50 protein-coding genes (1 of these 50 running past the window's edge) are annotated in these 47759 nt (G+C 65.4%); 23 read left to right on the forward strand and 27 right to left on the reverse strand.

What is annotated here, in order from left to right:
• On the reverse strand, nucleotides 1-341 hold the 5' portion of the coding sequence (locus ACF8ME_RS10010) for a GyrI-like domain-containing protein (protein ID WP_392416245.1). It extends 640 nt beyond the left edge of the window; 341 of the gene's 981 nt are visible here — the first part of the coding sequence; it begins with the start codon at nucleotides 339-341; its stop codon lies off the left edge, out of view.
• A 91-nt stretch (nucleotides 342-432) separates the two neighbouring features.
• On the reverse strand, nucleotides 433-756 hold the full coding sequence (locus tag ACF8ME_RS10015; RefSeq protein ID WP_012204939.1) for a helix-turn-helix domain-containing protein: 324 nt from the start codon (nucleotides 754-756) through the stop codon (nucleotides 433-435).
• Between the two features lie 150 nt (nucleotides 757-906).
• Between ACF8ME_RS10015 and gstA the strand changes: the two genes are divergently transcribed.
• On the forward strand, nucleotides 907-1539 hold the full coding sequence (gene gstA, locus ACF8ME_RS10020) for a glutathione transferase GstA (RefSeq protein ID WP_017407562.1): 633 nt from the start codon (nucleotides 907-909) through the stop codon (nucleotides 1537-1539).
• 126 nt (nucleotides 1540-1665) lie between these two features.
• Here gstA and ACF8ME_RS10025 read toward each other — a convergent pair whose 3' ends face one another.
• The 5 genes from ACF8ME_RS10025 to ACF8ME_RS10045 all read right to left on the reverse strand — a co-directional run bounded on the left by ACF8ME_RS10025 (nucleotide 1666) and on the right by ACF8ME_RS10045 (nucleotide 6340).
• Nucleotides 1666-2676 (reverse strand): hypothetical protein, encoded by a 1011-nt coding sequence (locus tag ACF8ME_RS10025; protein ID WP_199137592.1) that lies wholly within the window; start codon nucleotides 2674-2676, stop codon nucleotides 1666-1668.
• An 89-nt stretch (nucleotides 2677-2765) separates the two neighbouring features.
• The gene (locus ACF8ME_RS10030; protein WP_392416247.1) at nucleotides 2766-4064 is read right to left on the reverse strand and encodes a hypothetical protein; all 1299 of its coding nucleotides are present in this window, start codon (nucleotides 4062-4064) and stop codon (nucleotides 2766-2768) included.
• Nucleotides 4065-4602: 538 nt separating this feature from the next.
• Entirely contained in the window at nucleotides 4603-5094 is a 492-nt protein-coding gene (locus tag ACF8ME_RS10035) for a response regulator transcription factor (protein ID WP_202759875.1), read from the reverse strand.
• A 378-nt stretch (nucleotides 5095-5472) separates the two neighbouring features.
• Nucleotides 5473-5688 (reverse strand): hypothetical protein, encoded by a 216-nt coding sequence (locus ACF8ME_RS10040; protein ID WP_392416249.1) that lies wholly within the window; start codon nucleotides 5686-5688, stop codon nucleotides 5473-5475.
• 97 nt (nucleotides 5689-5785) lie between these two features.
• Nucleotides 5786-6340 (reverse strand): MarR family winged helix-turn-helix transcriptional regulator, encoded by a 555-nt coding sequence (locus tag ACF8ME_RS10045; protein ID WP_392416251.1) that lies wholly within the window; start codon nucleotides 6338-6340, stop codon nucleotides 5786-5788.
• 117 nt (nucleotides 6341-6457) lie between these two features.
• On the opposite strand from ACF8ME_RS10045, the gene ACF8ME_RS10050 reads away from it, so the two are divergent.
• Nucleotides 6458-7309 carry an EamA family transporter gene (locus ACF8ME_RS10050; RefSeq protein WP_133073461.1) on the forward strand — a complete coding sequence of 284 codons (852 nt, stop codon included), beginning with the start codon at nucleotides 6458-6460 and terminating at the stop codon, nucleotides 7307-7309.
• A gap of 45 nt (nucleotides 7310-7354) precedes the next feature.
• A complete protein-coding gene (locus ACF8ME_RS10055; protein ID WP_392416253.1) occupies nucleotides 7355-7990 on the forward strand; it encodes a nitroreductase family protein in 636 nt (211 codons plus the stop codon).
• A 28-nt stretch (nucleotides 7991-8018) separates the two neighbouring features.
• On the opposite strand, the gene ACF8ME_RS10060 is transcribed toward ACF8ME_RS10055, so the two are convergent.
• Nucleotides 8019-8378: a hypothetical protein gene (locus tag ACF8ME_RS10060; RefSeq protein WP_016448140.1), complete on the reverse strand. Its 360-nt coding sequence runs from the start codon at nucleotides 8376-8378 to the stop codon at nucleotides 8019-8021.
• A 281-nt stretch (nucleotides 8379-8659) separates the two neighbouring features.
• Here ACF8ME_RS10060 and nikR point away from each other — a divergent pair, with 281 nt between their 5' ends.
• The 3 genes from nikR (at nucleotide 8660) to ACF8ME_RS10075 (ending at nucleotide 11999) form a co-directional block, all read left to right on the forward strand.
• Nucleotides 8660-9118, forward strand: coding sequence for a nickel-responsive transcriptional regulator NikR (gene nikR, locus ACF8ME_RS10065; RefSeq protein ID WP_016448139.1), 459 nt, complete (start codon nucleotides 8660-8662; stop codon nucleotides 9116-9118).
• An 89-nt stretch (nucleotides 9119-9207) separates the two neighbouring features.
• Nucleotides 9208-11271: a TonB-dependent receptor gene (locus ACF8ME_RS10070; RefSeq protein ID WP_392416255.1), complete on the forward strand. Its 2064-nt coding sequence runs from the start codon at nucleotides 9208-9210 to the stop codon at nucleotides 11269-11271.
• Nucleotides 11272-11282: 11 nt separating this feature from the next.
• On the forward strand, nucleotides 11283-11999 hold the full coding sequence (locus ACF8ME_RS10075; RefSeq protein ID WP_392416257.1) for a DUF4198 domain-containing protein: 717 nt from the start codon (nucleotides 11283-11285) through the stop codon (nucleotides 11997-11999).
• Nucleotides 12000-12032: 33 nt separating this feature from the next.
• Here ACF8ME_RS10075 and ACF8ME_RS10080 read toward each other — a convergent pair whose 3' ends face one another.
• A complete protein-coding gene (locus tag ACF8ME_RS10080; protein WP_012204956.1) occupies nucleotides 12033-13331 on the reverse strand; it encodes a D-amino acid dehydrogenase in 1299 nt (432 codons plus the stop codon).
• A 114-nt stretch (nucleotides 13332-13445) separates the two neighbouring features.
• Between ACF8ME_RS10080 and ACF8ME_RS10085 the strand changes: the two genes are divergently transcribed.
• A complete protein-coding gene (locus ACF8ME_RS10085; RefSeq protein ID WP_183019321.1) occupies nucleotides 13446-13931 on the forward strand; it encodes a winged helix-turn-helix transcriptional regulator in 486 nt (161 codons plus the stop codon).
• Nucleotides 13932-14740: 809 nt separating this feature from the next.
• Entirely contained in the window at nucleotides 14741-15493 is a 753-nt protein-coding gene (locus tag ACF8ME_RS10090) for an IPTL-CTERM sorting domain-containing protein (protein ID WP_392416260.1), read from the forward strand.
• Between the two features lie 25 nt (nucleotides 15494-15518).
• On the opposite strand, the gene ACF8ME_RS10095 is transcribed toward ACF8ME_RS10090, so the two are convergent.
• From ACF8ME_RS10095 to ACF8ME_RS10130, 8 genes are all read right to left on the reverse strand, one after another.
• A complete protein-coding gene (locus tag ACF8ME_RS10095) occupies nucleotides 15519-16109 on the reverse strand; it encodes an HD family hydrolase (RefSeq protein ID WP_016448132.1) in 591 nt (196 codons plus the stop codon).
• A gap of 46 nt (nucleotides 16110-16155) precedes the next feature.
• The gene (locus tag ACF8ME_RS10100) at nucleotides 16156-17016 is read right to left on the reverse strand and encodes a phosphodiesterase (RefSeq protein ID WP_392416262.1); all 861 of its coding nucleotides are present in this window, start codon (nucleotides 17014-17016) and stop codon (nucleotides 16156-16158) included.
• Nucleotides 17003-18064, reverse strand: a complete 1062-nt coding sequence (locus ACF8ME_RS10105) for an ABC transporter ATP-binding protein (protein WP_392416264.1) — start codon at nucleotides 18062-18064, stop codon at nucleotides 17003-17005. The genes ACF8ME_RS10100 and ACF8ME_RS10105 overlap by 14 nt, the downstream gene beginning before the upstream one ends.
• Nucleotides 18054-18851 carry an ABC transporter permease gene (locus ACF8ME_RS10110; protein WP_026062847.1) on the reverse strand — a complete coding sequence of 266 codons (798 nt, stop codon included), beginning with the start codon at nucleotides 18849-18851 and terminating at the stop codon, nucleotides 18054-18056. The genes ACF8ME_RS10105 and ACF8ME_RS10110 overlap by 11 nt, the downstream gene beginning before the upstream one ends.
• Before the next feature lie 2 nt (nucleotides 18852-18853).
• A complete protein-coding gene (locus ACF8ME_RS10115) occupies nucleotides 18854-19711 on the reverse strand; it encodes an ABC transporter permease subunit (RefSeq protein WP_313281262.1) in 858 nt (285 codons plus the stop codon).
• The gene (locus ACF8ME_RS10120; RefSeq protein ID WP_017407209.1) at nucleotides 19708-20733 is read right to left on the reverse strand and encodes an ABC transporter substrate-binding protein; all 1026 of its coding nucleotides are present in this window, start codon (nucleotides 20731-20733) and stop codon (nucleotides 19708-19710) included. Before ACF8ME_RS10120 ends, ACF8ME_RS10115 begins: the two co-directional genes overlap by 4 nt.
• Before the next feature lie 79 nt (nucleotides 20734-20812).
• Nucleotides 20813-21802 (reverse strand): LacI family DNA-binding transcriptional regulator, encoded by a 990-nt coding sequence (locus tag ACF8ME_RS10125; RefSeq protein WP_392416267.1) that lies wholly within the window; start codon nucleotides 21800-21802, stop codon nucleotides 20813-20815.
• Nucleotides 21803-21928: 126 nt separating this feature from the next.
• Nucleotides 21929-22708, reverse strand: coding sequence for a nucleotidyltransferase domain-containing protein (locus tag ACF8ME_RS10130; RefSeq protein WP_392416268.1), 780 nt, complete (start codon nucleotides 22706-22708; stop codon nucleotides 21929-21931).
• A 169-nt stretch (nucleotides 22709-22877) separates the two neighbouring features.
• Here ACF8ME_RS10130 and ACF8ME_RS10135 point away from each other — a divergent pair, with 169 nt between their 5' ends.
• Both ACF8ME_RS10135 and infA read left to right on the forward strand, forming a co-directional pair.
• Nucleotides 22878-24266: a GntP family permease gene (locus tag ACF8ME_RS10135; RefSeq protein ID WP_016453662.1), complete on the forward strand. Its 1389-nt coding sequence runs from the start codon at nucleotides 22878-22880 to the stop codon at nucleotides 24264-24266.
• Between the two features lie 489 nt (nucleotides 24267-24755).
• Complete coding sequence (gene infA / locus ACF8ME_RS10140) at nucleotides 24756-25022, forward strand: translation initiation factor IF-1 (protein ID WP_016448120.1); 267 nt, start codon at nucleotides 24756-24758, stop codon at nucleotides 25020-25022.
• A gap of 141 nt (nucleotides 25023-25163) precedes the next feature.
• Here the strand turns inward: infA and ACF8ME_RS10145 are convergent, their stop codons facing one another.
• From ACF8ME_RS10145 to ACF8ME_RS10160, 4 genes are all read right to left on the reverse strand, one after another.
• A complete protein-coding gene (locus tag ACF8ME_RS10145) occupies nucleotides 25164-25463 on the reverse strand; it encodes a pentapeptide MXKDX repeat protein (RefSeq protein WP_016448119.1) in 300 nt (99 codons plus the stop codon).
• A 104-nt stretch (nucleotides 25464-25567) separates the two neighbouring features.
• Nucleotides 25568-26359 (reverse strand): molybdopterin-dependent oxidoreductase, encoded by a 792-nt coding sequence (locus ACF8ME_RS10150; protein WP_016448118.1) that lies wholly within the window; start codon nucleotides 26357-26359, stop codon nucleotides 25568-25570.
• A complete protein-coding gene (locus ACF8ME_RS10155; RefSeq protein WP_392416271.1) occupies nucleotides 26356-27009 on the reverse strand; it encodes a cytochrome b/b6 domain-containing protein in 654 nt (217 codons plus the stop codon). Before ACF8ME_RS10155 ends, ACF8ME_RS10150 begins: the two co-directional genes overlap by 4 nt.
• 69 nt (nucleotides 27010-27078) lie before the next feature.
• Nucleotides 27079-28002 (reverse strand): LysR family transcriptional regulator, encoded by a 924-nt coding sequence (locus tag ACF8ME_RS10160; RefSeq protein ID WP_392416273.1) that lies wholly within the window; start codon nucleotides 28000-28002, stop codon nucleotides 27079-27081.
• A gap of 114 nt (nucleotides 28003-28116) precedes the next feature.
• Here ACF8ME_RS10160 and ACF8ME_RS10165 point away from each other — a divergent pair, with 114 nt between their 5' ends.
• The 9 genes from ACF8ME_RS10165 (at nucleotide 28117) to ACF8ME_RS10205 (ending at nucleotide 36094) form a co-directional block, all read left to right on the forward strand.
• Nucleotides 28117-29070, forward strand: a complete 954-nt coding sequence (locus ACF8ME_RS10165) for a hydroxymethylglutaryl-CoA lyase (protein ID WP_392416274.1) — start codon at nucleotides 28117-28119, stop codon at nucleotides 29068-29070.
• A 29-nt stretch (nucleotides 29071-29099) separates the two neighbouring features.
• Nucleotides 29100-30245: a CaiB/BaiF CoA-transferase family protein gene (locus ACF8ME_RS10170; RefSeq protein ID WP_353889123.1), complete on the forward strand. Its 1146-nt coding sequence runs from the start codon at nucleotides 29100-29102 to the stop codon at nucleotides 30243-30245.
• Between the two features lie 77 nt (nucleotides 30246-30322).
• Nucleotides 30323-31306 carry a tripartite tricarboxylate transporter substrate binding protein gene (locus ACF8ME_RS10175; protein WP_016453659.1) on the forward strand — a complete coding sequence of 328 codons (984 nt, stop codon included), beginning with the start codon at nucleotides 30323-30325 and terminating at the stop codon, nucleotides 31304-31306.
• 227 nt (nucleotides 31307-31533) lie between these two features.
• On the forward strand, nucleotides 31534-31821 hold the full coding sequence (locus ACF8ME_RS10180; RefSeq protein WP_016453658.1) for a hypothetical protein: 288 nt from the start codon (nucleotides 31534-31536) through the stop codon (nucleotides 31819-31821).
• On the forward strand, nucleotides 31818-32228 hold the full coding sequence (locus ACF8ME_RS10185; protein WP_043791292.1) for a hypothetical protein: 411 nt from the start codon (nucleotides 31818-31820) through the stop codon (nucleotides 32226-32228). The genes ACF8ME_RS10180 and ACF8ME_RS10185 overlap by 4 nt, the downstream gene beginning before the upstream one ends.
• Before the next feature lie 227 nt (nucleotides 32229-32455).
• Nucleotides 32456-32755 carry a hypothetical protein gene (locus ACF8ME_RS10190; RefSeq protein ID WP_313281273.1) on the forward strand — a complete coding sequence of 100 codons (300 nt, stop codon included), beginning with the start codon at nucleotides 32456-32458 and terminating at the stop codon, nucleotides 32753-32755.
• A gap of 82 nt (nucleotides 32756-32837) precedes the next feature.
• A complete protein-coding gene (locus ACF8ME_RS10195; RefSeq protein WP_392416276.1) occupies nucleotides 32838-33761 on the forward strand; it encodes an intradiol ring-cleavage dioxygenase in 924 nt (307 codons plus the stop codon).
• Nucleotides 33762-33773: 12 nt separating this feature from the next.
• Complete coding sequence (locus tag ACF8ME_RS10200) at nucleotides 33774-35402, forward strand: ATP-binding protein (RefSeq protein WP_392416278.1); 1629 nt, start codon at nucleotides 33774-33776, stop codon at nucleotides 35400-35402.
• Complete coding sequence (locus ACF8ME_RS10205; protein ID WP_392416280.1) at nucleotides 35399-36094, forward strand: response regulator; 696 nt, start codon at nucleotides 35399-35401, stop codon at nucleotides 36092-36094. Before ACF8ME_RS10200 ends, ACF8ME_RS10205 begins: the two co-directional genes overlap by 4 nt.
• Nucleotides 36095-36121: 27 nt before the next feature.
• Here the strand turns inward: ACF8ME_RS10205 and ACF8ME_RS10210 are convergent, their stop codons facing one another.
• A complete protein-coding gene (locus tag ACF8ME_RS10210) occupies nucleotides 36122-37432 on the reverse strand; it encodes an NtaA/DmoA family FMN-dependent monooxygenase (RefSeq protein ID WP_392416282.1) in 1311 nt (436 codons plus the stop codon).
• Nucleotides 37433-37451: 19 nt separating this feature from the next.
• Nucleotides 37452-39401 (reverse strand): TonB-dependent receptor, encoded by a 1950-nt coding sequence (locus ACF8ME_RS10215; RefSeq protein WP_223275245.1) that lies wholly within the window; start codon nucleotides 39399-39401, stop codon nucleotides 37452-37454.
• Between the two features lie 358 nt (nucleotides 39402-39759).
• On the opposite strand from ACF8ME_RS10215, the gene ACF8ME_RS10220 reads away from it, so the two are divergent.
• A complete protein-coding gene (locus ACF8ME_RS10220) occupies nucleotides 39760-40551 on the forward strand; it encodes an IclR family transcriptional regulator (protein WP_096916011.1) in 792 nt (263 codons plus the stop codon).
• Between the two features lie 30 nt (nucleotides 40552-40581).
• Here the strand turns inward: ACF8ME_RS10220 and ACF8ME_RS10225 are convergent, their stop codons facing one another.
• On the reverse strand, nucleotides 40582-41397 hold the full coding sequence (locus ACF8ME_RS10225) for an ABC transporter ATP-binding protein (RefSeq protein WP_392416285.1): 816 nt from the start codon (nucleotides 41395-41397) through the stop codon (nucleotides 40582-40584).
• A 119-nt stretch (nucleotides 41398-41516) separates the two neighbouring features.
• Here ACF8ME_RS10225 and fepB point away from each other — a divergent pair, with 119 nt between their 5' ends.
• Genes fepB through ACF8ME_RS10240 form a run of 3 tightly spaced genes read left to right on the forward strand, consistent with a single transcriptional unit; the run spans nucleotide 41517 to nucleotide 44626 of the window.
• Nucleotides 41517-42509, forward strand: coding sequence for a Fe2+-enterobactin ABC transporter substrate-binding protein (fepB, locus tag ACF8ME_RS10230; RefSeq protein ID WP_392416287.1), 993 nt, complete (start codon nucleotides 41517-41519; stop codon nucleotides 42507-42509).
• A 3-nt stretch (nucleotides 42510-42512) separates the two neighbouring features.
• Nucleotides 42513-43589: a FecCD family ABC transporter permease gene (locus ACF8ME_RS10235; protein ID WP_392416289.1), complete on the forward strand. Its 1077-nt coding sequence runs from the start codon at nucleotides 42513-42515 to the stop codon at nucleotides 43587-43589.
• On the forward strand, nucleotides 43586-44626 hold the full coding sequence (locus ACF8ME_RS10240) for a FecCD family ABC transporter permease (RefSeq protein ID WP_392416290.1): 1041 nt from the start codon (nucleotides 43586-43588) through the stop codon (nucleotides 44624-44626). Before ACF8ME_RS10235 ends, ACF8ME_RS10240 begins: the two co-directional genes overlap by 4 nt.
• A gap of 46 nt (nucleotides 44627-44672) precedes the next feature.
• Here the strand turns inward: ACF8ME_RS10240 and ACF8ME_RS10245 are convergent, their stop codons facing one another.
• The 3 genes from ACF8ME_RS10245 to ACF8ME_RS10255 all read right to left on the reverse strand — a co-directional run bounded on the left by ACF8ME_RS10245 (nucleotide 44673) and on the right by ACF8ME_RS10255 (nucleotide 47508).
• Nucleotides 44673-45044 (reverse strand): hypothetical protein, encoded by a 372-nt coding sequence (locus tag ACF8ME_RS10245; RefSeq protein ID WP_013802869.1) that lies wholly within the window; start codon nucleotides 45042-45044, stop codon nucleotides 44673-44675.
• A 464-nt stretch (nucleotides 45045-45508) separates the two neighbouring features.
• The gene (locus ACF8ME_RS10250) at nucleotides 45509-46975 is read right to left on the reverse strand and encodes a hypothetical protein (protein WP_392416292.1); all 1467 of its coding nucleotides are present in this window, start codon (nucleotides 46973-46975) and stop codon (nucleotides 45509-45511) included.
• An 86-nt stretch (nucleotides 46976-47061) separates the two neighbouring features.
• Complete coding sequence (locus ACF8ME_RS10255) at nucleotides 47062-47508, reverse strand: hypothetical protein (protein WP_392416294.1); 447 nt, start codon at nucleotides 47506-47508, stop codon at nucleotides 47062-47064.
• Between the last annotated feature and the right edge of the window lie 251 nt (nucleotides 47509-47759).

Consider the following 47759-nt stretch of genomic DNA (forward strand, 5'->3'; position numbering starts at 1 on the left):
GCCGATGGCGTGCAGCCAAACTTGAGTTTGAAGGCGCGCGCAAATGCTTCGCCCGATTGGAAGCCGGTGGCCAGCGCGGTTTCAAGCACGGTTTCCTTGCTGCCGCAGGACAGCCGGAACGCCGCTTTCTCGAGCCGTCGGCGCTGCGCATAGCTGCCCAGCGTTTCTCCCATCCACGCCGCGAAAATTCTGTGAAAGTGGAAGCGCGAGAAATTGGCGATGTCGGCCAGATGTGCGCCATCCAGAGGCTGATCCAGGTGGGCATCGATGTAGTTGAGCACGCGATTGATCCGTCGCGCGTACTCGGCGCGGGATGCCTGCTCGGAAGGCTTGTTCGTCATGGTCGTTGTTCTGGAAATCACCGTGCATGCGGCGATGGGGCCTGCCTGTCAGCAGGGGGCGGATGGAGACAACCAGCCGGCGCAGCTCTCGTCAGGCCGGCGCCTTGCCTTTCACCCACAACCCAAACTCCTTCATCACTTCCACCACGGGCTTGAGCCGCTCCCCATCGGGCGTCAGCTCGTACTCCACCTTGATCGGCGCCGTGGGGTAGACCGTGCGCTTGACCAGGCCCGCTTCCTCCAGCGCGCGAAGGTCCAGGGTGAGGGAGCGTTGGGAGATGCCGGGCATGTCGCGGCGCAGGTCGTTGAAGCGCCGGGGGCCGTCGATGAGGTAGGAGGCGATGAGCAGCCTCCAACGGCCGCCCAGCAGGCGCATGGCTTCTTCCACGGAGCAGCCGGAGATGTTGGATTTCATAGCACATTCATCATAGGCAGGCGGCAGGTATATTTTTTTAACCTATGGGCAGTTTTATTGCCTTCTTCCAGATTTATCCCTGGTGCATGACATTGGCCAGGGGCTGTGCCTGAACGCACAGGCCCCTTGTTCCATCACCAGAGAAATTCCATGAAGCTGTATTACCTGCCGGGCGCCTGTTCGCTGGCGCCGCACATTGTCCTGAACGAGCTGGGGCTTGATTTCCAACTGGTCCGGGTGGACCACAAGACCCACCAGACGGAAGACGGCAGGGACTTCCGTGCGCTCAGCCCGTTCGGCTATGTCCCCCTGCTGGAATTGAACGACGGCAGCCTGCTGCGGGAAGGGCCTGCCGTCCTGCAGTACCTGGCGGACCTGGGGCCTGCGTCGCTTCTGGCGCCGGCCCATGGCAGCCTGGAGCGCTATCGCCTGCTGGAGTGGCTGGCCTTTCTGAATTCGGAGATCCACAAGGGCTTCATCCCGCTGCTGTATGCGGTGGCGGCGGGAAAGTACGGCGTGGAGACGGCCAAGCCCAAGCTGGAGCAGCGGTATGCCTGGGTGGACGCGCAACTGGCCGGCAAGCGCTACCTGATGGGCGATGGCTTCACCGTGGCCGATGCCTATCTGTTCGCGCTCACGCAGTGGGGGCAGGCGCCGTGGCTGGAGTCGGTCTACAAGACGAGCATCCGCTTTGATGGCCTGGAGCATCTTGCAGGCTGGTATGCGCGGATGCGGGAGCGGCCTGCCGTGCGCCAGGCGCTGCAGGCGGAAGGTTTGCGATAGGGCCGGTGGCCGCCACGCATGCGGCCACCACGCACTTTGCTGCGTCATGGCAAGCAGCCTGCGCCTTGCGACCTTGAGGATGCCCAACGCCAATCGTCGGACGTGACCGGACGTGGACGTGACGGATCACGCCAAGGTTTCAAGGCTCACGGCCACGATGACGGGGGCAGGATCGGTGTTCACGAGGCGCAAGGCCTGGTTTGGCTGTCCGTCTCCGCGTGCGCGCTGAACCGTCACACCCATGGCCTGCACGGTGTCAGCCTCATCCAGCGTCTGGCGCAGCGAGGCGGGGATCGGCGCTGCGGCAGTGAAGTCGAAGCGGGGTTTCAACGCGACGTAGAAAGTTGACACACGGCACGCCATCAGGCCGCCAGGCCCGAAGAATACGCCTGCATCCGGCACCAGGCCGCGACCCAGCGCCACCATCGAGGCGTCGTACCAGCTGCCGGGGTAGATCGGCACTTGGTCCCAGCATTCAGAGGTGATCGTGACCGTCTCCAGCGAAGCTGCGGGTAGCGCAAGGACGCGGCCGGAAGCGTCCAGGGCCTGCAAAGACGCCGGAGCCTGCGGCCCTGCGCCGGATGTGTCGTTGAGATTCAAGCGCAAGGTGCCGGGGTTTGCGATCGTGCCGACAGCCACTGCTGCACTCCACTCCGACGAACTCTTGGGCAGTGTCCAGATCGGTTTCCACTGGAGGTAGCCGGTCTCGTACACCTTGGTCCATCCCACCGGAGTGGGCGAGTATGCAGGTTCGCCCGCAGGCGTTGCCATCTTCTGCATGGCGCCTGCAAGCATCGACTGATAGGGAAATTTGCAGGCTTCGAGTACCTGCAGAAAGGTCTTGTATCCCTGCGAAAAGCTGCGCCCCGACGCTTGGTACAGCGCGCCATTGGCAGCGGACTGGGGCACCGTATCTGCAAAGAGAAACTGCGCGTCGGCCATGGTGCCGGTCACTGGATCCGGCCAGTTCCACGCGGTCACCGGCATCAGCATCTGCCCCCGCACCAGCGGCGCCGAAATGGATGCCGAGCGCTTGAACACCATGCCGGTTTTCGGCCCGCTCGATACGCTTGGGGCCCTTGGGGGCGGAGGCACCAGATCAGCCAGGCCGCCGAGGAACTGATGGATCACGTTCATGAACGCTGTCTCCGGTTGACGGGGGTGGGCGGGGTGGGCGGGGTGGGCAGGACCGGCCGCGGCGTCCCGCCCACCCGCTGGTCTTCAGGTCAGTGGATGCCCGGGAAGTCGACGATCACGCCGATGATTTGCGGGTTCACCGAGGTGCTGCTTCCCTTGAAGGTATTGGCCTGTGCGGTGCTCTTGGTGTACTCGGACTGGTGACCGCCCGTGCCACCGAAGGTGAAGGGTCCGATGCGCACACCCGCGCTGGCCTCGAAGGCCTGCTTGTTCTGCTGATAGGTGTTGGCGCTCATCGTGATCTCGAACGAAGGCTTGTAGACGACCAGCAGCTCGGACACCCGTGCCGCGACGATGCCGTTCGGGCCGAACAGGGAGCTCGATCCCGGGCCGCCGTTGGCCACCCACGGGGCGACGATGGTGTAGCCCTGGCCGCCCGGCCCCTGCTGGGCCTTGGCCAGTTCGCTCATGAAGCCGCCCGGGTACCAGTCGCCCGGATTCACCTTCACGCGCGTGGAGGACTCGCAGCTGATCTTCACTGCCGAGCTCGAGTCCTGGTTGAACAGGTCGGACTTGCTCCAGCCGCCCGATGCGTTGACGCTCCAGAAGAAGTTGCCAACGCTGGTCGAGCCCTTGGCAAACGAGGACTTGAAGTCGCTGCTCGATTGCGAAGATTTCATCGCGATCGAGAACGCGCCTGCGCTGCCGTTGCTGAGCGATGCGCGCCAGTCCGCGCCGTTCGTGTCGATGTGGAAGTCCGGCTGCCAGCGCAGGATGCCCGCGCCATCCGGCACCTTGGTCCAGCCTGCCGGTGCGTTGTTTGAGGCAGGGTCGCCCGACGGAATCTGCATCATGTCGATGGCGCGCTGCAGATCGCTGGGCATGCTGGCCCGCTCCAGCTCCATCTTCATCTTGATCGCCTGGTTGTAGGCGTTGGTGGCCGCCTGGATGGCGGCAACGTAGGCAGCAGCCTCCGGCGCGTTGTTGAGCCAGGTGTTGATGTCAGGGTAGCGGGCTGCGAATATCAAGCCGCCGTTCTGCTTTGAACTCAGGTAGAACTGGTTCATGTCGCTGTTGGCCTTGGCCATCGCATTGCTTTTCTGGACGCACAGGTTGGCCAGCTCCGCCTGATTGGCCTGCTGCTCGGGGCTGACCTTGAATGTCACGTGACCAAAGATCTGGCGGACGGCGTCGAAGAGCGTCGCATCGAGGCTGCCGTACTGGCCGATCGCGGACCACTGCGGCATGCCGCTGACGACCTGATAGGCCGCCGCGTCCCATTGCCCGGTTGGAGCCGTGCCCCAGCTGAAGTCCTTGGGGGTGCCAAGCAACTGGAAATTCGGGGTGCCGAGATTATCGACAAGGGCGTTGTACAACTGGCTGAACATGGCTTGATCTGACATGGCGTGCAATTCCTGAAATTGAATGGATAGGGAGCGGCATGAGGTTTGAAGTCATGAACGCTTTTCTTTGCCAATGAGAATGATTACCCGGTATTGGGACTAAGGCATGGGGTGCTTGGGAGAAATCGCAGGGGGTGACCGCGAAGAATGATTCATGGCGGGATACTCCTTTGAGTTGCGTGCAAGGATCCGACACGTGGGTGCCGGGAAGATGCCTCGACGGATGCGGACCGTAGAGACGAAGAAACAAAAAGGCGAAGAGACTAAAAGGCGAAGAGATATGAGCCTCTGCAGTTGTTCAAGGCTCGCGCCGATATTCCATGTCAACCGCGCAAACCTCAAATGCAATGGTGCCTGCTGAAGCCGCCATAAGGAGATTGCTCACCCTCCGGTTGATCCAAAGTCGCGAAAGTCAATGTCCGAGATTCGTTGTGCTCATCATGCCCAATTGCACCAGGAGGGTGGAATACTTCCAATGTCGTATTCGGTGAGCATGGACAGGCGATGCACGCTGACCTGGATATCAGATGCTGCCGCCATTGCGAGTTGCCGTTGGCGCGAATGTCTGCAACTGGGCGGTGCTTGTCAGGCCCAGTTTGCGCAGAATGTTTTCGCGATGCTTGCGCACGGTCAAGTCGCTGAGGTAAAGCGAACGTGCGATCTCCTTGCTGGTCTGGCCCGCCAGCACGTGCACCATCACCTCCTGCTCGCGGGGAGACAGAGGGAGCGGTGAGCGGGCAGCGCTCAACCAGCCGTGCCGCCTGGCGTGCGTGACGAGTTCTACGGCATTGCGCAGGCCCAGCCGCGTGCACATATTGCTGCGGTGCTTGCGTACCGTGTGTTCGCTGATGCCCAGCGTGTGCGCAATGTCCCTGCAGCCGAGGCCCTTGGCCATCGCTTCGAGTACATCGATTTCGCGCGCGGTGAGCGCAGACGCGATGACTTCATCTGCTATTGGATGCGCAGCATCGAGATGGCATTCGCTATTTGCCAAAACTATTTCCGATCTATCCATGGTATGTCTCCCATTTTTTATGTGCCGATGCCATAGGGCCATTCCACGCCGAAGCCTCGGCGAGACTGCTTTGCACAGTGCCGTTTGAAAGATTGAATAACTCGCTAAACCGCCTGTTTACCGCCTGAGTAAACTGACGTCATGCCATTCGTGTGAAAATTGTGCGGTAAAGGATCAGCCGGAAAAAGCCTGAACATTGGACGATTGAAAATCGCGTGCATTCAGCCTGCGGCAGCCTTTTGTATCCAAGGCGGGAGATTAATAACCCATTATCAAGATGGTGTGGTGCGTTGAGGGAGTATCAAAGTCGTTTGAGAATCTGTTATCGCCATTTCACCGTTGGAATGGACATCTTAGTGGAAATCTCTGGCGAAATCATTACATCTGGCTACAAAAGTTCGACACCAAGGTTTTTGCAGCAGATTGTGGGAAAGCCAATGGTCTTCTGTGGGTCGCGCTTGCGTGATCAGGATTTTCTGGCATTGCCCAGCCGAGTCCAGGATGCGGGCTGTTGCGCAGGTCTTGAGACATGCGGGTAAGCAATTGCTGCCATGGCGCATCGAGAAGCGGCTGGGTACCTGCGACGTGCTTCAAGGGAAGCACCTCTTTTGCCAAAAGCGTTCCCGGGTCATGACGAAGGGCGTGAGCACCGCGACCGTCGCCAGTTCCAACGGCCTGGACATACGCCAGTTCAGGGGGCAGGGCGGGTGCCATCGTCAGGCCCGCCCTCCAGCACGCGCAGCAGCAGGGACAGCCGCTGATCCAGCGCGGCCAGTTCGGCGGCAGGCATGGGCGCCAGCATGGCGCGCTCGTTGTCCAGGTGCGCTTCCACCGCGCGGTCTATCAGCTCCAGCCCCTGGCCGGTGAGCTGCACCAGCATGCTGCGCGCGTCCTGCGGGTTGGGCAGGCGCTGTACCAGGCCGCGCGTCTCCAGGCTTTTCATGCGATGGGTCATGGTGCCCGAGGTGACCATGAGCGTGGAGAACAGGGCCGTGGGCGTGAGGCAGAAGGGCGCGCCCGAGCGGCGCAGCGTGGCCAGCACGTCGAACTCCCACATGGTCATGCCGAAGCGTGCAAAGCATTCCTCCAGCCGTTGCTCCAGCAGGGCAGCGCAGCGCTTGATGCGGCCTATGGGGCCCATGGGGCTGGGGTCCAGGTCCGGGCGTTCGCGGCGCCATTGGGCCAGGATGGTGTCGACATGGTCGGGCAGGCGTTGGGAGGAGGGTTGGGAGGGGGGTTGGGTCATTTGTCTTGATTTTAAGATAAATCGTGCATAATGGGTTTGTCTTGAATTGAAGATAAATCCATGTCCTCCTCCTCATCGTCCTGTGCCTCCACGGCTCCTGCTGCAGCCAGCGCTGCCATGTCATGGCGCGACATCCTGCTGACCGCGCTGGCGCCCGCCATCTGGGGCTCCACCTACATCGTCACTTCCGAACTGCTGCCGCCGGACCGGCCGTTCACGGCCGCGCTGATCCGCGTGCTGCCGGCCGGGTTGCTGCTGGTGCTGTTCACGCGGCGGCTGCCAGCGGGTTCGGGCTGGTGGCGGCTGGCGGTGCTGGGCGCGCTGAACATCGGCGTGTTCCAGGCGCTGTTGTTCGTGGCGGCCTACCGGCTGCCGGGCGGGCTGGCGGCCGTGCTGGGCGCCGTGCAGCCGCTGCTGGTGATGGCCCTGGCCTGGGGGGTGGATGGGCGCTCCCCCGCGCGGCTGACGCTGTGGGCCGCCGTAGCGGGCATTGGGGGCATGGCAGTGCTGCTGCTGTCGCCGCAGACGGTGTTCGAGCCCGTGGGCATGGCGGCGGCGCTGGCCGGCGCGGTGTGCATGGCGGCCGGCACGTGGCTGACGCGGCGCTGGCGCGTGGACTTGCCGGTGCTGGCGCTGACGGGCTGGCAACTGCTGTTTGGCGGGCTGATGCTGCTGCCGCTGGCCTGGTGGGTGGATGCGCCGCTGCCTGCGCTGTCTCTCACCCAGCTGGGCGCCTATGCCTACCTGTGCCTGGCCGGCGCGCTGCTGGCCTATGTGCTGTGGTTTCGCGGCATCGGGCGCCTGCCTTCGGTGGCCGTGTCGTCATTGGGCTTGTTGAGCCCGCTCACGGCCGTGGTCCTGGGCTGGGCGCTGCTGTCGCAGTCCATGACGGGCATGTCCTTCCTGGGCCTGCTGGTGGTGCTGGCCAGCGTGCTGGTGGTGCAGTGGTCGGCTTCGCGCGGCGCCTGAGTTTCTGGCATCGAGGTTCCTCTTTTTTCCCACCGAGCGTTTCACATGACTTCTTCCGAACTTTCCTCCATGCCCATCGCGCAGGCCATCGCTTCGCGCATTTCCGCAGACCGTTTCGAGCCCGGCCGCCCGCTGGCCGACGAAACCCTGGCCGCACTGGTGGCCCAAGCATCACTGTCCCCATCGGCCTACAACCTGCAGAACTGGCGCTTCATTGCCGTGCGCACACCCGAGGCCAAGGCGCGCCTGAAAGCCGCCGCCTATGGGCAGCAGAAGGTGGAGGATGCGTCGGCCGTGTTCATCGTCTGCGGCACGCTGGCCGCGCATGCGCGGCTGGCGGAGTTCTTGCAGCCCAGCGTGGACGGCGGGCTGATGAGCCAGCGCACGGCCGATGGCTGGGTAGCCCAGGCCCAGGCCGCGCACGCGGACAACCTGCAACTGCAGCGCGACGAGGCCGTACGCTCGGCCTCGCTGGCGGCCATGACGCTGATGCTGTCCGCCCAGGGCCTGGGGCTGGCGAGCTGCCCCATGGTGGGATTCGATGCGGAACTGCTGGCAGCGGGCTTTGGCCTGCAGGCCCACGAACTGCCCGTGATGCTGGTGGCCGTGGGCCACGCGGCCGGCACGCTGCGCCCGCAGAAGACGCGCAGGCCGCTGGCCGACATCCTGGCCTATGCCTGAGCGTGGGATGGGTTGGCGGGGCGCGGGCTCAGCTGGCAGGCTGCAGCTGCATGCCCAGGCGCGAGAACAGGATCTGCCGACCGTCGCCCTGCAGGCGCTGTATCACCATGCCACCATCGCGGTGCAGGTAGATGCGCAGGGCGCTGCCGTTGCCGGGATCGTGGTCCAGGTAGCAGGGGTCCTTGTCCAGGTCCTTCCAGCCATGGGGTTCGACCAGCCGGCGGCCGGCGATGCGGCGCAGCTCGGACTCGGGCGCCGCGAAATAGGTGTGGGTCTGCAGCCACAGCGTGCGCAGCTGTTCGAAGGCCTGGTCGCGAGAAGAACAGGCGGGCGCAGCCTCCAGCAGGGACAGCAGCATGTCCAGAAGCTGATCGAATGAATACTGCATGCCGCGCCCCTTTCAGCGATCGACGGTGCGCACCGCGCATCCTCGATCAGCGTAACCGGATATGGCGCGAATGTGAACAAAGCATGACCGTGGTGGTTTGTCGCTATTGCCAGTCCGTACCGACAGTGATTGGCGCGGCTGTTGCATGTGGGGCATGTGAGGCATGTGGGGCAAGGGCCTGGATGGCCGGACAATGGCCGGCAGATCCGGCGTGATGCCTGTCTTTTGCGCCTGCCCCGCTGTTGCCGCCATCTTCCTGTTTCCCTTCACTTGTGCTGCCCATGGAACGCTTCACCATCTCCATCGACGACGACCTGGCCCGTGATTTCGACGGCTGGATCGCCGCGCGCGGCTACGACAACCGCTCCGAAGCCATACGCGACGTGCTGCGTGCCCACCTGGCCCAGGTGCGCGAGCGCGAGGACGCCGACGGCCTGTGCGTGGCCAACCTGTCCTATGTCTACAACCACCACGAGCGCGATCTGTCCGAGCGCCTGGCCAGCCTGCAGCACGACCACCATGAGCTGCACATGGCCACCACGCACGTGCACCTGGACCACGAGCAATGCATTGAAACCGTCATGCTGCGCGGCCCGGCCAGCGCCGTGCGGCGCTTTGCCGACACCATCACGGCCGAGCGCGGCGTGCACCACGGCCAGCTCAACGTGGTGATGGTTCGCAGGGCAGAGCCTGGCGGGCACGATCACGCGCACCACCATCCGCATTCGCACGACGATTGAGCCAGCCCGGGGCCGGGCGCCTTGCGCAGCCCCTGTCATGCAGGTCGGTATGAAGTTTGCTTTTTTCTTCATACAACTCCTGGAAACGCATGACACATCCCCTGAATTCCCCTTCCCGGCGCCTTGCCGTGCACCAGATTGCAGCAGCTGGCCTGCTGGGCCTGGGTTGCATTCCCCATGTCGGTGCACAGCAGGCGGGCGACGCCACGGCCAGCCTGCAGCCTGTCGAGGTCAAGGGCCAGACCGCGCGCGGCGCCTCGGCCGCCTACACCACCAGCGTGATCGAGGCCGAGGACATCGCCAACGCCCATGTCAGCCATCCGCAGGAGTTGCTGCGCCAGGTGCCGGGCATGAATGTGCAGAACTACCAGCTGTCCGGCGTGGGTGACGCCATCGTCATGCGCGGCTTCGGCGGTGGCGGGCACGGCGGCGACGTGGGCGTGGTGCTGGACGGCATTCCACTGAACGAGGCCATGTCGCATGCCGACGGCTATGTGGACCTGGGCGTCATCGTGCCGCTGGAGATGGAGCGCATCAGCATCTACAAGGGGCCGGTGTCGGCGCTGTACGGCAACTTCAACCGCGCAGGGCTGATGGCGATAGAGACGCGCAAGCAGGGCGACTACACCCCCTACCGCGAGGCCGACGTGAGCCTGGCCTCGCACGGCACGCTGGACGCTCAGGCGGCGCTGGGGCTGAAGCCGGGCGATGGCGAGTTCCTGAACCTGGCGGCCCAGCACTACCGCACGGACGGTTTCCGCGCGCAGTCGCAAATGCAGCGCAGCACGGCATCCCTGCGCTGGAGCAAGCGGCTCTCGTCGCAGCTGGAAGTGGCGCTGTCGGCGCGGCTGCACCACGGCGAGGGCGACTCGCCTTCGTACCTGACGGCGGGGCAGTTCGCACGCGATCCGCGTGGCATCGATCCGCGCGCCATGAACGATGGCACGCGCAAGAACTTCGCCACGCTGCGCGCCGATGTGCAGTACGCGCTCTCGCCACGGCTGACCTGGCTGGGCTATGCCTACACCACGCAGCAAAGCTTCACGCGCTGGTTCAGCCGGCCCATCGACGCACTGCAGTGGCGCCAGCGCGAGGAAAGCTATGACCGCGCCGTCTACGGCGCAGGCACCAGCCTCAATGGCCGCCATGCCACGGCGCTGACCCCGATCAACTGGGTGGCGGGTCTGGAGGCCGTGCGCGAATCCACCGACTACCAGTTCTACGACGGCCTGCAGTGGCGCGAGCGCACCGGCGCTGCCCTGGATGACCGCAATTCCAGGCTCAACACCCTCTCGGCCTTTGCCGAGGTGGATGCGCCCGTTCACCGCCTGCTGCAGCTGTCCGCCGGCCTGCGCTGGGATCGCTTCACGGGCGGCTGCCGTCCCAACGGCCCTGAGGCGGGCAGCGACCCCTGCGGCCCGCTGGCGCGCACCTCGCATGCCAGTCCCAAGCTGGGCCTGCGCTCGCAGGTGGCGCCGGGTGTGCTGCTGCGCGCCAGCTGGTCCGAAGGATTTGCGCTGGCCAGCGATTTCGCCAAGTACGCGCTGGGCGCCGCGCAGCTCGATCCCAACATCTTCCGCCAGACTGAAGTGGGCGCGCAGATCAAGCCCATGCCGGGCCTGGTGCTGGATGTGGCCGCCTATAGGCTGCAGTCCTCGGGCGAGATCCGCAGCGTGGCGCCCGGCGTCTATGAGAACTTCGGCGCAACGCGCCGCACGGGCGTGGAGGCCAGCGCGCTGTGGGCCGTGCGCAAGAACCTGGACCTGCAAGTGGCCTGGGGCAGCGCCCATTCCCGCGTGACCGAGAACGGCAACCCGGCCCTGGTCGGCAACCAGGTGGCCGGCGTGCCCCGGCAGACCGCCACCGTGGGCCTGGCCTGGCGCCCGCTGGCGCAGTGGGACGGCTCGCTCACCTGGCGCCGCGTGGGCCGCTATGCCGTCACCGCCGACAACAGCGTCTTCTACGGCGGCTACGCCACCTGGGACCTGGGCCTGAGCTGGCGCCTGCCTTCGGCGCGCAGCCGCATCTATGCCGTGGTCTCCAACCTGGGGGACAAGGCCTATGCCACGTCGGCCTCGGTCATCCGCGGCGTGCCGCTGTTCGCGCCCGGCGCGCCGCGCACGCTCAAGGTCGGCGTGCAGACACAGTTTTGAGGAGGAAAAAAATGAAATCCAACCCCTGTTTCGCATCCGTTGCAACCGCCGCATTCGTGGTCCTGCTGGCCTGCGCGCCGCTGGCCCAGGCCCACAACGTCTGGCTGGAGCCCGATGCCGACGGCGCCTACACCGTGCAATTCGGCGGCCATGAGGGCCAGCTGGAGAACTTTGCGGCCGGCAAGCTCAAGAGCGTTGAGGCCTATGACGCGCGCGGCCGCCGCATCGACGTGGCCGTGCAGCCCGTGCCCGGCGGCGCCCGCGCCACGCCGGCGCGCAAGGCCGCGCTGTTGGCCGCGCATTTCGACAACGGATTTTTCAGCCGCGTGGGCGAGGGGCCGATGCTTGAAAAGCCCATGACCGAGAACCCCGGCGCCACCAGCGGCGTGCATGCTCTCAAGTTCCACAAGACCATCCTCGAATGGGGCCCGGTCACCCGCGAGAAGCTGGGCCAGACCCTGGAGATCATCGCCAAGACCCGCCGCTCGCCCCACGCGGGCGAGCCCCAGCAATTCCAGGTGCTGCTGGACGGCCAGCCCCGGGCCGGCGTGCGCGTGTCGCTGGGAGAAAGCGGTCCGCCACTGGCAACCGATGCCGACGGCTTGGTGACCGTGCTGCCGCGTGCCGGGCTCAACCAGCTGCTGGCCATCGTGCGGCTGCCTGTCTCCGGCGATGCGCGCACCACCAGCCTCAGCTACGAATACCTGCTGGGGTTCTCGGCGCATTGAAGTGGGGGCGCCGCCCGGCCGCGCTCAGTACGCTCAGGCGGACACGGGGGTGGAGCTGCCCCCCAGGTGCCGGGCCGGCCGGTGCGTGTAGCGGTCCAGGGCCAGGCCGTCGGTGCTGATTTCCGGACTGCGGCCGGTGATCAGGTCGGCGATCAGCCGGCCCGAGCCGCAGGCCATGGTCCAGCCCAGCGTGCCGTGGCCGGTGTTCAGGAACAGGTTGGCATAGCGCGTGGCGCCGATGATGGGCGTGCCGTCCGGCGTCATGGGCCGCAGCCCGGTCCAGAAGCTGGCGCGCGCCACATCGCCGCCCGGGAACAGGTCGTTGACCACCAGCTCCAGCGTGGCGCGGCGGCGCGGGTCCAGGCGCAGGTCGAACCCGCCCAGCTCGGCCATGCCGCCCACGCGGATGCGGTCGTCAAAGCGGGTGACGGCAATCTTGTAGGTCTCGTCCAGCACGGTGGACTGCGGCGCCAGCGCCGGGTTGCCCAGCGGCACGGTGAGCGAATAGCCCTTGACGGGGTAGACGGGCAGGTCCAGCCCCAGCGGCTCCAGCGCCTGGCGCGAGTAGCTGCCGAAGGCCATCACGTAGCGGTCGGCGGTCAGCAGTTCGCCATTGACGCGCACGCCGGCAATGCGGCCGCCTTCGACCACCAGGCCATCCACGTTCTGGTTGAAGCGCAACTCCACGCCCAGGCCGGTGGCGATGCGGGCCAGCTCGTTGGTGAAGCGGTGGCAGTCGCCGGTCTCGTCCTTGGGCAGGCGCAGGCCGCCGGTCAGCCGGTCGCGCGCCTGGGCCAGGGCGGGTTCCACCTGGGCCAGCTGGTCGCGGTCCAGCAGCTCGAAGGGCACGGCGCATTCGCGCAGCACGGCCACGTCGCGCTCCACGGCGTCCAGCTGGGCCTGGGTGCGGAACAGTTGCAAGGTGCCGCCGGTGCGCTGCTCGTAGGCGATGCCGGTGTCGGCGCGCAACTGCTGCAGGCAGCTGCGGCTGTACTCGGCCACGCGCATCATGCGTTCCTTGTTGACGGCGTAGCGCTGGGCAGAGCAGTTGCGCAGCATCTGCGCCATCCAGCGCAGCTGGAACAGGCTGCCGTCCAGGCGCACGGCCAGCGGCGCGTGTTCCTGCAGCATCCACTTCAGGGCCTTGAGCGGAATGCCGGGCGCCGCCCAGGGCGTGGAGTAGCCGGGCGAGACCTGGCCTGCGTTGGCAAAGCTGGTTTCGGACGCGGGCGCATCCTGCCGGTCCAGCACCGTGACCTCGGCACCGGCCCGCGCCAGGTAGTACGCACTGGTCACGCCGATGACACCGCCGCCAAGAACAAGGACTTTCATACGATTCACCGCCAGGTCAACAAGATGAAATCAAAGTCTATTGACGATGAGGCAGTGGAAACCACTGAAATATTGCTACTCTCCAGTGATTGATAAGCCCCGGGAATCGCCGCCATGGCCGCCAAAAGTGAAAACCGCGTGCTCGACCGCACCGACCGCAAGATCCTCGACATCCTGCAGCGGGACGGTCGCATCTCCATGACCGAGCTGGCCGAGCAGGTCAGCCTCTCGGCCACGCCCTGTTCGGAGCGCGTGCGCCGCCTGGAGCGTGATGGCGTGATCACCGGCTACCACGCCCATCTGTCGCCCGAGGCGCTGGGCAAGACGCTGCTGGTGTTCGTGGAGATCAAGCTGTCGTCCAAGTCGGGCGAGGTCTTCGACAAGGTGCGCCAGGAACTGCTGCACGTGCCCGACGTGCTGGAGTGCTTCCTGGTCTCGGGCAGCTTCGACTACCTGGTCAAGGCCCGCCTGGGCGGCATGCGCGAGTACCGCCGCCTGCTGGGCGACATCCTCAAGAAACTGCCCGTGCCGGCCGAGTCGCACAGCTATGTGGTGATGGAGGAGGTCAAGGAGACGCTGGCGCTGCCTTTGGATCGGTGAGGGAGCCGTCCTCGGTGTTCCAGGGTCGGATCTACCCCCATTCCTTATTGTTATTTACTGTTTGAAACTTTTGTCACAATATATTTGATTCAAATGGGGTATTGTGCGATCCAATCAAAATTGATATTGGACGGCAGATCGGTTGTTATGAAGTTCCGCATTCATCGGCGCTCTCCGTTGAAAAGTAGGCAGGACGGCAACTTGGAGTTCCATTCCAATGGCGGTATTGCAAATATTTGTCATTGAAGGGTGAATTTTTGGGATTGGTGATTTTTAAAGCTCAATACCAGTGATACCTTGATAGCGCAAATCTATCTATCACTGGGAGTTCTATGAAAAATCACGCCCTCATGGCTGCCTTGATGGCCGGTGCAGCAATCTCGGCCTGCCCACCCGCCAGCGCGCAAGTGACGCGTTACTTCGGGGAGATGAGAACCTCCTACTCGGATTTCCAGGATCGCACGGCTTGTCCCCTGGGGCCTCACGGCTCATGCCAGGATTTTCCGAGGACCGCCCGCCTGGCCGGCTGGTTTGAAACGGCCGCACCCTTGCAACCCGACCTGGACGAGAGCGAAATAAGGGCGCTGGTCACTTCCTATAGTTTCTCGGACGGATTGACCACCTACAGCAGTGCCGACCCGGATGTGCGCGCATTCATATTCAGGGTTTCCACGGACAGTGGGTCCAATATCGTGAGAAACAGAATCCACCTTCAACGCTGGCTGACGGGAAACAATCCGCACCGCTCCATCAATGGCGTTGGCCCGGGTGGATCTCCCAATGATGTGGATATGCTGAGCCGGTTTGAAATGGCCACGGAACAGGTGGCGGCCGTGAACAACGCGATGTGCGCTTCCCTGTTCTCGGAAACATCCCAGCAGGTCAGCCATTCGGGTGAGAGCGACACCTGTCTGGGGACCTATGAGATGCCCGACAACGGCGTGTCCGTTGCGTGGACCGGGGCGCCCGTGCAAAACCAGAACGTCATGTCCTGGCACAGGGAGGCCGTGCATCCTGCCCTGTCGTTGACCCACAGCATCTCGCCCGCAGGCCAGGTGCAGGCGGGGCAGGAGGTGCGCTACACCATCACCGTCAGGAATACGGGGACCGTGGCCGCCACCCAGGCGCAGATTGCCGACAGCCTGCCTGCCGGCCTGGAGCGCGCCACCTGGACCTGTACGCCCGGCGCCAGCACGCCATGTCCCGTGGCGTCAGGCTCCGGATCGCTGGCGGTCACGGTGCCCGTGTTCGCGGCAGGAGACTCGCTGGTTTTCACCGTGATGGCCAGCGTGTCCAACCCGGCGCCCGCAACCATTACCAATGTGGCCACGGTGGATGCCGGGGACCCGTCGGTGCAGTGCATGCAGGCAGGGCAGGTCGTGGGAACGGTGCCGTGCATGGCTTCCGCGTCCATCAATACGGTGGCGGCTTTCCCCGGCGGTGGCCAGGTGACTCCCGTGCCGACGCTGCAGCACACAGCCCTTGTGGTCCTGAGCCTGCTGGCCGCAGCCATTGGATGGAGGGGGCTGGGGCGGCGCCAGCGGGTCGGCGCGGGCCGCTGACGCGGCCACAGGGGCGCTGGTGCAGCTAGGTCGCGCTGGCGTCCTGCGCGGCGGCGCCCATTTTCTGGCGCGTGTCCTCGTCGAGCAGGCTGCGCACCTGGGCGAACAGAGGATCGGCGCCCGTGTACTTCCTGCCGTAGCCCAGGTTGAAGCCGTAGTCGAAATCCTGCGGATTGATCCCCTGGTTGTGCTGCAGGATGGTCTCCAGCTTGTCCAGGGCCTTGACGGCGCGGGCCTCGGGCGTGGCGGCGTCTTCGTACTCCTGCCACAGGGCCATGATGGCGTCGCGGTGCCCGGGCTGCAGCGAGCGGGTCAGGTGCAGCAGGTCGGCCTTTTCCTGCGCGCTCTTGTCGGGGTGCTGGTTCTTTTCCACGGCGGGGATGTCGCCGTGGATGGCCTCGCCCAGGTCGTGGATCACGCACAGCTTGAGCAGCTTGAGCATGTCCAGCTGTGCGAACTGGTCCTCGAAGGCGATGGCCATCAGGCACAGGCGCCAGCTGTGCTCGGCCGTGCTTTCGGTGCGGCCGGTGGAGGTGTGGGCGCTGCGCAGCACGCTCTTGAGCTTTTCCGCCTCGCGCAGGAAGTCCAGGCGGCCCTTGATGTTGTTGATATCCATGGCGGATATTCTCGTCGGCTTTCACCAGGGCCGCGGGCGTCCGGGCTCAGTCGATCAGCCGCCCCTGCGCATCCCAGAACGGGTGCGGTCCGTCAAACTGGCCGCTGGCCACGGCATGGCTGACCAGCCGGCCGCCGGGCGGCTGGGCGTGCAGCATGAAGCCGGGCGGCTCCAGCGTCCAGGCCGATGCGGCGTCGGGCGCCAGGTCCAGGCAGACCTGGTGGGCGGGCGCAGGCGAGGTCATGGCCACCGTGCCGCCAAAGGCGACCTGGATGGTGCGGTGCAGGTGGCCGCAGATGACGCGCTGCACGTTGGGGTGGCGGCGCACCAGGTCTTCCAGCGCCTGTGCACCCTGCAGGAGGCCGATCTTGTCCATGTGGCCTATCAGGGTCTCGAAGGGCGGGTGGTGCATGGCGATGACCACGGGGCGGCCTTCGCTGGCGGCCAGTTGCAGCTCCAGCCATTGCAGGCGCTCCTCACACAGCGCGCCCTCGCTGTGGCCGGGCACCAAGGTGTCCAGCGCGATCAGCCGTAGCGCGCCAATGTCCACGGCGTACTGGATGAAGCCTTCGCTGCGCAGCCAGGTGTGCTCGGGAAAGGCGGTGCGCAGCGCGTCGCGGTCATCGTGGTTGCCGGGCAGCAGGTAGACGGGCAGGGTGCCCAGCGGTGCCAGCAGGCTGCGCAGGTGGGCGTATTCGGCAGGCCGGCCGAAGTCGGTCAGGTCGCCGGTGATCACCAGGGCGTGCGGCTGCTGGGGCAGGGCCAGCACGCTTTGCACCGTGCGCTCCAGGTATTGGGCGGTATCGATGCGGCGGTAGGTCAGGCGGCCGGGTTCGCGGATGTGCAGGTCGGTGAGCTGGGCCAGGAAGGTGGTCATGGAGGGGCGCAGGGTTTCAGGCGTGGGCATGGTTGGGCATCCATTGGTGGGGGGCGATGCGCAAGGCCACGCGGTCGCCCGATTGCGCGGCGTGGTCGCGGGACACGTCGGCCATCAGCGGCGTGTGGCCCGCCAGCTCCAGCGTGAGCTGCAGGCGGTCGCCCAGGAAGACGCGGCGCGCCACCGATGCGGGCACGGCACCCGGCGTGCCGGCGGCGCAGACCTCGATGTCTTCAGGGCGCAGCAGCAGCCGGGCCGCGCCCGTGCATTCGGCCGGGCAGGCCAGCTCCATGCCGGCCAGCGCCAGCCGGTTGCTGCGCGCATCGTCTTCGCTGCGTTCGACCTGGTTCACGCGCCCCAGGAAGGTGGCGACAAAGGGATGGGCCGGTCGGCGGTACAGGCTCTCACCGTCGCCCACCTGCAGGATGCGGCCTGCCTGCATGACGGCCATGCGGTCGGCAATGGCCATGGCCTCCTGCTGGTCGTGCGTGACGTGGACGGCGGTGATGCGCAGCTGGCGCAGCAGCTGGGCCAGCTCGTCGCGCAGGGTTTCCTTGAGTTTGGCGTCCAGCGCGGTCAGCGGCTCGTCCAGCAGCAGCACGCGCGGGCGCGATGCCACGGCGCGGGCCAGGGCCACGCGCTGGCGCTGGCCGCCGGACAGTTCGGCCGGGCGCTTGTGCTCCAGGCCGTTCAGGCGCACCAGATCCACCAGTTCGCCCACCACGCGGCGCTGCTCCTGCTCGGACGCGCCGCGTATGCGCAGGCCGTAGCCAATGTTGGCCTGCACGCTCATCTGCGGGAACAGCGCGTAGTGCTGGAACACCATGCCCACCTGGCGCTTTTCTATGGGCACGCGGGTGACGTCGGCGTCGCCGAAGGCGATGCGGCTGCCCGCATCCGGCGTCTCCAGCCCCGCGATGATGCGCAGCAGCGTGGTCTTGCCGCAGCCCGAGGGGCCGAGCAGGGCCAGCACCTCGCCGGGCTCCACGCGCAGGTCGGTGGCTTGCAGGCCGCGCGTTCCGTCGGCATAGGTCTTGGCGCACTGCCGGATGTCGATGGCGACGCTGTTACTTTCCATAATGCTTCTCGATGAAATGCCCCAGCGCCTGCAGCAGCCACATCACGGGCAGGATGACGATGAGGAAGATGAGGGTATAGGCCGAGCCCACCTCGATGCGCATGGACGCATAGCTGTCGGCCAGGCCCACGGGCAGGGTGCGCGTCAGCGGCGTGTGCAGCATCCAGGTCAGGTTGAACTCGCCCATGGACAGGGTGAACACCATCAGGCAGGCAGCCACGATGGCGGGCAGCACGGCAGGCACCAGCACGCCCAGGAAGCGCTGCGCGAACGATGCGCCCAGGCTGCGCGCAGCCTCCTCCAGCGCCACCAGCTCCTGGCGGCGCAGTGCCGAGCCCACCATGCGCACCATGAAGGGCAGGGTGAACACCACATGGCCCACCAGGATGAAGGCAAAGCTCTGGCGGAAGGCGGCCACGCTGCCATAGGCCAGCAGCAGGGCCAGGGCGCTGGCCAGGCCCGGAATGGCCACGGGCAGGGTCAGCAGCTCCTCGAAATGCCGGGCCCAGGGCGAGCGGCTGCGCGCCAGCGCATAGGCGCAGGGCACGCCCAGCACCAAGGTCATGGCCACGCAGGCGCAGGCCAGCAGCAGCGACATCAGCACGGTATTGCCGTAGCCGGCCCAGACCTCGGCCAGCCAGCGCGTGGTCAATCCGCTGGACAGGCCCTGGCCGTAGTTCTGCACCAGCCCGGCCAGCACCGACAGCAGCATGGGCGCCAGCATGAACAGGGTGACGGTGGCGGTCACCAGCCACATCAGCGGTGGCATTTTTTGTGTGGTCCGCATGGTCAGACTCCTGTGGCGGCGGGACCCGCCCAGCGCCGCGACAGCCACAGCACCAGCCAGGTGATCAGCCCCAGGCTGATCGACAGGCTGGCGGCCAGGGCGAAGTTGGCGTAGTTGGTGAACTCGTTGTAGATGGTGATGGGCAGCACCTCGAACTTGCTCGACAGGGTGAAGGCCGTGCCGAAGGCGCCGACCGACGTGGCGAACACGATGGCGCCGCAGGCCAGCGTGGTGGGCAGCAGCTGCGGCCACCACACATCGCGCGCCACGCGCCAGCCGTTGCCGCCCAGCGAGCGCGCGGCCTCCTCCAGGTGCGGGTCCAGCGCCTCGGCCGCTGCCGTGTAGGAGGCAATGGCGCGTGGCAGCGAGAAGTACAGGTAGCCCAGGAACAGGCCCAGCAGCCCGTAGGCGAAGGTGATCCGCTCGCCGCCCAGGGCCACCGACAGGTCGGCCAGCGCGCCCTGGCGCCCGCCCAGCAGGATGATGAAAAAGCCGATGATCACGCCCGGAAACGACAGCGGCAGCGTCAGCAGCGACAGCAGCAGGCCGCGCCCCGTGAAGCGGTGGCGCGCCAGCGCAATGCCCATCACCGCGCCGATCAGCAGCGTGGCCACGGTCACGGCCAGCGACAGGGCCAGCGTCTGCAGCAGGCTTTGCAGGTACAGCGCGTCGGTCAGGGTGGCGAAATAGGTGCGCCAGCCTTCACGCGCCGGCAGCGCCAGCAGCAGGCCGGCCGGCAGCAGCCAGAACGCCGCGAAGAAGGCCACGGCCGGCGCGCTGCAGGCCAGCAGCAGCGCGCGGGTGCGCCAGTCGCCTGGCGCTTGGGAGGAAATGCCCACGATGCAGTCCGCCTGGCTCAACGCACTTCACGCAGGTAGCGCGTGGAGAAGCCCTTTTGCACATCGGCCATCTTCTGGTAGTCCACCGAGGTGGCGCGTGCGTACTCGCTGGCGGGCAGGAAATGGCCGGCCACCTCCTTGGGCAGGGCCACGTCACGCACGGGGCGCAGGTAGGCGTTGGCCCAGATGGACTGGCCCTTGTCGGACAGCACATAGTCCAGCACCTTCTTGCCGTTGTCCGTGTGCGGCGCCTTGTTCACCAGGCTCATCACATAGGGCATGACCACGGTGCCTTCCTTGGGGATCACGAAGTCCACGTCGGCCTTGTCCTTGTAGCGGGCGCGGTAGGCGTTGAAGTCGTAGTCCAGCAAGATGCCGATCTCGCCCGACAGCAGGCGCGCATACGAGGTCTGCTTGGGCACGATGGGCTCGTTCTTCTGCAGCTTCTTGAAGTAGTCGATGGCGGGCTGGAAGTTGTCCAGCGTGCCGCCCATGGCCTGGTTCACGGCCACGGCGCCCACATAGCCCACGAAGGCCGAGGCCGGGTCCAGGTAGCCGACCAAGCCCTTGTATTCGGGCTTGAGCAGGTCTGCCCAGGACTGCGGCACGGGCTTGCCGCCCAGCGCCGCCTTGTTGACCATGAAGCCCAGCGTGCCCGAATGGATGGTCACCCACTCGCCCTTGGGGTCCTTGAGGCCGGCGGGAACCTGGTCCCAGTGGGCGGGCTTGTAGGCGGCGACCACGCCGTCTTTCTGCGCCTGGATGGCGAAGGTCACGCCCAGGTAGGTCACATCGGCCACGGGGCTGGCCTTCTCGGCCACCAGCTGGGCCAACGACTGGCCGGAGTTCTTGTTGTCGGGCGGCACGGTGATGCCGGTATCAGCCTTGATGGCCTTGATCTGCGTGCCCCAGTCGGCCCATTCGGGCGGGCAGTTGTAGCAGATGGCGCTCTGGGCCAGCGCCGTTCCGCAGACGGCAGTGGTGGCGGCCAGCAGGGCAAGGCGCTTGAAGGAGAGCTTGAAGGGGAGGGCAGTCAGTTTCATGGTGCGTACTCGAAGAGGTGGGGGAGCGTGGGGAAGGGAAGGGCGCGGCCTTGGCTTGCGCGGGCCGCTGTTGTTGGTTTCAGAGCCGGCAGGACTCGCCGCTGCGCCAGCCATGCGGCAGGCACAGGCTGTCCTGCGCGGCCAGGGTTTTCTTGCCCGCCAGCGCATCGCACAGCAGGCGCACGCAGGCCGAGCCGATGTCGTGGTTGGGCTGGGAAATCGAGGCCAGCGAAGGCGTGAGATCGCCGGCCATGGCAATCCCGTCAAAGCCGACCACGCTCAGGTCCGCAGGCACGGAGAACCCGGCCAGCGATGCCGCGCGGATGGTGCGTATCGCCAGCAGATCGTTGCTGCAGACAATGGCCGTGGGCGGCGCCTGCTCGCTCAGGTGCTGCTGCAGCATCTGCACGGCGGTGGCGGCAAAGGGCACCTCCCAGACCGGCAGCGGCGACAGGCCTGCGGCCTGCATGCCCAGCGCATAGCCACGGCAGCGCTGCTGGGCGCGGTCGGACGCCTGCAACTGGCCCGTGACCATGCCGATGCGGCTGTGGCCTGCCGCAGCCAGGCGCAGCACCAGTTCCCTGACGGCGCCCGTGTTGTCCACGCCCACGCAGGCATGCTCATGGGTGTGGTGATAGGCCAGCACATAGGGCTTGCCGGCCTGGCGCACACGCGCCAGCGCCGCCGAATCGCCAGGGTTGGAGACCACCAGCACCAGCGCATCCACCCCGCTGGCCAGCAGCCGCGTGGTGGCCGCGTCTTCACCGGCGTGGTCGTATTCGGTGGTGCAAGGCGAAATCGCATAGCCGCGCAGCGCCGCCTGTGAGGCAATGCCCTGCAGGCACTCGGCAAACACCGGATTGGTGAGCGTGGGCAGCACCACGCCCAGCACCTTGCTGCTGCGCGTGCGCAGCGTGCGGGCGCTGGCATTGGCCACATAGCCCACTTCCTGCGCCACACGCAGCACCGTGCTGCGCGTTTGCGCATTGACCACCTCCGGCGAATTGAAAACCCGCGAAACAGTGGCGACGGACAGTCCCGCGCGGCGTGCAACCTCGGTGATGCTCATGGCTGTAAACGATTTCTTGAAAACGTTTACATTGCACCCGCTGCGCGTGACGGTGCGGTGACGGAGATTTGAAGCTTTTGTGGCAGCCAGGCGTTTGGCGGCTTGGGCCCTGGCGTTGCCCGGTACCTAGACTGCCGTAGATGCAGCCCGCTGGTGCCGAATCCAGCTGATGAAGGCCGAAAGCTCTGCGTTGAAACGAGCTCTGGGTGCCTCGGGCGTCCTTGCCTGCGCCAGAAAGAAAGCCATGGACTGCGCCATTTCCGGATGGAGCTGCGCAAAGCAATCGGCGAACTCCTCCAGCGTGCGCGGCCAGAAGCCCCCTGAGCAGGGGCGCAGCACATTGGTGGCCCGGATCAGCTTGCGTGCGGCTTCGCGTTGCAGGCGCAGGGCCTCCGTGTCGTTCCGGGTTCCGGCAATTCGCTGCAGGTAGTCGTTCAGCACCTGCACGTAGTCGCCATTGACGGCCTGTGCAATCGCCCTGGACGGCTCGAACGCCTCAAACTGCTGCGCCAGGTCTTCTCCATGGATGCAGCGGCACTCATGCTTGAGCCAGTAGCCCCAGCTGTAGAGATGGGCCGGGTCCAGCACCTCTTGCCGAGTGCCCAGGTCGAAATCGATCTTCACGACTTCTGTGTGACGTAGTTGCAGGTCCTGGCGCAGCTGCTCCAGCCGGGCGCTCTCCAGTCCACTAAGGGAGCGCACCAGCACCACCGTCAGGTCCAAGTCCGAGAAGCCCGCCCTTGCGCAGCCGCGCGCCACGCTGCCATACAGGTAGAGGCTGTCCAGCGCCTCGCCGAGGGCGCTGGCGATCGATGCGCGCGCATCTGCCACCAAATCCACAAATTCCGGCTGGATGGGGGCTCTGACAAAGACTTCGAGAGTGCCAGCGGAGCCGAGGTTGTTCATTGGTCTTGCAGTAGTGGAACGGGAGGCACGGCTCTGAGCCAGTCTCCTGCGAACAAGCCTGGAGCCTACAGGTCCCCTTCAGGGTCAGGCATAGGATTTGCAGCGATTGGAAACCGCATGCCGCCAGCGTGCGGGCGTCCGTCGCAAGAATCACAACTCCAAGCCTCCTATGTCTTCATTCGATACCCAACTGCTGCTCATCGCGCTGGCCAGCGTGCTGGTCCTGGTCGCGCTGATCGTCTCGCGCATCCGTCTTCATCCCCTGCTGGCGCTGCTGGTGGTTTCCATCGGCGTGGGCTTTGCCACCGGCATGGCGCCGGGCGAGATCGTCAAGAACCTCACCAACGGGGCCGGCAAGACGCTGGGTGCGGTGGGCGTGGTGATTGCCTTGGGCGCCATGCTGGGCAAGATCCTGGCGGACTCCGGCACCACCGAGCGGCTGGCCAGTGCCATCCTGCAGCGCACGTCCGAGCGCATGATTCCCTGGGCCATGACCCTGGTGGCCTTCGTGATCGGCATTCCCATGTTCTTCGAGGTGGGGCTGGTGGTCATGCTGCCGCTGATCTTCAGCGTGGCGCGCAAGCTGGAAAGCAATGAGCGCTTCAAGGGATCGGCCTATGTCTATGTGGGCGTGCCCGTGATCGCCGCGCTGGCCGCCATGCACGGCATGGTGCCGCCGCACCCGGGCCCGCTCACCGCCATCGCCACGCTGCACACCACGGTCGGCCCGACCATGCTGTACGGCTTTCTGGCCGTGATTCCCGCCATGGTGCTGGGCGGCCCGCTGTACGGCGCCTTCATCACGCCGCGCATGAGTACGCGCCCCGATGCAGCCCTGCTGGAGCAGTTCACATCAGGCAAGAAGGAAGGCGGGGAGGGCAGTGCGCCCAGCATCGGCATGGGCGTGCTGTGCGCCTTGCTGCCCGCGCTGCTGATGCTGGTGCATGCGCTGGCCGAGGTGCTGCTGCCCAAGGATTCGGGCCTGCTGCATGCAGCGGCCTTCCTGGGCAATCCGCTGGTGGCCATGCTGCTGGGCGTGGTGTTTGCCTCCATCACCCTGGGCTATCTGCGCGGCGCCGATGCCGAGAAGCTGCGAGACGCGCTGGGCCAGAGCCTCAAGCCCATCGCCGGCATCATGCTCATCATTGCGGGCGGCGGCGCCTTCCAGCAGATCCTGACCAGCGCCAAGGTGGGCGATGCCATCGTCCACATGACCCAGCAGTTCGCCCTGCCTCCGCTGGTGCTGGGGTGGATGATCGCCATGCTGCTGTCGGTGTCCACCGGCTCTGCCACCGTGGGCATCGTGGGCGCGGCTGGCCTGCTGGCGCCGCTGGCGGCCTCCGATCCTTCGCTGAACGTGCCGCTGCTGGCGCTGGCCATCGGCTGCGGCTCGCTGTTCTTCAACTATGCCAACCACGCGGGCTTCTGGATGGTGAAGGAGTCCTTCGGCATGAGCATGGGCGAGGCCACCAAGACGATTACCGTGGTGCAGTCCATCGTGTCCTTTGTGGGCCTGCTGATGGTGCTGCTGTTCAACCTGCTGCCCAAGCTGGGATAGGTGAAAGGCATGAGGCGGGCCGACGGCGGCCGCTTCGATGCCGCGGCAACCACCAAGAGAGGGCACTTCTTCCGGTTCGACTGCGAATTGCCCCAGTCGCGGCAGGGAAAATGCCGCCCCGTACAGGTGCGGTACCCGGCGCCGCTTCAACGCGGGTCCGGCAATTGACCTATACTGCTGGAGGTGCTGTCCTTGTTGTTCGCCTCCTCAGTGCCCGTCTGACATTCTTGCAGTCCCCGGACTGCCGTTGGCCGCCCACTGTGACGAAGTCCGCAACTGTCACTCCCTTCGGCGAGCACCACGCGGGTCCAACACCCTTCCCCGGGCCCGCACTCTCCCTGCCACCTGCAGGGGCCTCTTTCCCTTTTTTCCGATGATCCGCTGCCTGTGTGCAGCGGTCATCCTGCGCTGGCCCAAGGCCGCAGCATGGTGCTGCACCGGCAACTTGCGGCGACGCACCCCTTTCAACATGTACTCACAGGAGTCCCATTGGCTAAAGAAGAACTGATCGAAATGCAAGGCCGGGTAGACGAAGTGCTGCCTGATTCCCGCTTCCGCGTAACGCTGGAAAACGGCCACCAGCTCATCGCCTATACCGGCGGAAAAATGCGCAAGCACCGCATCCGCGTGCTGGCCGGCGACAAGGTCACGCTCGAGATGTCGCCCTATGACCTGAACAAGGGCCGTCTCACGTTCCGTCATATTGAGCAACGCTCCGGCGGCGCCCCGGGCCAGCGCCCACCGCAGCGCCGCTGAGGTCTGCCAGCCCGCTCTTGCCTCGGAGCGGGCATGGGGGGTGCACAGAAAGGACCCGGCTTTGCGCCTGGTCCCATGGCCGGCAGCCCCGCCAGCCCGGCCGCCCGGGCGGCATCGGCCGGGACAGGCGAGTTCCCCGGCTTACTTGGACATTCCGTCCTTGCCCATGGAGTCCTTCTTCATTGCGTCCTTGGACATGCCATCCTTGTGCATGCCGTCCTTGTGCATGGAGTCCTTCTTCATTCCATCCTTGGACATGGAATCCTTCTTCATCCCGTCCTTGGACATGGAGTCCTTCTTCATCCCATCCTTGGACATGGAATCCTTGGTCATTGCGCCCTTGGACATGCCGTCCTTGGACATCTCATCCGCAGCGAATGCCGAGGTGGCACCGGCCAGGGCGAGGCAGGCGGCGAGCACGGTGGTGGTGAACTTGGTCATTTGAGTCTTCCTTTGGATTAGCGGTTTGCAGGTTGCACAATCGGCCGGCCTTGCATGGCCCGGCCTCGCACCTTCGTTGGCGGCCCAGCGGCTTGTGAGGCCGCTCAGCTGCCTCCGAACCAGTTGTAGCCCTGGTCTTCCCAGTAGCCGCCGGAGTAGGTGTTGGTGACGAACATGGCCTGGACGTGCTTCGGGTTCTTGTAGCCCAGCTTGGTGGGCATGCGAAGCTTCATCGGGAAGCCATATTTGGGCGGCAGGGGCTGCCCGTCGTAGGTCAATGCCATCAGCGTCTGCGGATGCAGGGCCGTGGCCATGTCGATGCTGGTGAAGTAGTCGTCCACGCACTTGAAGCCGACGTACTTGGCGCTGGTGTCGGCGCCTATATGGCGCAGGAAATCGGCGAAACGCACGCCGCCCCAGCGGCCTATGGCGCTCCAGCCCTCCACGCAGATATGGCGCGTGATCTGTTCTTCCTGCGGCATGGCGCGCAGCTCGGCCAGGCTCCAGGCATGGCGATCGGCGACCATGCCGGTCACTTCCAGGCGCCAGCTGGCCTCGTCCACCTCGCGCACCTCGTCCTCGCCGTAGTAGGCATTGAAGGGGAAGGGGCGCGTGATCTCGGCTGCTGAATAGGTGGGCGCCAGCCGCGTGGGGCTGAACAGCAGGCCCTGCACGCGGTCGTTGAAGCGCGATACCTGATTGAGCGCGGCCTCGACGTGGCTGTCATCGCTGATGCTGCAGCCCGTGAGCAGGGACAGGCCGCCCAGCGTGAGCGATCGCTGCAAAAAGGCGCGGCGTGCGGGCTGGTCGAGCTTGCGGACGATCAGCGAGCGTGCCTCGCGCACCACGGCCTCGCCATCGACGCCGGGCAGGGAAGGGGCTTTGAAGATTTTCATGGTGTCTTGGGCGCACGGCCGTGGATCATGGTCAGGAAGGTCCGGGGCACCAGGGCGACCATTGCCAGGTGCACCACCACAAAGGCGACCAGCGCAGCCATGCCGAAGAAGTGCACGCGCCTTGCGGACTCATAGCCGCCCAGCAGCTCGCGCAGCAGCGGGAACTGCACCGACTTCCACAGCACCAGGCCCGACAGCACGATCACCACCAGGTCCAGCACCACGAACAGGTAGGCCAGCTTTTGCACATGGTTGTAGCGGGCCGGGTCGGCATGCGAGAGCCGGCCCTTGAGGGCGGACACCAGGTCCTGCCGCACGCCCTGCACCGTGATGGGAAAGAACTTGCGCAGCCACCGGCCGCTGGCGATGTTGAGCAGCAGGTACAGCAGCCCGTTGAACACCAGCAGCCACATGGCCGCGAAATGCCATTGCAGCGCCCCGCCCAGCCAGCCGCCCAGAGTGATCGAGCCCGGAAAGCTGAAATCAAAGAACGGCGCCGCGTTGTAGATGCGCCAGCCACTGGTCACCAGGATGACCACGGCCAGCGCATTGAGCCAATGCGTGAGGCGCAGCCACAGCGGGTGGATGCGCTGGCCATCCTGGGGCTGTGCCGGTTGGGGGGTGATGAGGGCGGTGTTCATGGGTTCCATTGTTGGAGGGACCCTGTAGCGGATGTATCACGCAAACTTCAATTAATCGTGATAACTCCCAAGGCCTGTTCAGCCCGCCTGGGCGCACCCGGCCAGATAGTCCACCAGCGTGCGCGCCGCAGGCGATAGCCGGCTGCCGTCCCTGAAGCAGATGGCGAACTGGCGCCGCGCCCAGGCATCGGTGAGCGGCACCATGTGAACGCCTTGCACACCTTGCCCGCCCTGACCGGAGCCCGCCATGCCCAGGATCTCCCTGGGCATGATGGCCACGCCCAGGCCGGCGCGCACGCAGCGGATCGTGGCGTCGAAGGAGCTGACCACGGCGCGGTAATTGATGGGCCGGCCGATGATGGCCGCCGCCCGCGCCAGCATGGTGTAGACGGCCGTGGAGGCGGGCAGGCCCACATGCTCGCAATCCAGCGTTTCGCTGAAGCTGCAGCTGTCGCGCAAGGCCAGCGGGTGGCCGGCCGGCACGGCCACGGCCAGGGTGTCGCAGCGGTAGGGCAGGGTCTGCAGGCCCTCCAGATCGGCCGCGTTCCAGCACACGCCCACCAGGGCCAGGCCTTCGCGGATGGATCGGATGATTTCGCTGCTGGTCAGCTCCTCGATGTCCACGCGGATCTGCGCGTGCTCGGGCTTTTGCAGAAAGGCTGCAATGTCATCGGGCAGGGACTCGGCAATCGACGACACCGAGGCCAGTATCCGCACCTGCCCCTTCACGCCATGCTGGTAGGCCGCCATGTCGCGGGCCGCGCGGTCGGCGCTGGCCAGCATGGCGCGTGCATGCTCCAGCAGCATCAGCCCGGCTGCGGTGGGCACCACGCCCCGGCGGTGGCGCTCCAGCAGTGGGGCCTGCACCTGCTCTTCCAGCAGCGCCATGCGCTTGCTGATGGCCGATGAGCCGATGTGCTGCTGCTCGCCCGCGCGGGCGATGTTGCCCAGGTCGCAGGCCGCGACAAAGAGCCGCAGGGTGGTCAGGTCCAGGTCTTTCATGGTGGTTATGGATTTCCATTCGGGAAACTCTGAGGCGAAAAATTATCGCTTCTGCACGCTGGTGGGAATGTCTAAAGTGCCATTCAAGACAAACCACCCCACGCGAACCTTCCCATGCCAGAACCCATCCGTGCCCCGCAGTCCGCCGTCATCCGCGAGGTCGGCCTGCGCGATGGCCTGCAAAGCATCCAGACCGTGCTGTCCACCGAGCGCAAGAAGGAATGGATACGCGATGCCTACGCTGCCGGCCAGCGCGAGATCGAAGTCGGCTCCTTCGTACCCGCGCGCCTGCTGCCCCAACTGGCCGACACGGCCGAGCTGGTGGCCTATGCCCGAACGCTGCCGGGCCTGTTCGTCTCCGTGCTGGTGCCCAATCTGCGCGGTGCCGAAGGTGCCCTTGCCAGCGGGGCCGACCTGATGCTGGTGCCGCTGTCGGCCAGCCATGCCCACAGCCTGGCCAACCTGCGCAAGACGCCCGATGAGGTCGTGGCCGAGGTGGCCCGAATGCGTGCCGCACGCGATGCCGCAGGTTCGACGATGCTGATCGAGGGCGGCATTGGCACGGCCTTCGGCTGCACGCTGCAGGGCAGGGTGGAGCCGGCCGAGGTGCTGCGCTGCATGCAGGCCCTGCTGGACGCGGGGGCTGACCGCGTCAGCATGGCCGACACCGTGGGCCATGGCGGGCCGGGCCAGGTGCAATCGCTGTTCGAGCAGGCGCGGCGCATTGCGGGCGAACGCTTTTGGTGCAGCCACTTCCACGACACGCGTGGCCTGGCGCTGGCCAATGTGCATGCCGCACTGCAAACCGGCGTCACGCGCTTTGACGCCACGCTGGCCGGCATCGGCGGCTGCCCCCATGCGCCCGGCGCCAGCGGCAATGCCTCCACCGAAGACCTGGCCTTCATGCTGGACACCATGGACATCGACACGGGCCTGGACATCGAGGCCCTGCTGCGCCTGCGCGCCAAGGTGGCCGCCTGGCTGGACGGCGAAAGCCTGCACGGCGCGCTGTGGCGCGCGGGCCTGCCGCGCAGCGTCACCGCCGACGCAGCCCCCGCCGCTGCATGAACCCCTTACCTTCCCACGAGCACACCTGTATGGCCACCGAACCCCTGCTGCCGCTGTCCGGCATCCGCGTCATCGAATTCACCCACATGGTCATGGGCCCCACCTGCGGCATGATCCTGGCCGACCTGGGCGCCGAAGTCATCAAGGTCGAGCCGCCGGGCGGCGACAAAACGCGCACGCTGCCCGGCCTGGGCATCGGCTTTTTCCGCAGCTTCAACCGCAACAAGAAAAGCGTGGTGCTGGACATCACCACCGAAGCGGGCCGCGCCACCGCTGCCGAGCTGGCCGCTGGCAGCGATGTGGTGCTGGAGAACTTCCGCCCCGGCCTCATGCAATCCCTGGGCCTGGACTACGCCACGCTGTCGCAGCGCGCGCCCGGTCTCATCTACGTCAGCCACAAGGGCTTTCTGCCCGGCCCCTACGAAAAGCGCCTGGCGCTGGACGAGGTGGTGCAGATGATGGGCGGCCTGTCGTACATGACCGGCCCCGTGGGCCGGCCGCTGCGCGCGGGCACCAGCGTCAACGACATCATGGGCGGCATGTTCGGCGCCATCGGCGTGCTCGCCGCCCTGCGCGAGCGTGAGCGCACCGGGCGCGGCCAGGAGGTGCAAAGCGCGCTGTTCGAGAACTGCGTCTTCCTGTCCTCCCAGCACATGCAGCAGTACCTGATGACGGGCGAGGCACCGCCGCCCATGCCCTCGCGCGTGTCGGCCTGGAGCGTCTACGACGTGTTCACCCTGGCCGGTGGCGAGCAGCTGTTCATCGGCGCCGTCAGCGACAAGCAGTTCGCCACCCTGTGCCGCGTGCTGGACCGCGTCGACCTGCTGCAGCGCCCCGAATACGCCGACAACGCCGCCCGCGTGGCCGTGCGCCCCCAACTGCTGGCCGAGCTGGGCGCCATCCTGGCCAGCCATGAATCGGCCCGGCTTGCGCCGCAGCTGGAGGCCGCAGGCATTCCCTACGCGCCCATCACGCGGCCCGAGCAACTGGTGGACGACCCGCACCTGCGCCAAAGCGGCGGCCTGGCTTCCATGCAGACCGAAGACGGCGGCCAGACCGACGTGGTGCTGCTGCCCCTGCTCATGAACGGCCACCGTCCCGGCGTGCGCATGCCGCTGGCCGGGATTGGCGAGCACACCGAAGAAATCCTCGGAGCCCTTGCATCACAGACCTGACAGCCATCCCAGGGCGCCGAAGGCCGCAGAAAAACCACCCCGGCGCGCATGAGACAACACAAAAAGGAGACAACCCCATGCACTCGTCCCATCCCTTCCGCCGCCGCACCCTGCTGGCCCTGGCCGGCGCATCGCTGGGGGCCGCTGCCCTGGGCGTGCGCGCCCAAAATGGCACGCCGCTGCGCGTCATCCTGCCCGTGGGGGCAGGCTCGGGCGCCGACACCATCGTGCGCTCGGCCCAGACTGCGCTGGTGCGCTCGCTGGGCGGCCAGCCCGTGGTCATGGAGAACCTGCCGGGTGCGGGCGGCATCACGGGAACGCAGGCCCTGGTCAAGGCGCCGGCCGATGGCAACACCATCGCCTTCATCTCCAACAACCACGCCGTCAACCCCAGCGTGTTCAAGAAGCTGCCCTACGACAGCCTGGCCGACATCACGCCGCTGTCCATCGTCGGCGGCTCGCCCTTCGTACTGGTCGTGCACCCCAAGGTGGCGGCGCGCAATGCGCGCGAACTGCAGGCGCTCATGAAGGCGCGGCCCGGCGACCTCAACTACGCCTCGTCCGGCAACGGCACCATCTTCCACCTCGCGGCCGAAGTCTTTCTGGACGCGGCCGGCACCACGGCACGCCACATTCCCTACAAGGGCGTGGGCCAGATGGTGGTGGACCTGCTCAGCGGGCAGGTGGACTTCGGCGTGATCGCCGTGGGCACGGCGCAGGCGCACCTCAAATCCGGCGCGCTGCGTGCCATCGGCATCATGGGCCGCGAGCGCGTGGCATCGCTGCCCGATGTGCCCACCGTAGCCGAGCAGGGCTTTCCCGGCGTGGACATCGCCGGCTGGGTGGCCGCCATAGGCCCCAAGGGCATGCCGCCCGCCCAGGTGCGCCGCCTGCACGACGGCATCGCCTCTGCCTTTGCCGACCCCGAGGTCAAGGCCGGCTTTGCACGGCGCGACGAATACACCGTGCTCAACAGCCCCGAGGCGGCAGCCCAGTTCCTGCGCTCCGAGCAGGAGCGCTTTGCGCGCCTGGTCAAGAAGGCCAATGTCACGCTGGAGTAAGTCCGGATGGCCCTGATCTGGTCGGCTGTATCCCTGCGGGCGTAGTTTCTGAATGCGCTGCTGTCTTGCGCGCAAGGCCCCACGGCCGCGCAGGCAGTCTTCAGATGGGTGTGAAAAGGTCCGGGTGGTACCGCTTTGCCGACATGCCCGAGGCATGGTCGATTCATGGGCATCGTTGACATGTACTGGCAGGGTGGATATCTTTGATATATCCAAAGGAGTTGAATATGCCGACCCGCACAAACGCCAACCAGATTGCCTTCCGCTACCGCGCAGTGGACAGCGCCACCGGCGTCACGCGAGAAACCGCCAAGCGCCTGGCCGAGCATCTTGGTGTTGATGAAACGCAGGCGATACACCGTGCGCTGCATGAGCTTGCCGTACGCATGCTGCCGCAGTACGAGGCGGATGACGGCCCCTTGACGGCAGCCCAGGTCAGGCAAATCAAGAAAAAAGTGCCGCAAGGAGAGCAACGCTCGGTGAAGTCGAGCTTGTTCGACTTGGAGACGCTGTGACCGCACCTTGGTGGGATGAGCCCACGGCGGGCGACATCGTCTGGTGCTATTTCCCGCAAGACATCATTCCCGGGCCCAAGCCTCGGCCCGCGCTGATCCTGGTGGTCTTCGATGACGATGCTCCGCAGTTCACGGTACGAGTCGCCTACGGCACCAGCCAGCGCACTACCACGCTGTACAAGGGCGAGTTCGCCATCCTGCGCGAGCGCAATCCCGTGGCCTATGCGGCTGCCGGGTTGAGCTATGACACGAAATTCAATCTCAAGCAGGCCCTGGATCTGCCGTATACGGCAGAGTGGTTTGCAGTGCCGCCTGCAGCTCCCCATGGACAGACGCCCAAGTTGGGAGTCCTGCATCCTTCCCTTGTGCGCGCGGTGCAGGCCGCTTATCAGGCAGTGTCCAAATAAGCAGGGTCCTGCCACGGCCGCCGGGCCTGTCCTGTGTCGCAGGTGCCTTGCCCGATGGGAATCAACAAGCTGATGGTGGACAACGGCAAGGAGTTCACGTACGCCTTGTCCGCAGGCAATGTAAGCCGGGTGCAGCCATCAGACGATGTTGCAGAACCCACGTCCACTTCTCCCAATTTCCCCCCAGATTGGTCGCAAGAATTCCTGTGCAACTCCAGGAAAAGACCATGATTGATTTCTCGCAAACCAACGCTTCACGCGTTCGCCCGGCACTGGTGCTGGCGCTGGCGGCCTTCGCGGCGGCCTGCAGCCATGCGCAGGGCCACGGGGGGCACGGCAATCCGCCGTCGCCGCCGCCCGAGGCCTATACGGCCTGCCAGGGCAAGGCCGAGGGCGACAGCGTGACGCTGACCATGCCCGATGGCAAGACGCTGGCCGGCACCTGCCGCAGCCTGAACGGGCAGCTGGTGGCCATGCCGGCCGGCGGGCCCGGCGCAGGCGGGCCGCCGCCCCATCCGCAGCAGTGATCGCGTGGCCCGGCGGGCCACGCCGCCGGGCTGTCTGCAACCCCACGGGCCTGCGCACAGGCCCTCATGAAAAGCCATCCCCATGAACCACTCTCAAGATGCCCATGATCTTGCCCACGACCTGGGCCTTCAGCACGATCTGCAAGTCATGGCGCGCCGCCTGTCCGAGCGCCGCCGCCTGTTGGGCCTGATGGCTGCCGGTGGCGCTGCCGCGCTCTTGTCCGCCTGCGGTGGCGGCGGAGGTGATTCCGGTGATTCGACAGGGACCGGCACAGGAACCGGGACAGGAACGGGCACCGACACGGGAACGGGCACAGGTACGGGTACTGGAACCACGACCGGCACCTGCATGGTCGATCCCACGGAAACCGAAGGCCCTTACCCCGCCGACGGCTCCAACGGCTCGCGCGGCAGTTTGGTCAACGTGCTGTCGCAAAGCGGCGTGGTGCGCAGCGACCTGCGCAGCAGCTTTGGCGGCATGAGCGGCACGGCTGCGGGCCTGCCGCTGACGCTCAAGATCACCCTGGTCAACGTCAGCACCAACTGCAGCCCGCTGGAAGGCTATGCCATCTACCTGTGGCATTGCACCCGCGAGGGCGAGTATTCGCTGTACTCCACCGACCTGCTGAATCAGAACTTCCTGCGCGGCGTGCAGGCGACGGACAGCAATGGCGAATGCACCTTTGTGACCATCTTCCCGGGCTGCTATGACGGGCGTTGGCCGCACATGCACTTCGAGGTGTTCCGCAGCCTCAACACGGCCGGCAGCTACACCAACAAGCTGCTGACCTCGCAGATGGCCATGCCCAAGGACGTGGCCAGCGCCGTCTATGCCGGTGTCAGCGGCTACAGCGCCAGCGTCTCCAACCTGTCGCGGGTCAGCGTGACATCGGACAATGTCTTCGGCGACAACACCAGCGAGCAGATCGCCTGGCAGACGCCCACCTTCACCGGAGACACCACCAATGGCCACATCGCCACGATTTCCATCGGCATTGCCGTCTGACGCAGCAACTGAATGAGCCTCCGCCTCCCGCGCCTGAAGCTGCAGCACAAGGCCTTCTTCGCCCTGGCCGTGCTGCTGGTGGCCCTGCTGCTGGTGTTTCTCGGCTTCTCCCGCCTGGGCCTGCAACGGGGCCTGGGCCCCTACATGGCCGAGGTGGAGCTGACCGGCATGGACGGGCTGGCCGAGCGGCTGGTCCAGCACCACGAGCAAAACGGCGGCTGGGATGCGGCGCGCGCCAACCCCGGTTTCTGGCGCGACATGGTGCGCCCGGGCGCAGGCATGGGCCGGGGCTTTCCTGCGGGCGAGCCCGGGCCACGGCCCCCCATGCCCATGCCGGAGCCGAGACCTGGTTTTGAGGGAAGCCACGGTCCGGGGCTGGGCCCGGAGTTTCCCCCGCCGCCTGGGCCGGAAGGCGGAGAGCCTGCCGATCGCTCAGATCGCTCAGATCGCTCCGACCGTACAGACCGCCCAGGCCCGCCGCCAGACCGCCCTTTCGGAGGCCCGTGGGCGCGCGTGGGCCTGCTGGATGCCCAGGGCCAGCTCATCTCCGGCATGGCGCCGCAGCCCGGTGCGGCGCACCGCGTTCTGCGCGCCGCCAATGGGCAGGCCATTGGCGAGATCGTGCTGTCCCCCGTGCAGACCGGGCAGGGCATGCAGCGCGACCTGGACCGCGCCTTCCTCGCGCAGCAGATGGGTTTTGTGGCCTGGACCGGGCTGGCCGGCCTGCTGTTGGCGCTGCTGCTGTCGGCCTGGCTCACGCGGCGCTGGCTGGAGCCGCTGACCGCCTTTGTCGACGGCCTGCGCGGCATTGCGGCCGGGCGGCTGGACACGCGCGTGGCCATCAGGGGCGATGCGGAACTGGCCCGCCTTGCGGAAACCTTCAACGACATGGCCGTGCAGCTGGCCACCATGGAGGCCTCGCGTCAGCGCTGGCTGGCCGACGTGGCGCATGAGCTGCGCACGCCGCTGTCCACCATGCGCGCCGAGGTCGAGGCCGTGCAGGACGGCGTGCTGCCCCTGGACGACCGCATGGCACTGCGCCTGCACCGGCAGATCATGCGGCTGATACGGCTGGTCAGCGACTTGCGCGTGAGCCTGGACGACCCGCAGGCCCTGCACGGCTCGGGCCATGTGCCCGTGCATGTGCTGACCCTGCTGGGCGAGGCGCTGGACGGCGCGCGGCCCGGCTTCGAGCAGGTCGGCATTGGCCTGGACCGCTCCACCGTGGACCAGCTGGCCGCGCGCGTTCCGCCGCCGCTGGTGCAGGGCGACCCGCACCGGCTGCACCAGGTGTTTGCCAACCTGCTGGAAAACAGCCTGCGCTACACGGCTGCGGGCGGGCGGCTGCAGGTGTCCGCCGAAATCGTCCAGATGCAGGACCGCAGCATGCTGCAACTGCGCTGGGACGACACGGCTCCCGGCGTGGCCAGCCAGCACCTGCCGCGCCTGTTCGACCGCCTCTATCGCGTGGACGCCTCCCGCGTGCGCGACGGCGACGGCCTGGGCGGCTCCGGCCTGGGGCTGGCCATCTGCCGCACCATCGTCCAGGCCCATGGCGGCAGCATCGAGGCCGCCGCCTCGCCGCTGGGCGGCCTGCGCATCACGCTGTGGCTGCCCTTGCTGGAAAATCCCGCGCCATGAAGCCTGCCCGCATCCTCCTGGTCGAAGACGAGACCGACATGGCCGCCATCGTCATCGACTACCTGCGCCATGCAGGCTACGAAGTCGAGCACATCCGCCACGGGCGCGAGGCGCTGGACCGCATGCTGCGCTCCCCGCCCGACCTCACTTTGCTGGACATCATGCTGCCGGGGCTGGACGGCCTGGACATCCTGCGCCAGTTCCGCCCCCACAGCGCCAGCCCCGTCATCCTGCTCACCGCGCGTGTCGAGGAAATGGACCGCCTGCTGGGCCTGGAGTTGGGCGCGGACGACTACATCTGCAAGCCCTTCGCCCCGCGCGAAGTCGTGGCCCGCGTCAAGGCCGTGCTGCGCCGCAGTGCCGGCCCCGGCCCCGCGCAGCAACGCCTGACGCTGCTGCCCGAGCAGGGCCGCGCCATGCTCAACGGCAGCGTGCTGCCGCTGACCAAGCGCGAGCTGACCTTGCTGCAGGCCCTGATGCGCCAGCCCGGCCGCCTGTACTCCCGCGCGCAGCTGCTGGAGCTGGCCTGCGCCGACACGCTGGACGTGAACGAACGCGCCATCGACAGCCACATCAAGAACCTGCGCAAGAAACTCAAGGCGGCGGACGACCGCCATGAGTGGATTCGCTCCGTGTACGGCGTGGGCTTTGCGTTCGAGCCCGATGGCGGGTCCGACACGCGGGTGCAGTGAAGGCCAGGCGAGGGCAGGGCGCAGCCCCTACCTCGACTCGTCGAGGTGCTCCATGAACGTGGTGCCCGTGTAGCGGGAGCGGAACAGGCCGGCCTCCACCAGGCGCGGCACCAGCTGCTCCAGCACGCAATGCAGGGACTCGACGGAGCCGCCGGGCGCGGCCAGAAAGCCGTCGATGGCGCCGGCGGCGCTCCACTCGGTGATCTGCGCCACGGCATCGTCCACCGTGCCGACCACCTGCCAGTGCGCGGCGGAGAGGATTTCCGGCCGCTGCAGCAGCTCGTCGATGCGCAGTGATTCGCGCTCCATCAGGCGCCTGAGCAGGCCCGCATGCGTGCGGCTGGACGGGGTTGCCACGGGCGGCGGAAGGTCGGCTGCGGTGATCGGCCGGTCTGCGGGCCAGTCCGTCAGGTCCAGGCCGACCATGGCCTTGATCGATGCCAGCTTGCGGCCCCTGTCCACCCGGCCGTGCGTCTGCTGGAACATCTCCCGGGCCTGCTCGCGGGTGTCGGCCAGGTACAGGCTCAGGCCGGGCAGCAGGCGCACATCCTGCGCCTGCCGCCCATGGCGCTGGGCGCGCCGAGACAGGTCCCGGCGCAGCTCCAGCGCTGCGTCCAGGTCCGGCGTGGGGGCGAAAACAATGTCTGCCACCGATGCGGCAAAGTCGCGCCCGGTGCTGGACGCGCCCGCCTGCACCAGCGGAATGCGCGGGCCACCGAACTCCGGCAGGTTCAGCGGGCCGCGCACCTTCAGGTGCGGTCCCTCGTGGTCTATGGGGTGGACCAGCGAGGCGTCGGCGTAGCGGCCGCTGTGCCGGTCGATCTTCAAGGCCTCGTTGGGGAAGCTGGCCCACAGCCGGCGCACCACGTCGGTGAATTCTGCGGCCCGCGCATAGCGTTCATCGGCATCGGGCATGGCCTGCAGCCCGAAGTTCTCGTGGCCCTGCAGGGCCGTGACGATGTTCCACCCGGCGCGGCCGTTGCTGATCCAGTGCAGCGACTGCAGCTGGCGCGCCACCGCATAGGGCGGGAAAAACGTGGTCGATACCGTGGACACCAGGCCGATGCGCGAGGTCTCGCGCGCCAGCGCGGCCATCAGCACCGTGGGGTCCAGGCTGGCGAAGCCCGCTCCCGTCTCCAGCGCCTCCATGGGCAGAAAGCTCACGTCCGGGCGGAAGACGAAGTCCAGGTGCGCGGCCTCGGCGCGCCGGGCCAGGTCCAGGGCGAAGTCGCTGGAGTACAGCCCTTCGATATTGCTGCCGGGCCGCCGCCAGGCGTCGCCGCTCAGCCAGGTGGGGGCCAGCGAAAGGCCGATGTGCAGGGGTTTGCGGGTTGTCATGTCTGCTGTCATTCCCATCTCAGAACGTTCCGCGCACGCCCACGCCGATCATGCGCGGCGCGGTCATGCTGGCCTCGATGCCGCCGATGCCGCGGTTTTGCTGCAGATACGTGGGTGCGCGCCTGTCGAAGACGTTCTTGATATAGCCGTACAGCTGCACGCGCGCGCTGTAGGCATAAGTCATGCGCAGGTCGGCGATGGTGTTGGAGCCGACCGCATAGGCGCGGGTGTTGGCGGTATCGGAGTAGTAGCCGTCCAGGTGGCGCACCTGGCCGGAGACATTGAACCGGGGGCTGGCGTCCCAGCTCACGCCCAGGCTCAGGTTGTAGCCGGGCGAGCGGGCGAAGCGGTTGTGCTCGTAGCCGGGGTTGCTGCCCATCTCCTCGATGCGGGTGCGCAGCACGCCCACGCCGGCCTTGATCCGCAGGTTGTCCAGCGCGCGGTAGTCGGCGCCCAGCTCGAAGCCGTAGGCATGGGCCTTCTCCGCGTTGATGGTGTAGGACTGGGCCACGCCCGGGGAGATGACCACGGGGATGTTGTACTGCGCATCCCGCATGTCCATGTAGAACAGGTTGGTGTTGAGCATCAGCCGGTCATCGAGCAGGCTGGCGCGGCTGAACAGTTCGTAGTTCCAGATCGACTCCTTCTTGAAATAGGCCCATTGCCGGCTGGTGAGGTTCAGCGACACACCGCCCGGGTTGTAGCCCCGGCTGACCAGCGCGCCCACGGTCCAGCGCGGTGTGGCGGCATAGGCCAGGGACAGCTTGGGCAGCAGTGCCGAGAAGGTTTTCGTGTAGTCGAGGGCGGTGGGTGCCAGCACCGAAGTGCCGGTGCGCACCACCTCGTCCTGCTGGTAGCGCAGGCCGCTGGTCAGGGTCCAGCGGTCGGCCAGGCGCCAGTTCAGCTCGCCGAAGACGCCCAGGTTCTTCTTCGTGTCGTCGAAGGCGGACAGGCCGCGCAGCAGCAGGCTTTCGTCCGTGCCGGTGCGCGCGTAGTAGACGCCGCCGAAGCCGCTCAGGCGGTCCTTGTCGCTGCCCACCAGGGCGCGGAACTCATTGGAGACATTGTTCTGGCGGATATCGGCATCGCCCTCGCCGGGAATGCCCGTGTAGCGCTGCACGGACGAGCGCGAATACTGGGACTGGTTGACTAGCCGCACGCCGTTGCCCAGCTCGTAGCTGAGGTCGAGGATGCCGGTGTCGGTCTTCTGCTTCCAGCTGGGCATGGTCGTCGTCCAGTGCTCCAGCGCGCTGAACGGAGCGGACGCTGCCTCCTGGCTGGGACGGTTGCTGTCGTTGTGGGAATAGGTGAACTTGGCCTCCAGGCCCGGAACGCTGCTGGGCAGCCACAGGAACTTCATGCGTGCGTTCAGCGCGCGGAAATCCTGATCGGCCTGGCCCCGCTGGAACTGCGGATTGGTGTAGTCGATGAAGGTATCGCGCCCAGAGTAGTCCACGGCCAGTCGCGCGGCCAGCTCCTCGCCCACGGGGCCGGAGACGGCGATGGACGCTCGCCGCGAGTGGTAGTCGCCCGCCTCCAGCTGGTAGGCCCCTTCGCGCTTGAAGCTGGGGTCCTTGGTGTTCACGACGATGGCGCCCGCAATGGCATTGGCACCCTGCGAGGTGGTCTGCGGGCCGCGGAACACCTCGATGCTCTCCACATCCCAGACCGAGGTCGCGCCGAAGAACATCTCGTTGTAGTTGAGGTAGTGCCCATCCAGGTTGATGGTGGCGCGCGGCACCGTGCCGCCCCAGAAGACGTTCTGGCCGTTGTTGGGGCCCTGCGTGTCCTGCCCGCGGATGATGGGCGCGCCCACCGTGTCGGTGTAGACCACGTTGGGCACATCGTGCAGCACCTCGTGGACCGAGGCATTGCCGGACTCCTGCCGGGCCAGGTCCTTGCCGGCCTTGACCGACACGGAGGAGGCCGTGTCCTTGAGTTCGCGCCTGACCTTTTCTCCGCTGACCACGACCGCTTCAAGCGCGTTGGATTCCCCCCCGGAACCCGACGCGCCCTGAGCGAAGGCGCCGGCCGGCGCCATCAGGGTAGAGAGTGCGATGGCGCCCGCCCGGGACGGGAGCCTGCGATGGAAACACAGCTTCACAGCATCTTCCTTTGATGAGAATGATTCGTATTTTTCAAAGGTCGCCATCATGCATTGAAATTCCGCAGTAGGGAATGCATTCCCACATGCGGAAGAGAAAAACAGCGGCGAAATGGTGTGCGCGCACCTGTGCAGAGCCTTCGGCAGAGCCGGTATCATCGACACCGGCGGCGCATGCGCCCCCACCTGCGATGCGCCTGGTACAGGCAAGAAAGCCCAGCCCTTGAAAACAACAACACCTCAGACGACAGCCGGCGAGAAGCGCTCCGGCACCATCCAGTCCGTCTCCATCGCCACCCGGTTTCTCATGGTCCTGGCCAATGCCGAAAGCGAGTTGGCGCTGGGCGAGGTGGCCCGGCGAACGGGAACGGGGGGCTCCACGGCCCACCGCTACCTGCAAAGCCTCGTCAAGGAAGGCCTGGCCAAGCAGGACCCCGCCAGCGGCCTGTATGACCTGGGCAGCGCGGCGCTGAGCATCGGCATTGGCGCGCTCAAGCGTGTGGATGCGGTGGAGATTGCGGCGCAGCGCATGAAGGCGCTGACGCACAGCCATGCGCTCAGCGGCGGCGTCGCCATCTGGACCGACCGGGGGCCGACCCTGGTGCGCTGGTACCGCAGCGCCTACTTCTCGATCAACCCGCTGGCGCTGGGCGACATCCTGCCCATAGACAACACCGCCTGCGGCCTGGTGTTCCAGGCCTTCCTGCCCAAGGCCACCATCGACGCCGCACGGCGCCAGCAGCCCGCCCATTTCCGTGGCAAGCCGCCGGCCAAGGCCGTGCTCGACGAAGTGCGCGAGCGCTGCTGGTCCGAGATGACCAGCCACCTGCTGTCCAACGTCACGGGCCAGGCGGCGCCGGTGTTCGATGCGCAGCATGAAATCGTCTGCGCGGTCACCACCGTCTCGGACCTGGGCCAGCTCAAATCACCGGAAGACCGGGTCGCGCTGTTCCGCGAGGCCAGCCTGATCAACCAGTCCACGGGCGGGCGGGCCTTCAGCGCAGATTCGCCTTGAAAGCCGCGCCGGGAAAAATGCCCGGGCGCCTCAGTTCCCTGCGGCGCGCTCCACGGCATTCACGGCCCTGCGCCCCCTGGGCACCACCAGGGGCGTCCCCGACACAGGGTCTGCCATGATCACGGCCGGCAGGCCGAACACCTCCTGCACCAACTGCTCCGTGAAGATCTCCCCGGGCGCGCCCTGCGCGGCAATGCGCCCGTCGCGCATGGCGATCAGGTGCGAGGCATAGCGGCAGGCCTGGTTGAGGTCGTGCAGCACCGCAACCACCGTGCGGCCGGCGTCGTTGAGATCCGCTAGCAGCTCCATCAGCTCGATCTGGTGGGCGATGTCCAGGAACGTCGTGGGCTCGTCCAGCAACAGGATCGGCGTCTGCTGCGCCAGCACCATCGCAATCCACACCCGCTGGCGCTGGCCGCCTGACAGCTCGTCCAGCAGGCGGTCGGACAGCGCTGCCACATCGGTGGCCTGCATGGCCTCGGCCACGGCCTGCTCATCCGCGTCCGTCCACTGCCTCAGGAAGGATTGATGGGGGTAGCGCCCCCGCGCCACCAGGTCCGCCACCGTGATGCCCTCGGGCGCCACCGCGCTTTGCGGCAGCAGGCCCAGGCGCCGCGCCACCTCCTTGGCGGGAAATTGCGAGATGTGCCGGCCATCCAGGATGACCTGCCCGGCCACCGGCACCAGCAGCCGCGACAGCGCGCGCAGCAGGGTGGACTTGCCGCAGGCGTTCGGCCCCACGATGACGGTGAAGGAGCCATCGGGAATGGCAAGGGACAGGCCCTGCGAAATCGTGCGCTCGCCGTAGCGCAGCGTCACCGCATCAGCACTCAGGCGCTGCGTCATGGCCGGTCATTTCCCACAATCGATAGGTCCTTCGGTGTTTGCAATGTGGAATGAATTCTACAATACGGAATACGCTGAAGACGCCGCCCTGGCGCCCGGCCCCGTCGCTTCGGAACGAGATGAACAGACTCCAACTTGCCGCCCTGGGTGCGGCCGCCGCACTGGCCGTGCTGGCCTGTTTCGCATGGTTTCCACGTGCCGCCGGTCCCGTGGCGGGCGCCGCACCGCATACATCGCATGCGTCGGATGCATCGGGTACGCCGGCTGCAGCACACGCAGACCATGCACCGCTGCCCCGGCGCATCGTCTCCACCTCGCCCAGCGTGACCGGCATCCTGCTGGCCATCGATGCGCCGGTCATCGCGACCGCCGCGACCACGCCCAGCCGCATGACCGACGACAAGGGCTTTTTCTCGCAATGGGCCGCCGTTGCCGACAAGCGCGGCGTGCAGGTGCTCTACCGCAACCTGCAATTCGACATCGAGGCCGCCATCGGCGCCAGCCCCGACCTGCTGGTGGCCTCCGCCACCGGGGCCGACAGCGTGGCCCAGCACCGCACCGAACTGCAGGCGCAGGGCGTGCCCATGGTCGTGGTCGACTACTCCAGCCAGTCCTGGCAGGACATCGCCACCGAGCTGGGCCGCATCACCGGCCATGCGAAGCAGGCCGCCGCAGCCATTGCCCGCTTCGATGCCCATGTGGCGCAGACCGCCGCCTCCATCACGCCACCGGCCCAGCCCGTCAGCATCGTCGCCTACAACCTGGCCGGCAGCTACTCCATAGGCCGCGCCGCCAGCCCCCATGCGCGGCTGCTGGCCGCACTGGGCTTCAAGGTGGAGGGCCTGCCGCCCGCGCTGGCCGCCCAGGTCACACGCGCCTCGGACTTCGAATTCATCTCCCGCGAGAATCTCTCGGCCGCCATCACCGGCGACTCCGTCTTCCTGCTCGGCGCCTCGCAGGGCGATGTGCAGGCCTTCCTGGACGATCCGCTGCTGGCCAACCTGCCCGCCGTTGCCGGCCGGCGCGTCTATCCGCTGGGCCCGACCTCGTTTCGCATCGACTACTACTCGGGGCAGCAGATGGTCGACGCCGTGGCAAGCCATTTCCGCTGAGCCATGCGTGCACGGCTCCTAGGCGCGGTGGCGCGGCCTGCCCAGCGCTCCTGTTTGCGCTCCTCCCCGCGGTCCTCCCTGCACTGCAGGCGTTGGCTGGGCCTTGCAGGCGGGCTGCTGGCGCTGGCCATCATCGCCGTGCTCGGCATCACCGTCGGCTCGCGCGACATAGCACTGGCCGACATCCTCGGCGCGCTGCGGGCTCCGGACCTGCGTGATGACCAGCACCTGATCGTCAGCCTGCTGCGCATGCCCCGCACCGTGGTGGCCATCCTGGCCGGCATGGCGCTGGGTGTGGCTGGCGCGCTCATGCAGGCCGTCACCCGCAATCCCCTGGCGGAGCCGGGCCTGCTGGGCGTCAATGCCGGCGCGGCGCTGGCCGTGCTCATCGGCATGACGGCCTTCGGCCTGACGTCCGTGCTCCAGTACGTCTGGTGCGCCTTTGCCGGCGCGGGGCTGGCGGGCGCTGCCGTCTTCGCGTTCGGCCAGTCCCGGGGCGCGGGCGCGCACCCGGTGCGCCTGGTCCTGGCCGGGGCCGGCCTGTCGGTCATGCTCACCTCCAGCGCCGGCATCATCCTGCTCAACGCGCCCCCGGAAGTCTTCGACGGCTTCCGCCACTGGGCGGCCGGCTCGCTGGAGGGCAGCGGCTATGCCAGCGCCGCCGTGCTGGCGGCCGCCGTGGCGGCGGGGCTGGCGGCGGCCTGGGCCATCGTCGGCCAGCTCAACGCCATGGCGCTGGGGCATGACGTGGGCCTGGCGCTGGGCGTCAATGTGCGCGCCACCGCGCAACTGGCCTGCCTGGCGGTCATGCTGCTGGCCGGGGCGGCCACGGCGGCCGTGGGGCCCATCGCCTTCGTCGGCCTGGTGGCGCCGCATCTTGCACGCCTCTCGTGCGGGCCGGACTACCGCTGGATACTGCCGCTGTCCGCGCTCTACGCGGCGGTGCTGCTGCTGGGTGCCGACGTGCTGGGCCGCGTCGTCGCGGCACCTGCCGAAGTGGCTGCGGGCATCGTCGCCTGCCTGATCGGCGGGCCGTTCTTTGTCTGGGTGGCGTGCAGATACCGGTTGAGCAGGCTATGAAGACCTCCGTGAACACATCCGTTGTGCGCTGGGGAGCCTGTTCGTTTCTCTGGCGGCCCAGGCCGCTGGCCGTGGGTTTGGCGCTGGTCGTGCTGGCCCTGGTGCTGGGTGTGCTGCTGCTGGGCACGGGAACCCTGTCCCTCAGCCCCGCCGAAGTGCTCGACAGCCTGCTGGGCACGGGCTCCAACCCCGCAGCAGAGCGCATCGTGCAGCGGGTGCGGCTGCCGCGTGTCCTCACGGCCGTCTTCGTGGGCGCGTCGCTTGGCATGGCGGGTGCCATCTTCCAGTCCATCTCCCGCAACGCGCTGGGCTCGCCGGACGTGATCGGCTTCACCACGGGCGCGGCCAGCGGGGCGATTGCGCTCATCGTGCTGGGTGACGCCGGGCCGCTGTGGATATCGCTGGCCGCCGTGCTGTCGGGCATGGCCACGGCGGCAGTCGTGCTTGCGCTGTCCGGGGGGCGGCGTGCTGGCGGCGGCTACCGGCTGGTGCTGGTGGGCATAGGCGTGGGGGCCACGCTCTCGGGCCTGAACACCATCTTGCTGGTCATGGGGGACCTGGACCGGGCCGTCGCCGCGCAGCGCTGGCTGGCCGGCTCGCTCAGCGCGCGGACCTGGGCGCATGTCGTGCCCGCCGCGCTGGGCTTCATCGCCATCGTGCCCGTCGTGCTGTGGTGCGCCCGCCGCATCAACCTGCTGGAGCTGGGCGACGATGCCGCCACCCAGCTCGGCGTCAACGTGCCGCGCACGCGGCTCACCATGGTGATGGCTGCCGTGGCCCTGACCGCCATCGCCACGGCAGCGGCGGGGCCCATCGCCTTCATCGCGCTGGCCGCGCCCCAGGTGGCCAGGCGCCTGGGCCTGTCGCCCGACGTGCCCCTGTTCACGGCTGCAGCCATGGGCGCCGTTCTGCTGCTGGCGGCCGACATGCTCAGCCAGTGGGCACCCGTGCGCCTGCATCTGCCCATCGGGTTGGTGACGGGGCTGCTGGGCGGGGTGTATCTGCTGTGGCTGCTGTTTCGCACGCGCAAGGGATAGACGGCCGTGCAGGGTGCAACGGGGCGCAGCCCCAGTACCTGCGGGACTACCTGACGCCGCGCGCCACCGCAGGCCCCACCACGGTGTACACATGCCCGGCCTCTTCGGCAGCCACCTTGGCCGCCTCGCTGCGGCGCACCTCTGCCTGGTCCTCGTACTCGCAGTTCATCACCCGGGCTTCACTGCCCGCGAACTCCGCCAGCGATTCAGCGCTGTTGCGAATGGTCACCAGCGCCTGCGCCACCACGTCCAGCCGCTGATGGCCCTCGGGAATCTCCAGCCAGGCCAGCGCCAGCTGGGCCAGGGCGGAAACCTCGGCACAGCCTTGCTGCACGAAGCGGTCCATTTCATGCAGCGCTGTTGCGAGCTTCTGGGCGTGGGTGTTTTCGGGGGGAGGGGATGGGGGGATGTGCTTCATGGGTTCGACTCTCCACGAAGCATTCCATTGGCGTCTGACATTGCATCTCCTTCAGAAAGGGATGATGCTTGCCGGTTTTTCTTGACGCAGATACTACGAGTTGCGTAGCTGATTGACAGGGCGTTCAATAAGATGGGGGCTGCCGGATGGACTTGAGGCAGGTGCCTACCAGTTTGTGGTTGGCCACGGGTCAATCGCTATGAGCTGGGGAAGCACAGACCGGACCTCCTGACCGTGCGCAAGGTTCCGATGGCGTTTTTATATTCGGATACGGATAATGAGGCGGCGCAGTTGTCGCTCAAGAATATGCGATAAAAGTTCAGTCATTGTGGAAAGAATATTTATATATTTTATTGAACGTTGTTATTTTGTGTAATATTTTTGAAAATTCAATAAATTTGATTAACGAAAATAAGTTATTTAATGAAATTCTTCCTGTTTGTGGTGGTGAATATTAGTTTGTTTTAAATTTTTGATTCTTGCTCAAGTGCAAATCGGCTCAAAAAATCAAAGCATTCTTGTTTAATTACTTCGGCGCCTGTTTGACTTTTTAGCGTTAGCTTCTTGGACACATCAATACGTTCAATAAAGCTCTGGCGTTGATCAAAACACATATTTGCAACGTCACCCAAGAACAATGAGTTATCGCGGCTGGCTAAAAGCAGGAGCTCAAACTCTTGAATTCCAATAAAAAATATATCTTTATCTTGAATATGAGTATCGTCAATTTTGTGCTCATCCCCTGCTAAAGCTGTGAAATGAACACCATGACCAATTTTATAGCTACGCTCTGTGATGACGAATCCTATTCTTCGCTTATTTAATGGTTTTCTTTTGAATTTAAAAATTTTATAATCATAAATATTTTGGGCTGTAGCCTTTATTTGTTTATATCCTTTTACGACTTGATTAAATAAATGACTAGATAAACGCTTGGAATTTTCAAGGCTGAATATATTTCTATCATATTTCTTATGTTTTATTTCTATGATATAAAAATAATTTTCATCTTCTGCTATAAAATCAGCATTAACAGAAGATTTTGGAAGATCTATTTTTACTTTATCATTTCCGAAATTGCTTAGTATTATATTTTTGCAGTAATCTTCAAAGTTTTTTCCAAAAACTTCGGAGAAATTATCCAGTTCAATTGACAGTTTTTCGTAAAAATAATTGGATATTTTTCTTTGCCATAATAATGAATCGACAGAAAAAATTAATTTCTCATTGATTTCTATTATTGGATAATTTTCAAGCCACGGAGATTCAGTTGATTCAAAAGTATTTTCCTCTAAGTTTATACTTGCTAAATATTTTATCAAGGCCTCATCGTAAGGTAGATTGGCGTCCAATCCATTTCCTGCTAATTCTTTCCATGTAAAAGTCAAATCTTCAATAATTGAAATTAATACTGCATGCAGATCTGAACTTATCGCTTTGGCAACTTTTATGGAGTTTTGGTGATTTATTCTGAATTGATAAAGAAGCGTAAAAAGCAGCTTTAACTCGGTGATTGATATTTTGTAGCGTGATAATATATGCTTTCTTATTAAATTATCTTCGCGAAGTGAATTGATAAAGCTTGGGAAAAAGAAAACGTCTGGTTGATAATTTTTCTGCCAAATTATCTGGGTATCAAACATATTTCTTAGAAAGTGGTGGATGTTATCTAAGTTGGACTCACTTTTCCATATAATCTGACTCCATTGGTCTATTTTGTTTTTGTTGCAATATATGCCTCTGTAAAAATCTTGTTTCTTATCGGTAGAAATAAACTTCCATTTTATTATCAGATAAATAACCCATTTTGCTTTGCAATCTTTTGAATTAATCATCTCAATGCATTCTTGCAATACACTATTTAGTGAATATCTTTTCATTTCTCTTATTATTTGGCGTTTATTGAAATTTAATGTATTTTGAAAATGCATTTGTATATTCCTTAATATGTGATTTTATGCTTGAGTTCTCTGTATATACTTGGATTTTTCAAATAAAGTCGGTGTAGTAATAGGTCTCACCCAAACAACCCCCCCTCATCCAACAACTCAAACGCCACCTCAGGCGTCCTCTCCATCCCCCGCCGAATCGCCGCAGGAATCGTCTGCCGAGTCTTGCTGCACAGCCCGCGCATGGGCAGGACCTCGATCTGGATGCCGCGCACGGTGCGCACTTCGCTGGCGCCGGGCTCGATGCGCACGCGGATGCCAAGCTGCTCATACATGCGCTGCTCCACATGGCGCAGGTCCTGCAGGCTGGTGATTTGTTCGAGCCGCAGCAGCAGGCGTTTTTCCTCTTCCCTGGTGAGCCGCAGGATGCGTTGGTCGGCCATGGAGTCGGCGAGCAGGGCGTTGTGCTCGCAGATGCAGGCGCCCGGAGGGCAGGGGACTCGGATCGGAATCTGAACGGGAAAGCTCATCGATGCCCAAGGAAGATCCGCCCCGGCTGGGGCGGTGCAGGCCATGCTAGTTCAAGGCTGCGGCGGGGCCAAGGGGAAAGTCCTGGGCGCGCCCGCTGCCTGCGCCTGCTGCCTTTTCCCCCTCCCGTATGTCCGCGCCTGCGTCGTGGCGGTTGCGGGGTTGCAAGCCTGCCGAAGGACAGGCTTGCTTCGTCATCTGACTCGCCGTGATGTTTGAGTGAAGCGCGCAGCGCGCAACGAGTTTCACGGCGAACCCCGCAGCCGCCACGACGCAGGTGGCCCCGCAGCGAAGCGAA

The sequence above is a fragment of the Delftia sp. WSY_7 genome, from assembly GCF_043104845.1.
GTDB classification, from domain to species: domain Bacteria; phylum Pseudomonadota; class Gammaproteobacteria; order Burkholderiales; family Burkholderiaceae_C; genus Comamonas; species Comamonas tsuruhatensis.

Excerpts from the sequence above, each read along its gene's own strand:
- ACF8ME_RS10070 (WP_392416255.1), top strand. The coding sequence starts at position 9,208 with ATGACACATCCCCTGAATTCCCCTTCCCGGCGCCTTGCCGTGCACCAG.
- fepB (WP_392416287.1), top strand. The coding sequence starts at position 41,517 with ATGAACAGACTCCAACTTGCCGCCCTGGGTGCGGCCGCCGCACTGGCC.
- ACF8ME_RS10195 (WP_392416276.1), top strand. The coding sequence starts at position 32,838 with ATGAACCACTCTCAAGATGCCCATGATCTTGCCCACGACCTGGGCCTT.
- ACF8ME_RS10160 (WP_392416273.1), bottom strand. The coding sequence starts at position 28,002 with ATGAAAGACCTGGACCTGACCACCCTGCGGCTCTTTGTCGCGGCCTGC.
- ACF8ME_RS10055 (WP_392416253.1), top strand. The coding sequence starts at position 7,355 with ATGACTTCTTCCGAACTTTCCTCCATGCCCATCGCGCAGGCCATCGCT.
- ACF8ME_RS10025 (WP_199137592.1), bottom strand. The coding sequence starts at position 2,676 with ATGAACGTGATCCATCAGTTCCTCGGCGGCCTGGCTGATCTGGTGCCT.
- ACF8ME_RS10235 (WP_392416289.1), top strand. The coding sequence starts at position 42,513 with ATGCGTGCACGGCTCCTAGGCGCGGTGGCGCGGCCTGCCCAGCGCTCC.
- ACF8ME_RS10245 (WP_013802869.1), bottom strand. The coding sequence starts at position 45,044 with ATGAAGCACATCCCCCCATCCCCTCCCCCCGAAAACACCCACGCCCAG.
- ACF8ME_RS10060 (WP_016448140.1), bottom strand. The coding sequence starts at position 8,378 with ATGCAGTATTCATTCGATCAGCTTCTGGACATGCTGCTGTCCCTGCTG.
- ACF8ME_RS10015 (WP_012204939.1), bottom strand. The coding sequence starts at position 756 with ATGAAATCCAACATCTCCGGCTGCTCCGTGGAAGAAGCCATGCGCCTG.
- ACF8ME_RS10210 (WP_392416282.1), bottom strand. The coding sequence starts at position 37,432 with ATGACAACCCGCAAACCCCTGCACATCGGCCTTTCGCTGGCCCCCACC.
- ACF8ME_RS10170 (WP_353889123.1), top strand. The coding sequence starts at position 29,100 with ATGGCCACCGAACCCCTGCTGCCGCTGTCCGGCATCCGCGTCATCGAA.
- ACF8ME_RS10200 (WP_392416278.1), top strand. The coding sequence starts at position 33,774 with ATGAGCCTCCGCCTCCCGCGCCTGAAGCTGCAGCACAAGGCCTTCTTC.
- ACF8ME_RS10085 (WP_183019321.1), top strand. The coding sequence starts at position 13,446 with ATGGCCGCCAAAAGTGAAAACCGCGTGCTCGACCGCACCGACCGCAAG.
- ACF8ME_RS10125 (WP_392416267.1), bottom strand. The coding sequence starts at position 21,802 with ATGAGCATCACCGAGGTTGCACGCCGCGCGGGACTGTCCGTCGCCACT.
- ACF8ME_RS10100 (WP_392416262.1), bottom strand. The coding sequence starts at position 17,016 with ATGCCCACGCCTGAAACCCTGCGCCCCTCCATGACCACCTTCCTGGCC.
- ACF8ME_RS10050 (WP_133073461.1), top strand. The coding sequence starts at position 6,458 with ATGTCATGGCGCGACATCCTGCTGACCGCGCTGGCGCCCGCCATCTGG.
- ACF8ME_RS10155 (WP_392416271.1), bottom strand. The coding sequence starts at position 27,009 with ATGGAACCCATGAACACCGCCCTCATCACCCCCCAACCGGCACAGCCC.
- ACF8ME_RS10030 (WP_392416247.1), bottom strand. The coding sequence starts at position 4,064 with ATGTTCAGCCAGTTGTACAACGCCCTTGTCGATAATCTCGGCACCCCG.
- ACF8ME_RS10090 (WP_392416260.1), top strand. The coding sequence starts at position 14,741 with ATGGCCACGGAACAGGTGGCGGCCGTGAACAACGCGATGTGCGCTTCC.
- ACF8ME_RS10190 (WP_313281273.1), top strand. The coding sequence starts at position 32,456 with ATGATTGATTTCTCGCAAACCAACGCTTCACGCGTTCGCCCGGCACTG.
- ACF8ME_RS10080 (WP_012204956.1), bottom strand. The coding sequence starts at position 13,331 with ATGAAAGTCCTTGTTCTTGGCGGCGGTGTCATCGGCGTGACCAGTGCG.
- ACF8ME_RS10255 (WP_392416294.1), bottom strand. The coding sequence starts at position 47,508 with ATGGCCTGCACCGCCCCAGCCGGGGCGGATCTTCCTTGGGCATCGATG.
- ACF8ME_RS10205 (WP_392416280.1), top strand. The coding sequence starts at position 35,399 with ATGAAGCCTGCCCGCATCCTCCTGGTCGAAGACGAGACCGACATGGCC.
- ACF8ME_RS10120 (WP_017407209.1), bottom strand. The coding sequence starts at position 20,733 with ATGAAACTGACTGCCCTCCCCTTCAAGCTCTCCTTCAAGCGCCTTGCC.
- gstA (WP_017407562.1), top strand. The coding sequence starts at position 907 with ATGAAGCTGTATTACCTGCCGGGCGCCTGTTCGCTGGCGCCGCACATT.
- ACF8ME_RS10250 (WP_392416292.1), bottom strand. The coding sequence starts at position 46,975 with ATGCATTTTCAAAATACATTAAATTTCAATAAACGCCAAATAATAAGA.
- ACF8ME_RS10110 (WP_026062847.1), bottom strand. The coding sequence starts at position 18,851 with ATGCGGACCACACAAAAAATGCCACCGCTGATGTGGCTGGTGACCGCC.
- ACF8ME_RS10095 (WP_016448132.1), bottom strand. The coding sequence starts at position 16,109 with ATGGATATCAACAACATCAAGGGCCGCCTGGACTTCCTGCGCGAGGCG.
- ACF8ME_RS10130 (WP_392416268.1), bottom strand. The coding sequence starts at position 22,708 with ATGAACAACCTCGGCTCCGCTGGCACTCTCGAAGTCTTTGTCAGAGCC.
- ACF8ME_RS10145 (WP_016448119.1), bottom strand. The coding sequence starts at position 25,463 with ATGACCAAGTTCACCACCACCGTGCTCGCCGCCTGCCTCGCCCTGGCC.
- ACF8ME_RS10105 (WP_392416264.1), bottom strand. The coding sequence starts at position 18,064 with ATGGAAAGTAACAGCGTCGCCATCGACATCCGGCAGTGCGCCAAGACC.
- ACF8ME_RS10225 (WP_392416285.1), bottom strand. The coding sequence starts at position 41,397 with ATGACGCAGCGCCTGAGTGCTGATGCGGTGACGCTGCGCTACGGCGAG.
- ACF8ME_RS10135 (WP_016453662.1), top strand. The coding sequence starts at position 22,878 with ATGTCTTCATTCGATACCCAACTGCTGCTCATCGCGCTGGCCAGCGTG.
- ACF8ME_RS10045 (WP_392416251.1), bottom strand. The coding sequence starts at position 6,340 with ATGACCCAACCCCCCTCCCAACCCTCCTCCCAACGCCTGCCCGACCAT.
- ACF8ME_RS10075 (WP_392416257.1), top strand. The coding sequence starts at position 11,283 with ATGAAATCCAACCCCTGTTTCGCATCCGTTGCAACCGCCGCATTCGTG.
- ACF8ME_RS10240 (WP_392416290.1), top strand. The coding sequence starts at position 43,586 with ATGAAGACCTCCGTGAACACATCCGTTGTGCGCTGGGGAGCCTGTTCG.
- ACF8ME_RS10035 (WP_202759875.1), bottom strand. The coding sequence starts at position 5,094 with ATGGATAGATCGGAAATAGTTTTGGCAAATAGCGAATGCCATCTCGAT.
- ACF8ME_RS10150 (WP_016448118.1), bottom strand. The coding sequence starts at position 26,359 with ATGAAAATCTTCAAAGCCCCTTCCCTGCCCGGCGTCGATGGCGAGGCC.
- ACF8ME_RS10180 (WP_016453658.1), top strand. The coding sequence starts at position 31,534 with ATGCCGACCCGCACAAACGCCAACCAGATTGCCTTCCGCTACCGCGCA.
- ACF8ME_RS10165 (WP_392416274.1), top strand. The coding sequence starts at position 28,117 with ATGCCAGAACCCATCCGTGCCCCGCAGTCCGCCGTCATCCGCGAGGTC.
- nikR (WP_016448139.1), top strand. The coding sequence starts at position 8,660 with ATGGAACGCTTCACCATCTCCATCGACGACGACCTGGCCCGTGATTTC.
- ACF8ME_RS10175 (WP_016453659.1), top strand. The coding sequence starts at position 30,323 with ATGCACTCGTCCCATCCCTTCCGCCGCCGCACCCTGCTGGCCCTGGCC.